A 57,671-nucleotide genomic window follows, 5' to 3' on the forward strand; every position below is an offset into this window, starting at 1 on the left:
CTTGAAACCTGTAGTTCAACTCTAATGAATAAGGATTTGCCCTCATCCCCCAACCCCTTCTCCCAGATATGGGATTCGGGGAGCTAGAATTTCAAAGTCCCTCTCCCAGATATGGGAGAGGGATTTAGGGTGAGGGCGAAAACTACGGTTCTCAACTTAGATGAGGTTTATGTTCGCCCAAATACTGAAGTAAGTTTTTGCATCTATCCTTCTGTGTTTATAAACCTGCGATCGCTTTTGAACTGTTACGAAGTGCAACCAATTTTGGGTAATTACCAAGGGCTGGCAATGCTTTTAGCGAACGTAGCGATCGCACTTACTTGTAGCTAATTAGCTTCCCTAAAATTACTGAACTTTTTGTTTTTAGTTCATTTCGATTTCTCTTTCGTCTACAACAATTCAAGGAAAAGTAAATTGTTATGCCTACAACTCTAGCTGCTGGTGATGTCGCGTTTCTGAGTCTTATTGGCGATAATCCCGACACCTTCTCTTTTGTACTGCTGAAAGACATCGACGCTGGAACTATCATTAATGTTACAGATAATGGTTGGCAGTCGTCTGGCTCTTTGCGGACTGGCGAGGGTGTTTTGCAGTACATAGCACCCACAGATCAGACTGTCGGAACCGTCATTACTTATGTTGATGGAAACACTAACACTGGTTGGACTAACATCAGTGGTGGTACAAACTTTGCCCTATCAACATCGGGTGACTCGCTGATTGCCTTTCAGGGTACGCTGAGTGGCTCAGGTAGTTCAACGACCAGCACTTCGCCTACTTTGCTAGCTGCTGTGACTATCAACCGTTCGACCTTTGATGCGAACGCGGCCGATTCTAATACTACCGCCTTGCCGACTGGTTTGACCGTTGGAACCAATGCAGTTGCAGTCGGTCAAACATCTTCTGAATTTGACGATTCACGGTACACAGGCCCAACTACTTTTACTTCAGTAGCAGCAGCGCGAACTGCAATTAATACAGCAAGCAACTGGACTGGTAGCAATACCGACACCACAAATTTCAGTGGCACTTTTAGCATTGGTGGTGCAGCAACACCCACAGTTAACCTATCTATCAGTCCCAATGTTGGCTCAGAAGCAGACAAAACAGCAATTACTGTCACTGCTACAGCCTCAAGTCCAGTTACTGGCAATCAAACAGTTAGCTTGGCTGTAACTGGAACTAACATCACCGCAGGGGATTATAACCTCAGCAACAACATAATTACCATTGCTAGCGGTTCAACCACAGGTTCTGTCACCTTTAATGTTGTCGATGATGCCCTAATTGAAGGAACAGAAACCGCTACCTTAACCATCAGCAACCCTAGCACTGGTATTACACTAGGCAGCACTACTCAAAACATCACCATTACTGATAATGATGTTGTCGCTGGACAAGCGCCGACTATTCAACTAGACACAGCTAGCACCACAGACCTTTTAGATGCTAACGGTGCTTTGTCCACTACAGGAACAGGAGCAATTAGCGGTGTCATCGGCAACGCCAATGACCCAGCAAAGACACTGGGTGTCAACTTTACGATCGCTGATTCCGATACCCTTGTAGATAATTTGACTGTCACCGTTACCAGTAGTAATGCCGCAGTGGTTCCTAACGGCAACCTAACCCTAACTGGTACTGGAAGCAGCCGCAATCTGAAAATTAATCCTGTAGGTGTTGGTAGTGCCAACATTACAGTAACCGTCAGTGATGGTAGTAGTAATGCTAATTATGCGATCGCATACTCAGCATCGGCGAATAATGGTACTGCCACAACTCAATTTTTAACAGGTACAAGCGATGCTTCTACAGCCATTCCCGTAGGTGGTACATTTTTCTTAGAAGCCGATGATGAAAATCAAGTTTTGCGCCTCTACGATTCCAGTAAGTCGGGACTCCCTGTAACTGGCTTTGACTTCACTAGTTCTTTAGGACTGACCCAGACAGACGGTTCTGGCGGGTTACGAGAAGTGGATCTCGAAGCTTCAACCAAGGTAGGCGATCGCATTTTCTGGTTAGGGTCACAAAGTAATAGCGATGATGGCAAAAATCGCCCTAACCGCGATCGCATTTTTGCCACGGATATTACTGGTACAGGAGCATCTACCACACTCAGTTATACTGGTCGCTACGACTTTTTAAAAGAAGATATCATCAACTGGGATGTCACCAACGGTCACGGCAAGGGAGCCAATTACTACGGCTTGGCTGCCAGCGCTGCAACAAATGTCGGGTCGAAGCAAGCAAATGGATACAATATTGAAGGCTTGGAAATTGCCCCCGACAACACTACAGCTTATATTGCCTTCCGCGCCCCTCAAGTTCCCCCTTCTGGAAGAGCTAACGCCCTCATCGTCCCCGTTACTAACTTCGCCAGCCTGATATCAGCTAGCGGAGGTGGTACAAAAGGCTCGGCACAATTTGGCGCTCCCATCGAATTAGATTTAGGCGGTCGGGGTATTCGGGAAATTCGCAAGAATGCTAATAACCAATACGTGATTATTGCAGGGCCAGCAGGAGACGCAGGAGCAGCCCCCAACGATTTCCGCCTTTACACTTGGGATGGCAATCCCAACAGCGCTCCGCAATTGCGGGCGGCAACATTCCCTGCAAGCTTCAACCCGGAAGGAATTATCAGCATCCCTGATAACTTAACAAATACTTCTCAAATTCAATTCGTCAGTGATGATGGCAACACCGTTCTTTATAACGACGGGACATCTGCCAAAGATTTATCAGAGAACAATTTCAAAAAGTTCCGCACTGATAGCATTACACTTGGCGCTGTAGTTTTCACTCCTCGCATTCACGATATCCAGGGTGCATCTCACATCTCTGGGTTAAACGGGCAAAAAGTAGCTGATGTCGGAGGAATCGTTACAGTCATCAAATCTAATGGTTTCTATTTGCAAGATCCTAACCCAGACAGCGACGATCGCACATCCGAAGCAATTTTTGTTTTCACCTCATCAGCGCCAACCGTATCCGTTGGAGATTCTGTATTAGTCGATGGAACAGTCACAGAGTTTCGTCCCGGTAATAATGCTAATAACCTGACGACCACACAAATTATTAGCCCCACGATAGTCAAATTCTCCAGTGGCAATGCTTTGCCAACTGCCACGATTTTGGGTAATGGCGGCAGAACTATTCCAACGTCGGTAATTGATAACGACACTACCGGTAATATCGAAACTGGAACCACCACCTTTGATCCTGCCCAAGATGGCATTGATTTCTACGAAAGCTTAGAAGGAATGCTAGTGCAGGTAAATAATCCTGTAGCAGTTAGCCCGACAAATTCTTTTGGGGAAATTTGGTTACTAGCAGACAATGGCGCTAATGCCACCGGACGTACAGCCCGTGGTGGCATCGTTGTTAGCCCTAACGATTTTAATCCAGAGCGTATCCAAATTGATGACACGCTGTTTACCTCTGGTAGCTCACCCAAAGTTAACGTCGGTGCTACTTTTGACACGATTACAGGTGTGGTTGATTATAACTTCAGCAACTACGAAGTTCTGCCAACCTCTGTGACTGTGACTTCAAACACGCTGACCAAGGAAGTCACTAATTTAACTCCCACCACCGACCAACTGACAGTTGCTACCTTCAACGTCGAAAACCTTGATATCGGTGATGGTGCAACCAAGTTTAATAACCTTGCCAGCCGCATTGTCAATAACCTGAAATCACCAGATATCATTTCTCTGGAAGAAATTCAGGATAATAACGGGCCGACGAATGATAGCGTCGTTGATGCCAGCGTTACCTTCCAAACATTAATTGATGCAATAACTGCTGCTGGTGGTCCCACGTATCAATATCGCCAAATTAACCCAGTGGATGATACCAATGGCGGCGAACCTGGTGGAAATATCCGCGTCGGCTTCTTATTTAATCCCAATCGTGTCAACTTTGTAGATACCCCCGGTGGTACTTCCACCTCCAGCACCACAGTCACCAATGTTTCTGGTGTTCCCACCGTTTCTGCTAGCCCTGGTTTAATTGACCCCACCAACTCAGCTTTTAATAGCAGTCGTAAACCGTTAGTTGGGCAATTTACTTTTAACGGTCAAACTGTGTATGTAATTGGCAACCACTTTAATTCTAAAGGTGGCGACCAACCGTTATACGGGCCAAATCAACCCCCAACTCTTAGCAGTGAAGTGCAGCGCCAGCAACAAGCCACGTTGGTGAAAAACTTTGTCGAAAGTATTTTGGCGATCGCTCCCAATGCCAATGTAGTAGTAGCGGGTGATTTGAATGACTTTGAGTTTTCCAAGCCTGTTACCACCCTAGAAAGTGCTGGATTGACTTCCTTAATTGAAACTTTGCCTGCAAATGAGCGTTACACCTACAACTTTGAAGGCAATGCTCAAACACTCGACCACATTTTGGTGAGTAATAGCTTGCTTGGCAAACTGGATGCGTATGATGTAGTTCATATCAACTCAGAGTTTGCCGATCAAGATAGCGATCATGAGCCTAGTTTGGCTCGGTTTAATCTACCTGCAAACCAAGCACCTACAGCTGTAGCTGATATAGTCAACATCGCCGAAGATGCAACGACATCTAATCTGTATCTCAGCTTACTGAGTAACGATACTGACCCCGATGCTGGAGATACCAAAAATATCATTGCTGTTAACACCACAGGTACAAAAGGTATAGTCTCTTTTAACCCAACCACTCAAAACTTGACTTACACTGCCTCAAGTTTTAACTCTCTATCCCAAGGACAGACTGCAACCGATAGTTTTAGTTATGCGATCGCAGACAGTAAAGGTTTACAATCTACTGCGATCGTTAACGTCAACGTTACTGGTGTTAACGATGCCCCCACGGTGGTGCAACCGATTGATGACCAAATCGTCTCTACCAACAAGTCGTTTTCTTTCAATGTCAGTAATAAATTTGCTGACATCGATCAAGCTGACACTCTCAGCTACAGTAGTACGGGTTTACCCACAGGTTCTAGTATCGTTGCAAACACAGGTGTGATATCCGGCACTGTCTCCCAAGTCGGCATTTTTGCAGTTACAGTCACTGCTAATGATGGCAAAGGTGGCAATGTTAGCGATACCTTTGACCTGACTGTTGCCAATAATAAAGCAACAACTGGCAATGATATCATCTTTGTCAGCGAGCTTACGGGTTTGAACAAATACATAGTCAATGCTCTAGCTGGGAGCGATCGCGTCATCGGCACTAATACCAGTGAATTAATCGACGGTGGAGGAGGCAATGATTATCTTGATGGTAAAGGTGGTATCGACATCCTTCTTGGGGGCGATGGCAATGACACAATCTTCGGTGGACTCGGCAGTGACGTAGTTTCTGGTGGGAATGGTAGCGATCGCCTAACTGGTTGGGGAGGTGGTACAAATGAAATCGACCTCCTCAACGGCGATCAAGGTGCAGATACTTACGTCTTGGGTGATGCCACTTCAGTTTTCTATACTAGCTCCCAAAACCGTGACTATGCTGATATTGTCACCTTCCAAGCAAACGATCAGATTCAAATCAAGGGAGTTGCCAGTAATTACTCACTAGGATCAGTATCAAAAGTGTCTTTAAATAAGTCTGCTGTGGGTATTTTCACTAAAAATGGCGCAGAACTGATTGCTGTTGTGGAAAACGGGTTAAACCAAAATACAAACTTGGCAACCGATACTCGTTTCGTCTTTGTATAAGTCTACTTCTTCTAAGATAGATAACAAGCTAGATCAAAATGATGCGTTACTTCGTTAACGCACTCAATAGCGCAATACGAAAGTTTAAATCTGTCTCAATACTACTCGGTTAAGAATATTTGTAGGTTGGGTTGAATGAAGTGAAACCCAACAAAGCCTCAGAAATGTTGGGTTTCGTCCCTCAACCCAACCTACGAATTTTAAGCTTTTTCCACTTAACCGAGCAGTATTGAAATCTGTCTCTCTCTGAGTTTGCTACGGTGTACATACATCTGGTGAAAATCAATGTAGAGACGTTGCAATGCAACGTCTCTACAAGGGTTTCAAGTCACGCATAATTTATGAACGCGATGGTTTATTACCAAAGCCATAGCGCAATCTATCCATCATCCAAGTTTGGAAGTTGTCAATGTAGCTAAATATGACTGGCACTACCACTAGTGTCAGCAGAGTGGAAGTTGTGAAACCGCCCATAATAGCAATTCCCATTGGTTGCCGAACTTCAGAACCCGCGCCAATTCCTAATGCTAAAGGCAGAATCCCGGCGATTGTTGCCAGAGAAGTCATTAAAATCGGACGCAGACGTGACACGCCCGATTCTATGAGTGCCTGACGCTGAGTTTTGCCTTCTTGCATGTTGATGATTGTATAATCCACCAACAGAATCGAGTTTTTGGTGACAATCCCCAACAGCAATACGATACCAATCAAGGCATATATCCCCAATGGTTTTTGAGCAACCATCAAGGCTACCAGTGCGCCGCCTAAACAAAAGGGCAAGGCAGCCATAATCGATAATGGATGGAGAAAGTTGTTATACAGCAGCACCAGAATTGCATAGATACACATTAATGCCAGCCCTAATGCACCGCCAAAGCGCCCGAAAATATCTTGCATAATTTTGGCGCTACCGGAGGGTTGCTGTACTACCCCTGGTGGTAAGTTTTGCATCACAGGTAGTTTGTTGATTGTTTCTACAGCCTCTCCCAAAGAAATCCCTTGCAAATTGGCTTCTACGGCAACTTGACGGGCGCGATCGTAACGGTTGATGGTTGCAGGTCCACTACCAAAACGGATATCTGCAACTGCCACCAGGGGAATCAATTTGCCATTTTGACTGAGAACTTGGAGATTTGTGATTGTGTTGATATCAGCTCGAACTTTCGGATCGATTTGCACGCGAATGGGGATTTGGCGATCGCTTAAATTAAATTTTGCCAAGTTGGCCTCATTATCGCCGATGGTGGCAAGAGAAGCTGTCCGAGCGATCGCTTGCACTGTCACCCCTAAATCTGCTGCCCGTTGGGGGTTAGGAATTACTAAAATCTCTGGTTTAACCAAACTCGCAGTCGAAGACACTTCTACCAATCCGCGCAGCGATCGCATCTGCTTTTCTAGGGCATCAGCAGCTTGATTCAATGCTTCGGGATTTTCACTTCTCAGGACAATTGATAAACCTTTCCGACTGTCACCTGGTGACTGACTTTCAAAACTAATTCTAGCTCCTGGTATTTGCTCAAAGTCAGGGCGTACTTGTTCCTCAAACTGTTTTTGGGAAATATTTCGTTCTTCTCTGGGTTTGAGATTAATTGCCAGGCTTGCAGAATTGATCTCTTCGGTTGCTAGTACACGTTCAACTACTGGGTTTTGCCTGATGATATCAGTCGCTTGTGTGACTACCTTGTTAACGTCTTCTAATGTCGAACCAGGAGGTAATTCTATAGATACGTTGGAAATCCCAAAATCGCCATCATCAACGAAACCCTTGGGAATTAAAGGAACCAGCATCAGACTAGCAATGAAGAAAGCTAAAGCGATCGCCATTGTTGTCAATCGATGGCGTAACGCCCATTGTAGTAACGATTTATAAGGTTGAAACCCCCGACGCTTCTCAGTTCGGAGTTTTCTGTTTCCCTGATTTCCACCTGGAAGTGTAAATTTAAAATTAAACAATCTTACTACTCCCCCTGCTCCCCTGCTCCCCTGCTCCCCTGCCCCCCTGCCCCCCTGCTCCCTTGCTCCCCCTGCCCCCCTGCTCCCCTGCTCCCTTGCTCCCCCTGCTCCCCCAATCCCCTCTTCCTTCAAAAGATACGCCCCCATCATCGGCGTAACCATCCGCGCGACAAGAGTTGAGAAAATTGTGGAAACGGCAACGGTAACACCAAATGGTTGGAAAAATTGCCCTGGAATCCCACCCATAAAAGCAACGGGCAGAAACACGGCAATAATCGTCGCTGAACTGGCGATTACCGCTAATCCTACTTCGTCAGAAGATTCAAAAGCGGCTTCCCAAGCTGATTTGCCCATAGCCATGTGCCGTTCCATGTTTTCAATTTCCACAACGGCATCATCTACCAAGTTGCCCACCGCCAGCGCTAATGCCAACAAAGTCATGTTGTTGAGGGTGTAACCAAGGGCTTGCTGCACTGCAAAGGTGGGAATTATTGATAAAGGTAAAGTAATAGCTGTAATTAATGTTGCTCGCCAGTCCCGCAAAAACACTAAAATAACGATCACCGCTAGCACTGAAGCTTGAATTAATTCGTCAATGGTTGTTTGGTATGATTGGCGAACAACATCGGCTCTAGTAAAAATTAAATCTAGCTTCACATCTGCGGGAAGTGTTTTTTCTAGTTCTTTGATTGCTACTTTCACTCCTTGTTCTACTGTCACCAGAACGCTGCCAGTACTACGCAACACTTGAAAAGCTACCACGGGTTGATTATTTAAGGTGGCGGCTTGGCGCACATCACCAAATTTATCTTCTATAGTCCCCAAACTGGATAAAGGTACGGAACCGCCTTGTGGTAAGAGGATTTCGTAGGTTTTCAAAATATCCACACTGGCAGCACTTCCTAATGTGCGGATACTTTGTTCGCTACCACCGACTTCGGCCCGTCCGCCAGGTAAGTTAATATTCAAAGTGCGGATTTGGTCGTTTACCTGAGTGGCGGTGATACCTAGAGATTGTAAGCGGCTTGGATTCAGGTTAATCCGAATTTCTCGGTCAACTCCACCCACACGCTGAATTTGGGCGACACCACGGACTCCCAATAAGGCGCGGCTTATGGTTTGATCGACAATATTGCTTAATTCTTCTACAGAACGCTTATCTGATTTAACCGCGTAAGTAATTATCGGGCCGCCGGAAAATTCCAGACGTTCCACAATTGGATCGTTGATATCTTGGGGTAAATCTTGGCGAATTTGAGCGATCGCATTGCGGACATCATTGGTGGCGCGATCGCTATTTGTGCCCAAAACAAAGTTGATTGTCGTCGTAGAATTCCCATCGCTGACGGTGGAAATCAGATAATCGATATTGCCCAATCCGGCGACAGCATCCTCAATTTTTTTCGTCACTTGGGATTCTAGTTCTGCCGGGCCTGCACCTGGTTGAGTGACTTTGATCGAAACTGTTGGCACATCAATATTAGGGTTAGTATCAATCCCCAAGGATAGAAAGGAGAACCAACCCACAACCATCAAAATTAAAAATAAAACTATCGTCGGAACAGGTTTTTTAATTGACCAAGCTGAGATATTAAAAGACATGAGAAAATTTTAGATTTTGGATTAGTCATTTGTCATTAGTCATTAGTCATTCGTCATTAGTCATTAATCATTGTCCCCCTTGTCCCCCTTGTCTCCCTTGTCCCCCTTGTCCCCCTCATCCCCCTTGTCCCCCTTGTCTCCCTCATCTCCCTTGTCCCCCTCATCTCCCGGTTGGTGAGCGAAGTCGAACCACATCTCCCTCATCCCCATTCCTTTTTACTTTGCAACTCGAACCCGATCGCCATCTTTGAGATAGCCTGCACCATCAACTATGATGCGATCGCCCAACTGCAACCCACTCTTGATTTCCACTTTGTCGCCATTTGCAGGATCTTCTAAGTCTACTTTCTGGCTGTGGACTATATCTCCACTTGATAAGGTGAATACAATTACACTTCCATCTGCTTGAGATTGCACTGCTTTTTGCGGCACTACCATCGTCATCCCTGAGTTAGTAGTAATTGCAGCATTAGCAAACATCCCTGGTTTAAGTAAAGTTGTTGGCGGTAAGTCAATTTTGACTGTAGCCTCTCGCCTTTGATCGTTCACTTGTGGTTGGATTTCTCTGACTCGTCCCTGCGATCGCACGCGCTGATCGACATCTGAAGTAATTTGCACAGATGCGCCAATTTTCACCTGATTTAATTGAATTTCAGGAACCTTCGCCTGAAGTTCTAACTTTTCATCTCGGATAATCGAAAATAGCTTTTGTGTGCCACCAATCACTGTTCCTACCTGCGTTTGTGGCGGCACACCAGTCACATCACCGACTCTGGCCAGTTTCTCAGCGATGACTCCCGCAACCGGCGCACGCATCACAGTTTGTGCCAACTGAGTTTGTAGTTCTTGTACCCTAGCTGCACTGCTGCGGACATCGGCTTTGGCTTTGTTGATAATAGCTTGAGCGTTATTAATATTAGCCTGGGCGCTGCCGATATTGGCTTGGGCACTACGCAGATTTTCTTGGGATAGATTCACCACTTGTATGGCAGTTTTTACAGCGTAGGAACGAGTATCAAGTTCTTGCTTACTAATGGTTCCAGAGTCAGCCAATTGTTGATAGCGCTGATAATTCTTGCCTGCTTCTTCTAACTTTGCCTTCGCTTGCGCTAAATCTGCTTGTTTTTGCTGGACTATGGCTTTATTTGATGCTAAATCTGCCTGCTTGGATGCTAAATCTGCTTGTTTTGATTCTACATCGGCTTGTTTTGATTCTACATCTGCCTTTGCTTGGCTAATTTGGCTTTGCAGTATGGAACCATCCAACACCGCCAAAACTTGACCTTTTTTGACAAAAGCCCCTTCTTTCACATCTTCGGGGATGCTTTTGATTTGTAAACCGTTTGTCTGTGGTAACACCGGAATTAAATCACGTGCTGCTACAGTCCCAGTAGTTTTAAGAGTACGCACAACACGGGCGGCTTCTACTCTGGCGATGGTAACTGTCATTGATGGGTTAATTTTTTTATCCGCTACCGCGCTTTGTTGACGGGATGGAAGATGACTTAATACACTCATTCCAGCAAAGGCGATCGCAATTCCTAAACCAGCACCCAAAAATAATGGCTTCAACCACACCCTAGTTGGTTTTTGCTCTGATTTGCTCAAAAAGCTGCTAGCATCTTCAGAGGTTACAGGTTTTTCCACCTCGACTTCTGAAATACTTTCATCGCTCACAGTCCGACCTCCACTTTCTGTCTATGCACACCAATCTTGATATTTTCTTAAGAAAACTTGAAATTTATTTACTTCCCATTTACTATGACGCATTTCATAGTAAATGTCTTTCATGTACAAAAGTATATAATAAAACGCTTTCACTCAGAGTAATCACTAAGATAAAATGCTTAAGACTTTTATGTAGATTATGATACAAAAAATTATCTCATCTCATCTAGCTACTTTAAATCACACAATATATGCATTTTGATCACTGTCAACCAATGCTTAGATATGAAAAACTGATAAATCTAGATTAGGTTTATTTAATTAAAATCTGAATCTTCAATGTAGCTTATTGAACAAATAAATTATTGTATCTACGCAAACGATAATTCCTTCAAAGCCTTTGTGTTGTTAGGAAGCCATACATCCAGGGATAGTTCAAGATAGCGTCCACAGCTACACGTGAGTTACAAAGGAGCAAACTCCATTACCCTAAATTCCAGCCAGGGCGATCCTGATGGTGGAATTTTGAAATCAATCAAATTCAATAAATAATTGGTATTTACCAGAGTCACCAGATATGTTCAATGCCACTGAAATTTTAATTGATGCCTTTGTAAATGAAATTCGAGAAGGCTACCGTCGCACTTACGGCTGCTTCAAAAATGATTATCAGGACATTATCGCCTGGGCTGGTAACATGGCTTTAGAAAATATTGCCAATAGTGATGCCCTTTATCACAATGTTGAACACACTGTTCTTGTCACCCTTGTGGGGCAAGAAATCTTACGTGGCAAACACATCAGAGAAGGCGGTGTTTCCAGTGAAGACTGGTTGCATTGTATCATTTCCTTAGTTAGCCATGATATTGGCTACGTTAAGGGAGTTTGCCGACAAGACCAAGAAGCAGCAGGCTTATATGCCACAGGTAAAAATGGCAGAATGGTTTCTGTCGCTCCTGGCGCTTCTGATGCCAGTCTCACGCCGTATCATGTTGATAGAGCCAAGCTTTTTATTGATGAGCGTTTTGGAGGTCACAAGTTAATAGATGCTGAGGCAATTAAAAGCAATATTGAACTGACACGATTTCCCGTGCCTGCGGCAGAAGATCATCAAGATACAAAGTGCTTTGCTGGTTTAGTCCGGGCTGCTGATTTGATTGGTCAACTAAGTGACCCACGTTACCTGAAGAAAATTACTTCATTATTTTACGAGTTTGAAGAAACTGGTGTAAATAAAGTTTTGGGCTATAAAACCCCTGCCGATTTACGGAATAACTACGCTAAGTTTTACTGGAATGGTGTCTATCCCTATATCCAAGAGGGGCTGCATTACCTATCATTGACACAACAGGGCAAACAAATTCTCGCTAATCTCTACTCAAACGTGTTTGTTGTAGAACACGAAAAACAACAGCAAGAACAGCAGAAGTATTTAGAGAAGTTAGGAGTGGGGAGTTAGGAGAGATGCGATTAATCGCGTCTGTACAGGAATTAGGAGTGGGAAGTTAAGAATGATTAATTATGAATTAAGATAAAAGTTTCCTAACTCATAACTTATAAACTTATAACTTATAACTCCTAACTACTATGGATTGGTGGCGACGACTAAAGAAAAATCCTTTGGCACAATTCGGGGCAATTTTGCTGTTAATTTTCTACATAGCAGTAATTGCAGCAGATTTCGTGGCTCCTTATGACCCTTATGCTTCACAGCCTAATGGTTCACTGCTGCCCCCAACTCAGATACACTGGGTTTCTGAGTCAGGGCAATTTATCGGGCCCCATGTTTATCCCACGACTCAGGGAGACACGAATTTAGAAACAGGCGATCGCCAACTCATTGTAGACTTCAAAAAGCCATCACCTGTGCGTCTATTTGTTTCCGGCCCAGAATACCGATTGTTGCAGATGAGTTTGCCACTACCCCCCAAGTGGGATGAAGTCACAATCTTTCCTGGTATTCCCTTAAATTGGCATTTATTTGGCACAACAACTGGCGCAAAAGTCAATATCTTGGGGACTGATGACCAAAGCCGCGACCAATTTAGCCGCCTCTTGCATGGCGGTCGCATCAGTATGTTTATCGGGATTTTTGGCATTATCATTACCTATCCCCTCGGTTTGCTCATCGGTGGAATTTCTGGCTATTTCGGCGGTGTGACTGATAGCGTCATCATGCGCTTGGCAGAAGTACTAATGACTTTCCCCAGTATTTATCTTTTGGTAACTTTGGGAGCAGTCTTACCACCTGGTTTAAGCAGTACTCAGCGCTTTTTGCTGATTGTGGTGATTACTTCGGTTATTAGCTGGGCTGGTTTAGCACGAGTCATTCGGGGACAGGTACTATCAATTAAAGAGCGAGAATTTGTGCAAGCGTCACGCGCGATGGGCGGAAACCCACTTTATATCATCCTCCGCCACGTTTTGCCGCAAACGGCTAGTTATGTAGTTATCTCTGCTACTCTTGCAATTCCCAGCTTTATTGGCGCAGAGGCGATACTAAGTCTCATCGGCTTGGGAATTCAACAACCAGACCCTTCTTGGGGAAATATGCTTTCTTTGGCTAGCAATGCTTCAATTTTGGTACTGCAACCTTGGTTAATTTGGCCGCCGGCTGTGCTGATTATCCTCACAGTGTTGGCATTCAACTTACTCGGTGATGGGCTGAGAGATGCTCTTGATCCTCGTAGTTTAAGAAGATAAGCCTTCAGAATAGCAAATGTTGTCGCCGAAATAACAAATGCGATCGCTGATACATAAACCTCATCTAAGTTGAGAACCGTAGTTTTCGCCCTCACCCTAAATCCCTCTCCCAGATATGGGAGAGGGACTTTGAAATTCTAGCTCCCCGAATCCCAGATATGGGGGATAGGTTGGGGGATGAGGGCAAATTCTTATTCATTAGAGTTGAACAACAGGTTTCAAGATAGACGTGGTTTAGCACAATATAACCCTGATGTAGAGACGCGATTTATCGCGTCTTTAAAGACCAATCATCTACACCAATAACCCTTAACTGAACCGTATTGATATATAGCAATCCTAAATTAGTTGTGAAAAATACTCTTTTTAACGAACCGCCAAGGGCGCAAAGGACGCAAAGAAAGAGAAGAAGGAGAGGAGAAAGAATTTCACGAATGATTTAGGACTGCTATGGCAAATTGACGTTGGCAAAGAAGGATTAAAAGCACCCAGTTAGCATACCCATTATCAAATATGTTGGCAGCAACAGAATTGTTGACGTGAGTTTATACTTTAACTTGGATGTTGGACAGTAATTTCAGTCTTTTGTTTAAAAGCGAAAGCGAGTAATAGTTTTATGGCTTACAGCGAGTTTAGTTTAGCTAAAGCAAAACAAGAGTTTAATTTAACCACATTAGAAAAACGCGATATTTTCGCTGCTGTTCCTGAATTAACAGCGAGCAATTTACTTGCAGAAACACTCAATTATAACCTGGAGATTGCTTTAGGTAGTAATAGTGAAAAAGCTCGTTCTGAGTTAATTATTGCTCCAATTTTAGTTGATTTACGCCGACAATTGCGAGAACAAATTGGTTTATTTTCTGGCGTAGATTTCACTGTTGATAATAGCAAGGGATTAAACGGCACTTGCGATTTTATTATTACTAAATCTCCAGAAATTCTAATTTTGACAGCACCAGTAATTACAGTTGTAGAAGCTAAAAAAGAAAATATTAATGCCGGTTTGGGTCAGTGTGCAGCAGAAATGGTAGCAGCCCAAATTTTTAATCAGCAAGCTGCAACTGAGATTAAAACAATTTACGGAGCAGTGACAACGGGCAGTATTTGGCAATTCCTCAAACTAGAAGCACAAACATTGACCATTGATTTAAGCGAATATTATCTCAAAGATGTGAATAAGATTCTTGGTATTTTAGCCAGTGGTATTTCTCAAGAAAATTAACAAAATGTCAAACAGCTTAATACCGAATTCGGGGATCTACATAAGCATTTAAAATATCAATTAAAATGCTGGCACTGACAACGATCGCACCAAAAAAGACTAGCACTCCCTGAACTGTGGGATAATCGCGATCGGCGATCGCTTGATACAGTCGATTCGCTAACCCAGGCCAAGAAAATGTCACTTCTGTCAAAATCGCCCCACCTAACAGAGAGGCAAAAGTTAATCCCAACACTGTAATTACTGGGATTAGAGCATTCTTTAAGGCATGGGAGGCTAAAATCTTATTTTCACCAATACCTCTAGCTCTAGCGGCTTCTACATAATCTGCTTTTAAAGTTTGCTTTAAATTCACTCGCACAATTCGCTCAAAAATCCCACTCAGCAAAATTCCCAAAGTGAGACTCGGTAGGGCAAGATGGTGCAAAGATGTGAAAAACTGGGTGAGATTTCCACCGAGTAAGCTATCAATTGTATACAACCCAGTCACAGGAGTGGGAGCCGGAAGATTAGGCGGAAAGCGGTTGGAATTGGGAAACCAACCCAGTTGGACAGAGAAAATCAACTGCAAAAGCATTCCCGCCCAAAACATGGGGAGTGCGTAGGTGATAATTCCAAACAAGCGCCCACCAACATCAAAATATGTCCCAGGACGGGAAGCCGAAAGAGTCCCAACCGCAATTCCGACGATGAGTGCAACCGCCATACTACATACTGCTAACTCCACCGTCGCCGGGAAATATTGTCCAATTATGTCCCAAACATTCTGTCCGCGACTCATTAAAGACGTTCCCAAATCAAAACGCAGTATGCTTCCCAAATAATTTAGGTACTGTAGCCACAAAGGAAAGTTTAAACCTAGTTGTTTTCGCAATTCTTCTTTAGCAGCTTCTGGCGCACGTCCACCAAGAATTGCATCTGCGGGATCTCCTGGTGTTGCTCTTAGTAAGAGAAAGACAATGGTGATAATTGTTAATAGCTGAAGTGGTGCGAGAAGCAACCGAGAAACTATGTAATACTGTAAAGCTTTAGAGCGAGACATAAGCAATTCTAAATAATTACGAATTAGTAATTCGTAATTGAGAATTAGTAATTCGTAATTGCAAGCATTGTTTGCTCTATACCCTTCTAATTACGAATTACGAATTACGAATTACGAATTATTTTGACTACTTTTTAATTGTCTGGTAAACCAGAATTTGAGTTGGGTTAAGTTGTACGCTGTTCACACCTTTTTGGGCAAATACATAGTCTTTGCTTTGCCATAAGGGAACGTAAGGTACATCAGCAGTTACTTGCTTTTGAATTTCTGCAAAAATTTTCTGACGCGCTTCGGGATTTAGTTCTTTGCGTTGTTGATCGATCAGTTTATTCATCGCTTCGTTATAGTAGAACGAACCCTGCGTTTGACTGCCTCCATCTTCACATCCTTTAGCAACTGAACCTTTGTCACAAGACAAAAACGGCTGGACGTAATTATCTGGATCTAAAAAGTCTGGATACCAATCAAGTAAAGCTCCTGGATATAATCCTTTGGCAATGTCTTTAAAAAATGTCGGGCCTTCAGCAGGTGTGACTTCAAATTGCAGAATTCCATCCATTTTGGCATCTACAAGAGATTTGAGCGTCTGTGCTGCCAAACTACGAGTAGGCGAACTAGAAGGATACCAAATTTGGACTTTTGCGGGATTTTCTTTGGAGAAACCAGCAGTAGTTAACAATTTTTTAGCTTGATCGAAGTTAGCATCGCCATAAGCATCTTTGAATAATGGCACAGAAACATTAAATGTTGTGGGAATCATGCTATAAAGCGGATCTGCTTGACCAAGTAAGGCCCGCTCATTTAAAAGTGGACGGTCAATTATTGACGCGATCGCTTGTCTGACCTCTAATTTATCTAAAGGCTTTTGATTCCGGTTCAATACCAGATAGCTTACTACACTACCTTCAGCTGCGATCGCTTGCCAATCCCCTTTTTTACCACCTTCTTCCAAGCTCCGATTTTGATCTGGCTGTAGCGACAGATAAGCTACATCTACAGCGCCTGTACGGAAAGCATTAAACAAATTAACCGGACTAGTTTGAATTTGGAGGTTAACACCCTTGTTAGCTGGTTTTTCTCCCCAATATTTATCAAACGTATCAAATCTTATTGAATCAGTACCATACTGCGCTAACTTGTAAGGGCCAGTTCCCACAAAAATATTCGGTTTAAATTTACCAGCACCCAGTTCGTAAGCTTTTGGCGAAACTGCACACACCCCAGGAAACGCTAGCAGTGAAGGAAAGGCTGCAAAGGGCTTTTTCAGCTTAATGGTTAACTCATACTCGCCTGTAGTTTTTACCGAATCTACTACATCACCTAGTAAAAATGAAGGTTTTCCTTTATTTTGAATAAAGCGGTTGATGGTAAACGCCATTGCTTGGGCGTTGAAGGGAGTCCCATCGTGAAAAACCACTCCCTGACGTAAGGGGATGGTATAAGTTAAGGCATCTTGACTGACTTTAGGTAATGCTGTAGCAAGCTGGGGCTTAATTTCCGTACTTCCTGGTTCGTAGGTGTAGAGGCGATCGCTCATATTAAACACCAAACCCAAAGATGCTAACTCATAAGCATCAGCTGGATCAAGGGTTCTCGGCTTTGCTGTTGTACCTATAGTAATACGACCATCACCTGTAGGGCTATTTACAGAACCCGATGGTGGTGTAGAAGGCTGTGGACGAGGAGCGCAACTAACAACTAAAAATAAACATAGACAGAACAAAGATAGGAATTGTGTAATCCGACCCCACCGTTTCACGGACAAGGAAAACCAGGTCATACAGTTAAAATTTATGTAATCAGAGGTGAGTGATTTTACTATATATTCGCTAGTTTTATAGCAATTGTTACAATTAATTACTACTTTACATACTTTTATAGAGGATTTTGCTCGAATAGATAGATTATGTGTATTCAGGATGGTTAAGTAAAAATACTTGAATGCTAACTATCGTATGTAGAACTTTATCTTATTATAATAATTCAAACTTTTAAATTAACTGTTCAGAATTCGGAGAAGTAGAGTCAAGAGAAGAATAGTTTAATATAAAAATTTCTTTTCCCTTATATCGTTCGCCTTTAAAGTTATCTTGCTTACTTTTTCCATTTTTTTGATCGTCGGTTCTACTAACTGTATAATTCCATTCTTTGTCTTGTATTTCCAATGCCCATTCATATAGTTTTCTAATTGTGTCGCTATTATCGTAAGTTATAAGGAATTTTATTTTCTCCTTGTATCTATTTAATATTTGGCATAGCCTGAAATGATCGTCTTTAGAAAATGAATGAGCATAAAATTTATCTTGATCTGCATTGAAATAAGGAGGATCAATAAATAAAAAAGATCCATTAGGTACAGATTCGATAACTTCTTCAAAGTCGAAATTAGTAATTTGAACGTTTTGAAGTTTCTCAGAAGTTCGACGTATATTTCTGGGCCAATTCTCTGGACGCATACTGTATTTGTCACCATATCCCCAATAACAGTTTTGATGCTTCATAATCCCAGAGTAGGAGGTTCTGTTAAGGTAAAACCATCTACCAGCTTGTTCTAATTTATTTTGTGGGACGAATTCATTTTTGTAATATGTATGTCTTTCTTTAGTAGCAGATTCCCCTGCTAAAAATTTTATTAATTCTTCTGGTCGATCTCTAATTATTAATAAGGTATTTATTAATAATTCATCAATATCATTGAGCCAATTAATATTTGCTTTATCTTTTACAAAAAAGATAGAACCACCCCCCGCAAAAGGTTCAGCATAATAAGAGTGAGAAGGAATATGATTAAGAATCAAATTTCGAGCATAAAATTTGCCGCCAGGATATCTAAATGGTGAGTTTATAGGTTTGTTCATAGTTATCTAAAATATTCCTAAAGTTATGTTCGGGATTTGCTATCCAAAGCATACATAAAAGTTATTGTAGACTTAATAACAAAATAAAATTATTAGCTTGATATTTAAATATGTGAGCTTGTTATTTTTTGTACTAAGCTACAGAAATACAAAGAAGGATTTATTTTTATTAAAACTTGAGCAATAATAATTTAAATAGCTTTAAAAAATATTATTATTTATACCATATTTAACAAATAATATACGATATCGTAATCGTAAACAGCAGATTGAAAGTTTAATAGTGAGACTAAGAGCGTGAAGTATTTCTTTCTATCTGAGGGATGGGCAGTTGCTAGAGTCTGGGCATCTGATGGACTTTGGCAAGTAACGGCATGGCGACGGCAACCAGATATTCATCGAATGAATATCTGTTTAGTGGAACAAAACGAATTGCTATGGCTTTATCAAGTTGAAGAAGCCATTTTAACCGTGGAAGTGAAGCCGACAATACCAGTCACAACGGGTACTACCATCGGTCAAGTAGTACTCAAGCGTTTGATGAGTGCTGAACAGGTAATTGAACGCCTAAACACAGCTGAGGCTAAGTGTCAACTGCAAAATATCCATTTGGTGGTTCAGTAAAAGAAGCAGGGGGAGATTAGGGGGCAGGGGAGATGTGGTTCGACTTCGCTCACCAACCGGGGGATGAGGAAGAGGCAGAGGGGCAGGGGGAAGGGTGCAGAGGAGAAAGATGTATGTAATTTTGTATTCTCTCCCTTGCCCCCAGCTAAGAGCTCCCCTGCTTCTTCTCCATCCCCCTCATAAAGAAAAGATAAGCAAATTTAATCTGTGACGGGGATTGGTAGCGAAAAAACTTTGAGATGCTACGCGATCGCATCAATTTACACGCTTGCAAACAATTCCATCAATAGTTACACTTTTTAAAACATTCTCATTTTTTGCTTGGCGGTGGCTACCCTACAAGGTAAACCTCCCGAAGCGAGTAAGCATTGCCTCATCTCCCACGCTGTCTGACTTCTAAGACTAACTGTGGTAGTACTCTGGCTCTGGCAATAACAAAAAACAAGAGAGAGTTTTCTGAGTGGCGAATTTCGTTCCTTAGAATCTCAGTAAGAAAATTGCTTTGTAAACTAACTCATCGAGGAGGAGCGTAGTCGATGGGACTACCCTGGTACCGAGTACATACAGTCGTTCTGAATGATCCAGGGCGGCTGATTTCTGTACACCTGATGCACACAGCCTTAGTAGCAGGCTGGGCTGGTTCGATGGCACTCTACGAACTAGCTGTTTATGATCCTAGCGATCCGATTCTCAACCCGATGTGGCGGCAAGGGATGTTCGTCCTACCCTTCATGTCGCGTTTGGGCGTTACCCAATCTTGGGGTGGTTGGAACGTTACTGGTGGCCCAGCAAGCGATCCTGGCTTTTGGTCATTTGAAGGCGTTGCTGCGGCTCACATTGTTCTTTCCGGTCTTTTGTTCCTAGCTGCCGTATGGCACTGGGTTTACTGGGATTTGGAACTATTTAGAGATCCCCGCACTGGTGAACCTGCCCTAGACTTGCCAAAAATGTTTGGCATTCACCTGTTCTTATCTGGTCTACTTTGTTTTGGCTTTGGTGCTTTTCACGTCACCGGACTATTTGGGCCGGGGATATGGGTTTCTGACGCTTATGGTATAACTGGGGCTGCCCAGGGAGTAGCACCAGAATGGGGCCCAGATGGTTTTAACCCATATAACCCTGGTGGCATTGCGGCTCACCACATTGCTGCTGGTGTTGTTGGTATTATTGCAGGCTTATTCCACCTCACAGTTAGACCACCCGAACGGCTCTACAAAGCCCTGCGGATGGGGAACATTGAAACAGTACTTTCTAGCAGTATTGCAGCAGTTTTCTTTGCTGCTTTCGTTGTTGCTGGTACTATGTGGTACGGTAATGCCGCCACTCCCATCGAATTGTTTGGCCCTACCCGCTACCAATGGGATCAAGGCTACTTCCGTCAAGAAATTCAGCGCCGCGTCCAAACTAACGTTGCTCAAGGTGCAACCCTTGACCAAGCTTGGTCGCAGATTCCCGAAAAGCTGGCTTTTTATGATTACGTCGGTAATAGCCCCGCTAAAGGTGGTCTATTCCGTACAGGCCCTATGGTCAAGGGTGATGGCATTGCCCAATCTTGGCAAGGTCACGCTGTATTCAAAGATTCCGAAGGACGGGAATTGACCGTGCGTCGTCTCCCCAACTTCTTTGAAACCTTCCCAGTGATTTTGACTGATGCAGATGGAATTGTCCGCGCTGACATTCCCTTCCGTCGAGCAGAATCGAAGTATAGCTTCGAGCAATCTGGTGTCAACGTCAGCTTCTATGGTGGCAATCTGAATGGTAAAACCTTTACAGAGCCAGCTGATGTGAAGAAGTATGCCCGTAAAGCTCAAGGCGGTGAAATCTTTGAATTTGACCGAGAAACCTTGAACTCTGATGGTGTATTCCGCACCAGTCCTAGAGGTTGGTTTACCTTTGGACACGCTGTATTTGCTCTGCTGTTCTTCTTTGGTCATCTCTGGCATGGCGCTCGGACAATCTACCGAGACGTATTTGCCGGTGTTGATGCGGATCTAGAAGAGCAAGTTGAGTGGGGTCTGTTCCAGAAAGTGGGTGACAAGTCAACCCGCCGGAAGGAAGCCCTTTAATTATCAGTGCTGAGTTCTGAGTGCTGAGTTTTGAGTTAATGCTCTGACTCTGCGCTCAGGTGACTCAGCATTAAAAACTTTAATTACTGGCTGGATAAAGAGGAAATCGTAATATGGAAAGCGTTGCGTACATCTTGATTTTTACTCTGTGTATAGGTACTCTCTTTTTTGCGATCGCATTTCGTGAACCCCCCCGCTTTGAGAAACCAAAAGATAAGTAGATCCTATTAGCAGACCTTTAAGCTAATTTAAAGAAGTTAGTATCCGTTGCTACTAATTGTAGGAGCAACGGATATTATTGTGTTTGTCCTTTGTTAATTTTGACTACTAAGTAAATAACAAATCATTTTTATATTGTGATATAATTTCCAATCTTGGGAGTAGATATGTGTTAATACTAGCTTTTCTACGCTAGGATGAAAAAGGATGTTTTGTGTAAGCTGCCATAGAACTGCTTGCATAACGCATCGCGCTTGTCGCACAACCTTTACGGAGACTAGAACCAGGAACAAATCAGCATGGTCAATCAGAATTTAACCGCTACAGAAATTGGATTCACTCACGAAGATTTCGCTGCTCTACTTGACAAATACGATTATCATTTTAGCCCTGGCGATGTTGTGCCAGGAACAGTTTTCAGTATAGAGCCGCGCGGCGCTCTGATTGACATTGGTGCTAAAACCGCAGCATATATACCTATACAAGAAATGTCTATAAACCGGGTGGATAGCCCGGAAGAAGTCTTACAGTCAAACGAAACGCGCGAGTTTTTCATCCTTACCGATGAAAACGAAGATGGTCAATTAACCCTTTCGATTCGCCGTATTGAATATATGCGGGCTTGGGAGCGCGTGCGACAGTTGCAAGCAGAAGATGCCACTGTCCGTTCTGGCGTATTTGCAACTAATCGTGGTGGTGCATTAGTAAGGATTGAAGGATTACGTGGCTTTATTCCAGGTTCTCATATCAGTACTCGCAAACCTAAAGAAGAATTGGTAGGCGAAGAACTGCCATTGAAATTCCTAGAGGTGGATGAAGAACGTAACCGCTTAGTTCTATCTCATCGTCGGGCGCTGGTTGAACGGAAGATGAACCGCCTAGAAGTCGGCGAAGTAGTGATTGGTACAGTTCGTGGTATCAAACCCTACGGTGCTTTCATCGATATCGGTGGTGTCAGTGGTCTATTACACATTTCTGAGATTTCCCACGAACATATTGATACACCTCATAGCGTGTTCAATGTCAATGATGAAGTGAAAGTGATGATCATTGACTTGGATGCAGAAAGGGGTCGCATTTCCCTATCTACCAAGCAGCTAGAACCCGAACCCGGCGACATGATTAAAAACCGGGATTTGGTTTACGATAAGGCAGAAGAAATGGCTGCTAAATATCGTGAACAGCTGTTAGCCAAGCAACAAGGTGCTACTGCTGCGCCTGCTGCACCTGCGGATGTTGTCGCAGAAGAAGAAATTCCACCAGCAACAGAACTTGAAGACGAGATTCCACCAGCAGCAGAACTTGAAGAAGAAATTCCACCAGCAGCAGAACTTGAAGAAGAAGTTCCACCAGCAGCAGAAATTGAAGAAGTAACTCCAGTAGTTGCGGAAATTCAAGAAGAGATTCCAGCAGCCACGGAAACTGAAGAAGAAATTCCAGCAGCTATTGAAGAATAATACATTTTATAGTTTTACTTGTTTTTAAGTAAGAGTATTAAATCATTGTATAAAGAGGGAAAACCCTCTTTTTTTATGTGGAAAATTGGGAATACAGACGCGATTAATCGCGTCTGTACAAGGGTTAGAGGATGTTTTAAAAGTCCTCTGGTCGGTAGCAAAACGTTTTAGATCCCCCTAAAACCCCCGATAAATTGGGAGACTTTGATTCTTCCCCCTTTTTAAGTAGGGTTAGGGGGGATCTAGAAGTACCTAAAATTACAGCCGACCACTTTTAAAACATCCTCTTAAGAAGGGAGCATCCCGTTAAGAATAAAAACTCATAATTAGTAACTAAATAAGTGGGGTGAAATATTGTGGCAACTATTAAATGTAGAAAAATCACTTTTGATAATATTAAAGCAATTTTGTTTGACAAAAACGGTACTCTAGAAGATTCAGAAACGTATTTGCGATCGCTTGCACAAAAGGCAACAAGATTAATAGATGCTCAAATCCCCGGAACTGGGGAACCCCTCTTAATGGCATTTGGCATCAATGGCAATCTTCTAGATCCGGCAGGCTTGATATCGGTAGCGAGTCGCCGCGAAACAGAAGTTGCGGCTGCGGCATATATTGCCGAAACAGGAAAAGGATGGTTTGAGTCCTTAAAAATAGCCCGTCAAGCTTTGGATGAAGCAGAAAAATACATCGAAAAAACTCCTTCACCGCTATTTGTGGGTAGCTTAGACTTGTTGAAATACCTACAGAAAGGGGGCTTAAAACTCGGTATCCTCTCAGCTGCAACAACCGATGAAGTAAATAAGTTTGTAGCGCATCACCAATTAAGCGATTATATCCAGTTAAAAATGGGAGTAGACGAGGGGCCAAGTAAACCAGATCCAGTCCTATTTTTGCAAGCTTGCGAAGCTTTGGGAGTTGAACCAGGCGCTACCTTGATGGTGGGTGATGCAGTTGGCGATATGCAAATGGCGCGTGATGCTAAAGCCGCAGGTTGTATTGGTATCACTTGGGTGGGTAAGTCAGATAATGTCCGAGGTGCAGATGTGGTGATTAATCAACTTGATGAAATCCAGATTTTAGAAGATTAGTAGCCTTGGCAAGTGGAATTCGCAGAGTTTACGGCCATACAGATTTGGCTATAGCGGTTCTCAGTTGAGTGCAATACAGACCTAACAAGAACAGCCCCTTCCCTACTAGCGTTGGGGAGTAAGATTCAAAGCCTCTCTCCTCTTAGGAGAGAGGAATGGAAGTGAGGTTAAACTGTATTGCTTCCATTCGAGAACCGCTATAAGGTCAAATCAAGAGTCTGAAACCCGCCCATGCAGGTTTTGACTTTGTAGACGCGGTTTCTAACCTCCGATTTTAAATGAAATTGACTAAAGCAAAATATCTCGCATATATCATACTATTTTTGCTATGTCAAGCTAAACAGGCTAAAATATTAGTTACTTCTCACCGTTGCTAAACAAGCCATGCAAAACACAGAAACGACTTTAAAGCTTCGCCTGTGGACAGTTGAAGAATACCATCGGATGGCTGAGGCTGGGATTTTCGGTGCAGATGAACGAGTAGAACTCCTAGAAGGAAAGATTATTTGGATGATTGCCAAAGGGACAGCCCATAGGTCAGCAGTGGGGAGAACAGATAGATTACTGCAAAATAGTTTGAAGAATCGAGCTTGGGTATGTATTCAAGATCCAGTAAAATTAAACGCACGCTCTGAACCAGAACCAGATATAGCTGTTGTTAAAGTAGATCCGCTAGACTACGCAGACCACCATCCCACTCCAAAAGAAGTTTATCTGATTATTGAAGTAGCAGATAGCAGCTTGAAACTAGACTGCGAAATCAAAGCTAAAGCCTACTCGCAAGCGGGAATTACAGATTATTGGGTATTAGATGTGGTTAGTCGTCAATTGCACATCTTTAGAGAACCAACTCATGATGGCTATCAAAGTAAAGTAATTTTGGCAGAAGATGCGACTGTTTCACCTTTAGAGTTTCCTGATTTGAGCATTACGGTTTTAGAAATATTACCGCCCGTAATTGGCTCTTAGTTGAGAGTTATTTTTATCACAAAAAACATGATTAAGCTCACCGTAGGCATCTCAGAGTAACAAATTGAAGGAGGCAGGAGGCTCTTATGTTTTATCTCAGTATGGGGATTCCTCCTGCTCCCTGCCCCCTGCCCCCTGCTCCCCTGCCTTCCTTGATAAAGTTCAATATACGCTATGCCTAAAGATACACGCTTTTGAGTAGTAGTTTATGTGAATCTCAATTGGGTAAAATAGTTATCTTGGAATCAGGAATAATGCCACAATACTTTGGGCAACTGCATACAACCGAAGCGCCTTGGTCAATTCTGGGAGCAGTACAAGCAATACAACAGAATGAGCGCCATATCCTCTTGCAGTGCGGCGGCCCGTGTCTAACAGTTAGTGTGCTAGCACCAAACTTAATTCGGGTACGGATGGCCCCAAGTGGTGAATTTCTCTCTAGGCGATCGTGGGCAGTGGCACTTGCGGATGAAGAATGGCCTACTGTGCCGTTTGAAGTGCGAGAAAAAGCAGAGACTATAGAAATTGAAACTGAGCAATTGTGTGTTGTCGTGTCCCGCTCACCGTGTCGTATCCAGTGCTTTGACTCAGCAGGACAGCCTTTTGCTCAAGATACAGACTTAGGGATGGGGTGGCGGACAGGGGAAGTTGCTGGGTGGAAACGGATTGAATCTGACGAACATTTTTATGGTTTTGGTGAACCGACTGGTTTACTAGATCAGCGATCAAAAGTGAGAACCAACTGGGCATCAGATGCGATCGATTACGGCATCATGACAGACAGTATGTATCAGGCGATTCCCTTTTTCATCGCCTTGCGTCCTGGATTGGGATATGGACTTTTTTTTAATACTACTTATTGGAGCCGATTTGATCTAGGCGCACAGCAGCCAGGAGTCTGGCAGATGGAAACTCAGGGGAGTGAATTAGATTACTACATTATTTATGGGCCTGAACCTGCGAAGATTATCCAGACTTACACCCAGCTAACCGGACGGATGCCCTTACCACCTCGATGGTCATTAGGTTATCACCAATGTCGCTGGAGTTACGAGTCACAAGATATAGTACGCAAACTAGCTGATGAATTTCGTCAGCGTCGCATTCCCTGTGATGTGATTCATTTAGATATTGACTATATGAATAGCTATCGGGTTTTTACCTGGAGTCCTAAGCGATTTGCTAATCCTCAAAAATTAATCCAAAATCTCAAACAAGATGGATTTAAAGTAGTGACGATTGTTGATCCGGGAGTCAAATACGAGCCAGAAGCAGATTACAAAGTCTTTGACGAGGGATTAAAAAACAATTATTTTATCCGAAAAACTAATGGTCAATTGTTTCACGGCTATGTTTGGCCAGACAAAGCTGTCTTTCCTGATTACCTATGTCCTGAAGTTAGAGATTGGTGGGGAAATTGGCAAAGCAGTCTAACTGATATTGGTGTTGCCGGCATCTGGAACGACATGAATGAACCCGCACTTGATGACCGTCCATTCGGCGACCCTGGTAACAAAATTTCTTTTCCCCTTGATGCACCGCAGGGGCCAACTGAGGAGATAACCACCCACAAGGAAGTTCACAATCTTTATGGGCTAATGATGGCACAGGCATCTTATCAAGGAGCTAAAATATCTCGTCCAACTGAACGCTCTTTTATATTGACACGCTCTGGATATGCCGGCATTCAACGCTGGTCAGCGATCTGGACAGGAGACAATCAATCTCTGTGGGAACACTTAGAAATGTCCATACCAATGCTTTGTAACCTGGGTCTATCGGGTATTCCCTTTGTTGGTAGTGATATTGGGGGGTTTGCCGGGAATGCTACGGCTGAATTATATGCTCGTTGGATGCAGCTAGGAATGCTTTATCCCTTGATGCGTGGGCATTCAGCATTAACTACTGCACAGCATGAGCCTTGGGTATTTGGCGATCGCATCGAAAAAATCTGCCGCGAGTATATTGAACTCCGTTATCAACTACTACCTTACATTTACACTCTTTTTTGGTTAGCTGCAACTACTGGCGCACCAATTCTTCGCCCACTTCTGTATCATTTCCCCAACGATCCAAAAACCTTTTCTCTTGCCGATCAAGTAATGCTTGGCCCCTCGTTACTAGCAGCACCAATTTACCGTCCAGGCGTTGAACATCGTGCTGTCTACTTGCCTGAAGGTTGTTGGTATGATTGGTGGAGCGGAGAAAGTTTTATCGGGCCAATTCACATTCTTGCATCCGCACCACTGGAGAAAATGCCGTTATATGTGCGTGCTGGCTCCATTATTGCGATCGCACCAGTAATGCAATATGTAGATGAACATCCTATAGACCAAATGAGACTGCGGATCTGGAAGGGCGTTGGTGAGTTTACCCTTTATGAAGATGATGGTCATACTTTTGAGTACAAAACAGGAGCCTTTTGCACTACAACTTACCGTGTTTATTCCGAGCAGCAAAGAACCATTGTTGAGATCGCAGCTAGAGAAGGTGAGTTCTCACCCATAATGCGTGAAACCATTGTGGAACTAGTCGGCGTTGGTGAACAGAGTTTTCTGGATAATGGTACTGCACATTGGTTGGAATTTTCTACTTAGGCAGATCCATAAATCTGTATGAAGATGCGCTAAACCATATTTAAGTATAAGAAAGAAAAACGAACCGCCAAGGACGCAAAGGACGCAAAGAAAGAAGAAGTTAAAAGGGTTTACTTTTTTAAGGGGGGTTAGCAGGGTGGTTTCATACGAAAAAAGAAAAATTTGATTTCTCATGTAAAACCATAGATTTTGACCCCGCTTCCATTCCTCTCCCCGAAACAGAGAGAGACTTTGAATTTCCCCCTTCCCGTGGCGGGAAGGGGGTTAGGGGGTTAGGTTTTTGGTGGACTTTTCCACATAACCTGAATTGTCAGGATGGAAATGAGGGGCAGCTTTAAAGAAGATATCAGACTCCATTTGGATTGGATGCCATCTTCAACAAGTAACATTATGCGATCGCTTATGGGATTCGTTTTCCCTACTTCGCGCTAACCACTTTATGACCGATATCTCTCCGGTAATATATGCCCTCAAACTGAATATATTTTATTCCTGAGTATGCTTGGGCGATCGCTTGCTCAAAATTTTCTCCGATTCCAGTCACATTTAATACTCGACCCCCATCTGTAACGACTTCTTGGTGCTGGTTCAATTTTGTACCTGCATGAAATACAGTCGCTCCTGTTACCTCTGCGTCGCTAATACCAGTAATGACATTACCTTTCTCATATTCTCCGGGATAACCACCGGAAGCGGCAACGACAGTAGCAGATGCTCCTTTTTTCCAAGCAATGGGCGGTAATTCACTTAATCGCTGCTGTACACAGGCTAGAAGTAACTCTTCTAGGGGTGTTTCTAATAATGGCAAAATCACCTGGGTTTCTGGATCGCCGAAGCGACAGTTAAATTCTAAAACCTTCAAGTCGCCATCGGGTGCAATCATTAACCCAGCATACAGCACACCCCGATAATCAATGCCTTTAGCTCGTAAGGTTGCGATCGCTCTTTCTAACACTTCTGTTTGAATCCGTGCCATCAACTCTGGTGTCGCAATGGGTGCTGGGCTATATGCTCCCATACCACCAGTATTCTCGCCTGTATCGCCGTCACCAATCCGCTTATGGTCTTGAGCGGGCAGCAAGGGTCGAATCGTTAAACCATCCGTTAATGCTAAAACTGATACCTCTTGCCCAATTAAACATTCTTCAATGACGACAAATTCACCAGCACTACCAAATTGTCCCTGAAAAATCGCATCAACGGCACTTTCTGCCTGTGCAACTGTTTCAGCTACTATCACACCCTTACCAGCTGCCAAGCCATCAGCTTTAACGACAATTGGCGCTCCCTGAGACTTGACATAAGATTTTGCTGCACCTGCCTCCGTAAATACCGCAGCCCGCGCCGTCGGAATCCCTGCTTCTTGCATCAGAGCTTTTGCCCAAGCTTTACTCGCTTCAATTTGCGCTCCCGCTCTGACTGGGCCAAATACCATCAATCCTTTATCTTGAAGATAATCTGTGATTCCCTTAGACAGAGGTACTTCTGGCCCAACTACTACTAAATTTATCCCATGTTCTAGAGCATATCGGCTGATGCCTTCAAAATCATCTACTCCAAGGGGCAAGTTCTGGCAACGTTCCATACTTGCTGTTCCCCCATTCCCTGGTACACAGACAACTTGCTCAATTTGCTTAGATTGCAACAGTTTCCATGCCAGAGCGTGTTCGCGCCCTCCATTACCTACAACTAAAACTTTCACTGATTTCCTCGTGCGTCCCTTGCGAAACGAGAATACCCTATTCGGCTCTCGCGGATCAATTTTTTCACCAATTATCACACTTGTGCAAGCCCCCTGATGACCAGAAGGCAGGGAAAGGGGAGAAAGAATTATCTACAGCAGTTTTCCTTTGTATGAAGTGCAAATCTACGGGGTTTGAGTTTAATTACAAGTATATTCATTTAAGTAATACTTATGTTTAAAACAGTATAATAATTGATGAAAAATCAAGCTTAAGTAATGACGATTATTGATTATAAGTACTAACCTGTGAATATAGAAATTTATGAAAATAACAAAAAATAGCTAACATGGCTAAAATTATCGTTACTGGAGCAGCCGGCTTTATTGGTTCTCACCTCGTAGACATCTTGCTACAACAAGGGGAAGAAGTAATTGGGATTGATGAATTCAATGATTATTACGATCCCATGTTAAAGCGCAAGAATGTTGCACACTTACATAGCTCACCTAGTTTTAAATTAATCGAAGCAGATATTCAGTTTTTAGATTGGCAGGAACTCTTAAAAGATGTTGATGTCGTTTACCATCAAGCAGCACAAGCAGGTGTCAGGGCAAGTTGGGGTAAGGCTTTTCGAGGTTACACAGAACGAAATATTAATGCTACGCAAGTTTTGCTAGAAGCAGCTAAAGATGCAAAACATTTGAAAAGATTAGTGTTTGCTTCTTCGTCAAGTGTATATGGTGATGCAGAAACTTTACCGACTCACGAAGGAATTTGCCCTGAACCTGTTTCTCCTTACGGTATTACTAAGCTAGCGGCTGAAACTTTGTGCAGACTCTATTACAAAAACTTTGGTGTGCCATCTGTATCATTGCGGTATTTCACAGTCTATGGCCCCAAACAACGCCCAGATATGGCATTTCATAAGTTCTTTAAATCCATTTTGCAGGATGAGGCAATTCCTATTTACGGCGATGGACAGCAAACGCGGGAGTTTACATTTGTTAGTGATATCATCGCCGCCAATTTAGCCGCCGCTTCCGCACCCCAAGCAGTGGGAGAAATCTTTAATATCGGTGGTGGTAGCAGAGTAGTTTTAGCAGAAGTCTTAGATACGATTGAAGAAATTGTTGGGAAACCAATCAAAAGAAACCACATAGAAAAAGCGATGGGAGATGCACGCCACACTGCTGCTGATGTATCTAAAGCGCAGAAGATTCTAGGATATCAGCCACAAGTTTCTCTCAGAGAGGGTTTGACGCAGGAATGGCAGTGGATTAAGTCGTTGTATTAAAGGGAATTGGGCATTGGGCACTTGTACTGCCCTTCGACTACGCTCAGGAACCGCGAAGTCGAAGTATTGGGAATTGGTTATTTTCCTTTATTTAGAACTTACCCAAAAAAATCCCCCAACCCGTCAAAAGGGGTTGGGGGGAATTTACAAGTGCCTCAAGTCAAAGCGAAACACTTTTTAAACAACCTCTTAAGCTATTTGCTGTCTGCATTCTTCTTCAACGCACAAGAAACCCATATTTTTTTAGTACAGTCTTGGCTTCACTGCCAGATAAAAACTGGATAAACTCTTTAGCTGCTGGAATATTTTTACTGCTTTTAACTACTGCCATTGGATAGACAATCGGTGAGTGAAACTTATCGTCAGCAGCAACTACGACTTTTACCTTGTTGGAAATTTTGGCATCAGTTGCATAAACTAAACCTGCTTCAGCGTTACCACTTTCTACTGCTGCCAAAACTTGACGCACGTTGTTAGCAAAGACTAATTTAGACTTTACCCGATCATAAAGTTTCAATTTCTTTAAAACTTGCTCCCCATATTGACCGGCGGGTACACTTCTAGGTTCACCGATCGCAATTTTTTTAATCTTACTATCTGTTAAATTGTAGAAACTACTAATGCCAACAACATCCTGAGCCACAATCAAGACTAGACGGTTATTTGCCAAGTTAGTACGGCTACCTGTTACCAAAAGTCCTTTTTGTTCTAGGGCATCCACTTGCTTTTTGCCAGCAGAAATAAAGATATCTGCTGGGGCACCTTGCTCTATCTGTTGTTGCAAGGCACCAGAAGCCCCAAAATTATAAGTAATGTTGACATCTGATTTACTTTGTTGGTACAAAGGCTTAATTTCCTCTAGTGCCTCTTTTAAGCTGGCGGCTGCGGAGACGAGGATAGTGGTGTTTGACTGTGCTATTACAGGAGAAGGATTAACTAACGGTAAACCAATTGCCAGGAGCAAACCAGCAACTGCTATACCCAGTAAGCCAAAAATTTGTCTTCTTTTCATAGAAAAGGCGTTTGAGAGGTTTCTTCCATAAAATTGATTCTAGGTAAAATAATACCAAATATACCAATATGTAACCAACTATATCGGTAATTACTTTTTTCCTTAGCGTTCTAGATGACTTAACTCATAAGCAAGAATCTAGCGACTCAAACGCATCCGTAATTGCAAAACTGCATTCTGAGAAAAGCGAATCACGCCCTTATAGAAGAAATTTTATATCTTACAGTTAAAAACTTCTGGAAGATCGCGGTAAGCTAGTTGGAATTACAACTGATTGTGCCAATAGATTGTCAAATTAGCTGCTCAGTCTTCTGGGGTGAAATTTGCGATGACTGTGAATCTGAAGTCTTTAGAGAACCCAACTTATATAGCGGCCGATTCCAAAACCGCTTCTAACACTAAGAGAACCAGCTACGTTCCCTCGAACCATCGACGCATTCTTTGCATTTTTCCTAAGTACAGCCGCTCATTTGGTACTTTTCATTACGCTTACCCACTCATGGGTAATGTCCGGGCTTTTATGCCACCGCAAGGTATTTTAATTGTGGCTGCCTACTTACCTCAAGAATGGGAAGTGCGGTTTATTGATGAGAATGTCAAATCAGCAACCAGGGCTGATTATCAATGGGCTGATGTGGTAATTGTGAGTGGAATGCATATCCAAAAACCACAGATTAATCAAATTAATGAACTTGCCCATCGAGCCGGGAAAATTACAGTGGTGGGTGGTCCTTCGGTATCTGGGTGTCCAGAATATTATCCTGAATTTGACATTTTACATTTGGGTGAGTTGGGTGATGCTAGCGATCGCATGATCGAGTATCTAGACCAAAACTTGGAACATCCTCAAACCCAAATCCGCTTTGAAACTAAGGAACGTTTACCTTTAACAGAGTTTCCAACTCCAGCTTATCATTTGCTGAATATCGATGATTATTTTCTGGCAAATGTGCAATTTTCTAGTGGTTGCCCTTATCGCTGCGAGTTTTGTGATATTCCAGAACTCTATGGCAACAGTCCCCGGATGAAAACACCAGAGCAAGTGGTTGCCGAGCTAGATGCAATGCGACAATCTGGCAATTTGGGGGCAGTGTATTTTGTCGATGATAACTTTGTTGGCGATCGCCGCGCTGCGATGAAGTTACTTCCTCACCTCATTGACTGGCAAAAACGCAATGGCTACCCCATCCAGTTTGCCTGTGAAGCAACTCTCAATCTAGCTCAAAGTCCAAAACTGCTAGAGATGATGCGCGAAGCCTATTTCTGCACAATCTTTTGTGGTATCGAAACACCTGAACCAGATGCTCTCCATGCTATTTCCAAAGATCAAAATCTGAGTATGCCAATCTTAAAGGCAATTCAGGTTTTAAATAGCTATGGCATGGAAGTAGTATCAGGAATCATCATCGGGTTAGATACAGATACACCAGAAACAGCAGACCGAATTCTCGAATTTATTCGGGCATCCCAAATTCCCATGTTGACAATTAATCTACTTCATGCATTGCCTAGAACTCCGTTATGGCGGAGGTTAGAAGCAGAAGGACGACTCGTATTTGATGAAAGCCGCGAATCAAATATTGAGTTTTTAATGCCCTACGAGCAAGTTGTCGAGATGTGGCGGCGCTGCATCACAACTGCTTATGAGCCAGAATTTTTATATGAGCGGTTTGCTTACAACATGGAACACACCTATCCAAATCGCATCGAAGTACCTAACAGTCCTGCTCGCGCTTCTGGGGCTAATATTCGCAAAGGTTTAACTTATTTAACTAATATTTTGCTGCGGATAGGCATATTTAGTAACTATCGTCAGACTTTCTGGAAAATGGCCAAGCCAGCGCTGAAAGCAGGTGATATTGAAAACTTGATTCACGTCGGACTTGTAGGACATCATTTGATTAAGTTTGCACAAGATTGTTCCAAAAACGAAGAATCGGCTTCGTTTTATTCGCAAAAAATCCTTACTAAAGTTCGTAGCTAAACCAATTCGCAATTCGCAATTACGTTTTGTGACGGGGATTTAGACCCCGACACTTTCACGCGCTGCTTGATAGAAGCAGGGGACTTAAACCCATGAACTAGGTTAATAAGCTAAAAGTTTTGGCTCTTCAGTACTTGCTATGCTAAATACGTCTGTAAATTAGCTTAAAACCCTTGCTGGGCAATAATAACAGCTGTTATTCTTAGCGTTTGAGGCAAGATTTTTGAAATTGAAGCTATAAATCCCTGTAAGGCTTGATTTTCAAGGCAAGTGACGGACTTTAATTAAAAGTTCAGCATAATACGTACTGAAGAACCAAAGTTTTTTAACGATAAATTATTCGTAATTCATAATATTCCCTCGTTCCCGTGTTTCACATGGAAACGAGGAATCCCCAATGAATTACGAATTACGAATTACGAATTACGAATTATTTTAACAGGGCATCAAAGTATTCAATCTCCCCAATACAGCCATATCTTCTGCATCTAACTCCGTCGGAATGCCACTGCGAATCAATTCCGAAAAGTCTTCGTTGGGAACCATGACAGTCAAGGTATACAAACGAGTAGAACCAGTATTTTTAATCAAATGAGTCCCAGTGGGAGGCACTAATAAACTATCTCCAGCTTTGATCGTGGCACTCTTGCCGTCACACATTGCGATCGCTTCCCCTTTGAGGACAAAAAACATTTCCACTGCCCACTGATGGCGATTTGGTGGTGTTTGTCCACCGACATCAAAAATTTCTATACAGCAAGTCAAGGAAGTATTAGCATTTGTCGAATCGAAGATAATTGCTAATCGATTAGAGTCATTGGGACTAATGCGATATACTTGGTAATCTTTGGGAGATTTGATAACCGGAATTATACAACGAGTAGCGTACATTTATTTATCCCCTCTAAAGTGAGCGATGGGTATGAAAATTCCTCAAATCCAAGTCTTGAATTACAGAATTTTAGATTTTAGATTTTGGATAACGGAATTGAATAATTCAAAAATGTCTGATAACAAGCGGATTCAAACGCGAGAACAAATCTAACATCTCAAGTTCTTTATCGAAGTAAAGAGCATTCATACATGGAATCAATCTAAAATCCAAAATCCAAAATCCAAAATTGATTCACTCCTCACTCTTTTGCAGCGTTGTTAAAATCTCTTGGGAGTCAGTGACAAAACCGAAGCATTGTTTAACATTGTACAACGTTGCTAGCCAACAATATTCAGGCGAAGTAGTAGCGCTACAATCTTTAACTAACACGCAGTCATATCCTAAGAAGTTGGCATCACATAAGGTAGTTAGCACGCATTGATCGGCATTAACACCAGCAAAAAATAATGTTGTACTTCCCAGATTCCGCAAGATACTATCTAATGGGGTATCCCAAAATCCACTCATGCGATATTTGTCCACACGAATATCTTCAGGAAGCTGTTCTAGTTCATCTACTACTGCCGCAGCCCAACTACCCGCCATCAGTACTCTAGCACCATTGCTTGGTAGTGGATCGCCTAATCCCACGCCTGCCCCTGTGGGGTTATAGACATGACGCGAAGCAGCACTAATATTGAGCAAGTCGGGACGATTCCCCCAATTTATCCAAATGACTGGAACACCCACATCACGAAGTTCTGGAAGTAAGTTATTCAAAGGTTTAATAGGCTGACGCGCTGGAGTTACATCCACGCCAATATGCGCCAACCAGCCATCAGGGTGACAGAAGTCGTTTTGCATATCAATGACGAGGATAGCGGCTTTTGCCAAGTCTAAGCGCAGAGTTTTAGTTTCTGTTGATAAAATAACGGGTTGTGGGGGTTTTTGAGGACGAGTGATATCTGCGATCGCATCATTCACTGTCCACGCATTTGGTGAGACTCCCAATGTCCGAAAAGGCAAATTCATAAAATTGCAATACCTAACACCATTTTCTATTTTGTAACTTGAAATTCAGTTGAAAATACAATTACTTAATTAAGGTTAAATATGGTAAATTTCACCATTCAGAATGTTTTAATTGCCGTCAGTGATGATTATGCGACGGTAGATGTACAGATTGTAGATGGGGCAATTGCAGCCATTGCCCCCAATCTACCAGTAATCGGCACTGTCATAGATGGCAAAAATAAGCTGCTGCTACCTGGCTTTTTCAACGCCCACACCCACTCATCAGAGATGTGGCAACGGGGAATCATGTCAGTTTTGCCTTTAGAATTATGGTTGGCGGAACTGTATGATTTTGCCCCCCTCGACACTGAACAGGTTTATCTCAGTGCCTTGGGTACTGCGGTAGAAACCTTGCTTTCTGGCGGGACGAGTGTAGTAGATCACCTGGTGTTAATTCCCGGACTTGAGTTAGAAACGATCGCAATTGCCACTCGCGCTTACAGAGAAGTTGGGATTCGCGCCTTTATCGCCCCTTTAATTCAAGATGAATCCCTTAGCGCAGGGATTCCATCTGGAGAATCAGTAAAAACTCATGAACCTTATCATCGCTCAACTGCGGCAACATTGGAAATTATCGAAGAGGCGGTGAGACAGTTTCATCGCCCAGATGAAGGTGTAAATATTTTAGTTGCACCAACGGGGATACAATTGTGTACTGATGCTTTATTTGCGGGATGTATCGAGTTAAGCGATCGCTACAATCTTTGTCGTCACTCACACTTACTCGAAACCAGGGCACAGGAAAAACTCGCCCAAGAAAAGTACGGTTGTACTGCTGTGGAACATTTGAAAAGAATTGGGTTTTTGAGCGATCGCACAACACTAGCTCATTGTGTTTGGTTAAATAATGCTGATATAGATATTCTCGCCGAAACTCAATCTACAGTTGTTCATAATCCCTTAAGTAATCTGCGTTTAGGCAGTGGCATTGCCCCGATTTTAAAATATCGCCAAGCTGGGATAAATGTAACTTTTGGTTGTGATGGTGCTTCAAGTAATGACTCCCAAGATTTGTTAGAAGCCATTAAAATTGGTTCTATTTTACATAACGTTACAGACTCAGATTATCAACACTGGATTACGCCCAGACAAGCGGTAGAAATGGCATCTTTTGGAGGTGCAAAAGGATTAAATCTTGCAGATAAACTCGGTTCTCTCAGTGTGGGCAAACAAGCAGATTTAGTCCTTTATGACCTCACCAATTTATCATTACTTCCCCGGACAGATCCTATTGGTTTATTAGTTTTAGGTCGTCCTAGTAATGTTGTTGATAGTGTTTGGGTTAATGGCAAGCAAATTGTTGCTGATGGTAAAGTTACCACGATTAATGTTGATGAACTGCGGCAAGAATTATTTAATCGCAGTCAATGGGAGACAAAGCGGAAATCTCAAACAGTCGCGCAAATTGAAGCACATTATCGCACAGTTATGGGATTGTAAAAAACAGGTTGATTTTGCCTAACTAGCAGCCTCCAGTTTGTTCTCTTTAGTACTGTAAGTAGTTCACATAGCTGCTGATTGCTGAGTTTGCTAGAATATTTCGCAGAGGCTGAATGCCAAAGGAAGTAGCTCTATGCCAATTGTCATTACCCTTAGTCCAGAATTAGAAGCATTACTACGCGACAAAGCTGCTCGGCAAGGTCAAGATGTTAGTCTTGTAGCCTCTGAGTTGCTTACCAGTTTCCTAGAGTGGGAAGTACAAGAATCAGAGGCAGCTATAAAGGGGATTCAACAAGGATTAGATGATTTTGAGGCAGGACGGTTCCGGTCTTTTCATGAGTTTGCCCAAGAACAGCGTCGCAAGTATAATCTGCCAGCTGATTCATGAAATATCGCATCGAAATTTCTAGTGTGGCGGAATTTGAAGCAGATAGTGCCTTCGTACGGTTGTCCCAAGTCATATCCCCTTCAAGAGCAAGTCAATGGTATGCAGAATTGCTGCAAGCAATTGATTCTTTGTCTCAAATGCCGAAGCGCTGTCCTTTAGCTCCAGAGAATGAGTATTTTAGCCAAGAGATTCGACAACTACTTTATGGTCGAGGACGCAACTCATACCGCATCCTTTTCACTATTTTGGATGGACAAGAAGCATCTACAGTGCGTATTCTGCACATTCGACATGCTGCACAGCAAATCCTTGGTGAAGATCCTGATGAACCCAACGCCACTTAACAAATCACTGCACCCGATCGCCTATGCATACTATACCTGGTAAATTATTGGTGTTTGCGATCGCTAATTTCTTGTTTACAGGATAAAAACTCTAGTAATTGACTACAAAGCCACAAAACAAGGCAGATTTTTGTGTATGCTTTGTGTCCAAGTGCCTTAGCGATACCTTTTGGGGAGTAAACATGGAACGCGCCATCTCTGCGTTGGGAATCTTAGTTTTTATCGGTATATCCTACGTTTTTTCGGTTAATCGTCAAGCGGTGCGTTGGCGCATAGTGGCGTGGGGTTTGGGATTAGAATTTGCATTGGCGCTGGTGATTCTTAAAACTCCTTGGGGTTTGACTGTGTTTAAATTTCTGGGAGATTTTGTCAGCAAATTTTTAGCATTTTCTGATGTTGGTGCCAAATTTGTCTTTGGAGAAAATTTTAAGGATCATTTCTTTGCCTTCCAAGTGCTGCCGACAATTATCTTTTTCTCTGCCTTTATCAGTGTCTTATATTACTACGGCATTTTACAGCGAGTGGTAAACGTGATGGCGTGGGTAATGATGAAGACGCTGAAAACATCAGGTTCTGAATCTTTATCCTGTGCGGGTAACATCTTTTTAGGGCCAACAGAGTCAGCACTGATGGTTAAACCTTATATAGCGAAGATGACGCAATCAGAACTTCATGCCGTGATGACGGGTGGTTTTGCCACAATTGCAGGTGGAGTACTAGGGGCATATCTTTCTTTTGGGATACCAGCAGAACACCTAATTGCTGCTTTTTTTATGACTGCTCCCACATCATTGGTGGTATCAAAATTGCTATACCCAGAAACAGAAGTATCAGAGACGCTTGGCGAAGTAAAGGCAGATATAAAAACCAATTATGTAAATGCAATTGATGCTGCTACAGCCGGAGCAATTGACGGCGTGAAGCTAGCTGTTAACGTCGGGGTAATAATTATCGCCTTTTTAGGATTATTAGCTGCTTTAAATGCACTGCTGGGATGGTTGGGGGCATTTGTGAGTTTACCGCAACTGTCATTACAGTTGATTTTGTCTATTTTTATGGCTCCCGTAGCGTGGTTAATGGGCGTACCTTGGGTTGATTGTCAGCAAGTGGGGGCTTTGTTGGGTACAAAGACAATTCTCAATGAGTTTATTGCTTTTTTGGATTTGAAGGCACTAATTGAAAGTGGTAAAATTTCCCAACGTGCAGTAATTATTGCGACTTACGCCTTATGTAACTTTGCAAATATAGGTTCAATTGGCATTACCATTGGCGGCATTACTGGCATAGCACCTAATCGCCAGCATGATTTAGCTCGGATGGGTATAAGATCGATGATTGGCGGATGTTTGGCGGGTTTTATCACCGCTTGTATTGCTGGGATGCTGATTTGAAGAAGAAATTAGGAGTCAGACTAAAATCCATCCAAGCTAGTTTTAGCACCCCGCCACCCATGCAAAATGGGCATAGTAAACAATCCCCAAGCTAAACCCGTAATCAACCCAAAAGGCGTAACCAGATAATTATTAAAACTCCACCAACCGAAAATCTGTGCTGCCAATTCTAAAGGATAAGCCATCATCAGCACACTGGCGTAGCTTGCCCCCGTAGGGATCGCCACACCACTCCATCCATACTGACTTAACCAGTAAAATCCCTTACCACCAATTACCCCATACAGCAGACGAGTAATCAGCAAACCCGTGACAGTACCGTAACAGCGCATACACACAGCCATAATATATGGTGGTGCTAAATCTAACCCCATAGCTGGTTGCGGACACACATGATTACCCATGAAATAAATGATGTCCGCAATCCCAGCAAGCAAAGACACTCCAGACGCAGCCAGAAAGGGAGCAATAGGCGGACCAAAAACCATCCCCGCCAACAAGAAATCAGCAATCAAACTTACCCAATTAACCTGCAACTCTTCCCTGAAAACTACTCTTGTCATTTCCTTTCTTCGCGCCCTTCGCGTCTTGGCGGTTCGTTTTCCTAACTTACCTTATTCACATAAGGACTAGTCAACTTATCCAACTGCTGAATCAACAGACTCAAAAACAATCCCACATCCGTCACCACACCCACCGATTCCACAGAACCGCGATCGCTTAACTTAGTCACCACAGCTGGGTTAATATCCACACATACCATCTTCACCCCCGCCGGAGTCATATTCCCCACGCCAATAGAGTGCAGCATCGATGACAGCATCAAAATCATCTCCGCACCTTCTAAGTGTTTAGCATATTCCTCCTGTGCCTGAATCAAATCCATTTGGGTATCAGGCAAAGGCCCATCATCCCGAATCGATCCCGCAAGCACAAAAGGTACATTATTGTGAACACACTCATACATCACGCCACTCTTAATTGCCCCCGCCTCCACAGCTTTCGGAATGCTGCCATAACGACGGATACTATTAATTACCTTCAGGTGATGGCGGTGTCCACCACGAACGGCGACACCCCGCTTCATGTCCACACCTAAAGAAGTGCCCATGATATTTTGCTCAATATCGTGAACTGCGATCGCATTACCACCCAGCAGCGCCTGTACATATCCTTCCCGAACCAGTTGCGCCAAGTGTTCGCCACCACCAGTGTGAATCACCACGGGACCAGCCGTGACAACTACCTTACCGCCAGCATCGCGGATTTTCCGTAATTCCCAAGCTACTTGTTCAACCACCAATTCCACACGCCGTTCGCTGGAAACGCCCGCCGACATGAAGCTGAATTCTTGAGTGCTGCGTTGTTCGCGCGATTCAGTTTTGCGAATAGTACGGATACCTAATACGTCCACAATTACTCGTTCGCCAACTTCTAAATCCCGTAGTATTTTACACCTAGCCACAAAGCCAGAGGGGGTTTGAGTAATTGCGATCGCGCCATCCATGCGCTGATTTTCTACCTTTATCCACTGCCCATTAATTCGGACTTCGGTAGGATAAATTGTACTGACATAGAAATCATCTGGCGCTACACCATTTTGGATCACAGGTTCTAAGATCGCGTCTCGCTCATCATGGGGTAAATCTACTGCACCTAAATCAATCAATAGAGAGATGATTTCTTCCATCACCTCATGAGATGGTGCTGATACCCTCACCTCGGCTGCCGAAGTACTTTGCCGTTGTTCTCCCAAGTTGAAATTCAGGACTTGGAAACTTCCCCCGGCATCTATAATCAAATCTAAGGCGCGGTTAATCAAGCCTGCATCCAGCAAATGTCCTTCCATGCGAATGACACGGCTTTCTACCGAGACATTGGCATGAATTTCATCTCTAACTGGTTCCGTTACCCGCAAAGTTAAACATTTAGCCGCGCCACCAGCTTTGAGAAATTCGGTAAGCGGTGTTTCCAGCACTTGGAAACCTACATCTGCAAGGCGGGTTTTCAAAGCATCACTCGCCTTGTTCATAATCACAATGCTGTCCACATTCACCGCATTACAAGCGAAGTTGACTGCATCGGCTTCAGCAAGTGCGATTCGCTTTTCGGGTGCGACTCGCATTTCAATTAAGCGGTTGGAGTAAGAATCAAAAGCGCCTGGATAGTACAGCAAATAGCCATTTGCTAAGGGACAAAAACAGGTATCCAGGTGATAGAAACGTTCGTCTATAAGTCGTAGGGAGAGAACCTCAACATCCAGCCATTTAGCTAGATAAGGGTGAGAATCTAATTCTGAACGGAAACCATATCCTGCCCATAACCAGCGTCCTTCTCGATCTAAGAGTGCGTCTCCTGCACCTTCAAAGGGCAAATCTTTAGGAAGTTCATTGACTGTATAACCATTTGCCTCAAACCATTCTTTGAAGAAAGGTTCCTCTCCCTGACGTTCTTTATGTAAAAAGCGACTGAGTACGACGTTTTCCCCCAGTACCAAGCCAGCGTTGGCGGTAAAAACCAAATCAGGCCAACCTTTTTGGGGTGGTACTAAGTCTACAATGGCGTGTTGTTTAAGAATCTGGTGTAATTCCTGCCACTGTTCCACGGCGCGATCGCGCGATGACTTGTGAATATTCCCTTCCATCCAGGGGTTAATCACATAGTCTACATCATAGTGGTCAGGAGGACACATCAAAAAGCGAATACGGGAAGTCATAAAAATCTTACAAGCGTTTTATGTGCTACAGGCCTATTTTTGGATACAGATTTTGATTTACTGACATTTAGTAAAATCTGCTACTACAGCTTCTATCTCTTGATAGTTGAAAGCTTTACAAAGGCTTCGTCCTTAATTCTATTACTGGAAGATGGTAATAAGTAGAGTCGGTGGCAAAATTAGGATAGTTTTGGCGGCCCTTAATGTTTCAGTAGTGCTGAGTGAGTCTGCTTTTGGCAAAGAGGTGGAGGCTTTAAACAAACGTTAACCTACTCTTTTGTTTCAATCTTACTCGAAGGTGTGATTATAATATCTTAATATTAGCTTTATTAAATATTTTTATTTTTCATACAAGTATTTTACATTTACGCTACAAGTATCATGTGAGAATAATATTTGATTTTTGCGAAGTAAAGTATAAATTAAAGAGCCTTCTTTCCTCTTGCCTACCTATCGTGCTTCTCTGCGAGACGCTTCGCCCTAAGCGAAGCTATGCCGTTCGCGCAGCGTCTCTAAGAGTTGGCTTTACGCGCACCACGCAAATAAATTTCAAAAATCAAAGTGGACTGCTATATATCTATTAGGGAGCATCCAAATTTTTAAAAAATTCACTAAACTGACACACAAACCCTTTATAAATGTCTTCCCTTTGCAGTTTACTCTACGGGAATCCACTTCTTTAATAAATGCTATGCATAGCTTGCTTTTTTGCAGGAGTAAGTGTCTATGCGTTCTTCTCTGCGAGACGCGGCGCGAATGCAGCTCATTTCCTATTCTCTTATCCCTGTCCTAATGCAACGCAATAGTAAATTGAAAAAAATATAGGATGCCCGTATCCATATTTATCTATTATTTAATTTATACATCAGCCAATATATAACGAATTGTATTTGGTATGATATCTTGTTGCCAAAAGCTGCAAAATTTTTAAATATCATTCTATGGATAGATGATACTTTTAGTTAATACACTTCAAACAACCTCTAACTGGAAAACCATAAATAAAATATTTTTAGCACCTTTTAGAGTAATATGAAAACCAAAATATCTGCCAATAACCTTTTATAGCGATCAGAATAAAATTCTATCCCCGTTCATTCATGCTTTGAGGAGATCGAGAACTACATGAGAAAGCAATTGTCAAAAAACTGGCTTACATCTCAATTTTGGTTACGTTTTTTAATTATAATACTATTAGTAATAGGTGTATTTTTCCGTTTCGTCAATATTGACAAAAAAATCTATTGGGGTGATGAAGTTTTCTCATCATTACGCATATCTGGTTATCTGCAGTCAGAAATGAATGAGCAGTTAAGTAATGGTAGTTTACTTACTATCAAAGATTTGAGTAAATACCAATATCCCAATTCTGAAAGAAACACAATTGATACAATTAAAGGGGTTATTTTAGAAGACTCACAGATTTTGCCGCTATACATTTTGATGACCAGGTTTTGGGTACAACACTTTGGCGATTCTGTAGCAGCAGTCAGAAGTTTTTCGGCATTCACTAGTCTGTTCACTTTTCCTTTTATTTATTTGCTATGTAAAGAATTATTTGGGTCTTCACTAATAGGGTGGATGGCCATAGCCTTGGTAGCCGTTTCACCTGTTCATGTCGTGTATGCACAAGAAGCACGAGCATACAGTTTATGGATAGTAGCCACCTTGATATCGAGCCTAGCACTGCTGCGAGCCATGCGCCTTAAAACAAAGGTTAGTTGGTGCATTTATGCAGCAACGTTGGTATTAGGGTTTTATACTCATCTGTTCTTTACCTTGGTTGCTTTTGCACAGGGAATTTATGTAGTTGTAATCGAACGCTTTCGATTGACTAAAACATCGATTTATTACCTGTTTTCATCTCTTGCAGGGTTTATAACTTTCGCACCTTGGGTTTGGATTATTATTAACAACCCTCAGCCGGCAGCAGTAGCTTGGGCTAATGCTAAACAAACGTTCTTTGGGTCAGTTACAAGGTGGGCTGGTATCTATAGCCGCACGTTTCTTGATTTAGGTATTAGCCCAAGCGATCCCGGAAAACTTAAGCTTGCATTAATTCCATTTATTTTAATTATTTTTGCTATAGTTTTCTACTCAATTTATGTTCTTTGTCGAAGAACCCCTAAAAAAGTTTGGTTATTTGTTTTAACCTTGATTGGATCTGTGGGGCTTCCCTTACTCGTAACGGATTTCGTCTTTCAAAAACGATATGCTACTACTCGATATACCCTTCCCTCAGTTTTAGGTATACAATTAGCTGTTGCTTACTTATTTACTACTAAGTTAACGTCTATTTCTCCTCAAGTTTGGCAAAAAAAGCTCTGGTCAATTGTTGTGTTCATAGTAATTACGGGCGGGGTGATATCTTGTAGTCTCAACTCTCAAGCCCAGATTTGGTGGAATAAATTACCTGAAGGCTACCATGAATTTCCAAAAATAGCTAACATTATTAGTCAAGGTAATCAACCACTTTTAATTAGTGATGATAGCATAATTCCATCAATTCAAGTACTTGGTCATTTAGTTGATCGTAAAGTGCAGTTTCAAATTGTAAAAAAGAATCACTTGCCAGAGATTACTAATGGTTTTACTGACATATTCTTGTTCAATTGCTCTGATTATTTAAAAGCTGGAATTGAAAAAATTTATAGCTCAAAGTTACAGCAGATAAACCCCTTACTCTGGAAACTAACAAAATCCACCTAACAATACCTTCGCCAAATCGAAAAATGTCTCGATTCGTAGGTTAGGTTGAGGCACGAAACCCAACCTACAAAAAATGGCGAAGGTATTGACTTAAACCAAGGATATGATTGCATCTAGGCTTGAAAAGCAGACAGTTCGTAAGTCGGCGCTAAGATTTCAAGCTATGTTAAGAATATTTGAAGATCGCTAGTAGGTTAAAAGTTAACATCAATTAGCCTAATAGGTGGCATAATTAGAGCCAAAATATACTTTAATTGTAAATCTACTTATAAAGTATATACTGATACTGCTGCCGCTTATGTCATCGCCCCTTGAGCGGATATATATCGCTATAAGGCTTTAGTAACAAGGGGTTTTAAGCATTAAAATTAATCTTCCCCTAAATCTGCCCTAAATCAACTCTATGATTTTAGCCGTGATCGCATCATCTAATTTCTGTGCTTCTACAAGCAGGTGCAAAGCTTTCTCATCAGGAAGCGCCTGTAAATCTTTCTGAAGATCCCGCGCACTATGGAGCGCTTTAATCAAAAAAGGAATCTCACTGCCATCTACAAAGCAATATTTCTCCGTGAGAATTTGTAGGCAATTATCACTCAGCAGCCTATCCATAAAATTTATCAGTATTTGTGCTGATAAATTTAACGCAAGGCAGTGGTTTAATGCTGTTTAAATTTGTATATACGTACTAATGATAGGCAGTCAGATTAAACAGCAAATTATGGCCCATTCTCAACAATTACCCAATTTAGAAGTGTGTGGGTTGGTTTGCCAAGATCGCATTTACCCTTGTGCAAATATTGCAGAAAATCCTAAAGATTGCTTTGAAATTTCAACAGATTACTTTGAGGAAGTAAACGCTGTTACCCCAGTGACAGCCATTTATCATAGTCATTGTCTTGATTCTCAACCAGCGATACTTAGTCCTACAGATATAAGTAACAGCAAGGCTTCAAAGCTACCCTATCTCCTATATCACACTGCCTTCGGGCAATGGGACTACTACGATCCCGGTGACATCTACCCCTACTCGCTAACTTCTAACCCCCACTCTTCAAAGTCATTGGAGTATTACTTAGGTTGGCGCTTTGAGTATAACCGTAGCGATTGCTACACTCTATTTCGTAGCTACTATAAAGGGATGCTGGACATTGAATTGCCTGATTTTCCACGCGGTGATATTGAAGAAACTACTTCGCCCGATTGGGATATGTTTAAATCTAACTTTGAAAAAGTAGGGTTTCGGCAACTTGAAGCCTCGGAACCGCTTCAAGCAAATGATGTAATACTGATGTGCATTGCGGGTGATCGCACTCACCACGCCGCGATACTTTTAGATCCCTCAACCGGGAAGGCGTTGCACAATCTCGGAGAAGGGCGACTGAGTGAGATTTTTATGTATGGCGGGTATTGGGTGGAGCGTACCCGCGCTGTGATTCGGTACACTGGTTAAGATATTGGGTCTTCCCGCCCAATTCCTAAGTCTAGTATCTTACCTTTTACTCCTGCTGGCTCAGTTCCACAGTAGTAAAATTTCTTTCTTCGCAGATTTGCTAGGTAATAACCAGCTTTACCACCATTAATTCTAAACAACTCGATAGCTATTTGTTGCCTAGTAATGCCGTACAGAAGTTCAAAGTCATTTAAATCAACAACAAAAGGTAATTTTGAGTAAAATAACTTACCAACTTTTAAAAACCACTTTCCCTCGCGGTACTCAAAAATTCGATAATGGTCTGGCGTGTAAACTGTCGTATCTGTCATAATTAAGAAAGTCCCTAGTTAGACTAGGGACAAAAATTACGCTTACTATTCTGATTCGTCGTCAGAGCGGAGTTCAGGAGGAAGTTCTTCTAGGTAGAAAAGTTCTTCCTCTTTGATATTCTGCTCTACCCATCCGACAATCTCTTCTTGAGCTTCATCTTCGGCTGAATAAGCCGCTTCATAAAGCCGGATATCGTCGGGATCGGTTTCTTTATTTCCGTTCCCGTTTTTGCCTGATTGGGTCAATTTACCTCCTTATGAGGGTGTAGAATTTATTTTGCCCTCATACTTCTATTATATCATGATAATTATCATGATATAATAGCTGGGCAAACAAATATTGAAGTTATGCCCAGAAAAAAGTTAGACCGCCAAAAAGATTACATACAATTTGTTGTGGACGCTGAGGACAAAAAAGCTTTTGATGCTTGGTGTTTGGCTAATGGCAGTACAATGAGTGACGTTATCCGTAAGGAGATAACCCCCTATATTGCCAAAGGTAAGAAACTTTTGAAGGAGGGCGATTCAAGAAAAACCATCGAACTTTAGGGTATTATAATCGGCTGTGAAATACATAATTGCTTTATAACCTTGCACCGGGTTTGTCTGATTAAAGGAAAAGTATTTAGTTTGTGCTGTCGGTGCAAAAGTAAAGTAATTTCCTTTGTCAATGTCCATCATCCAAACACGATTGTTGAATGTGGATAAATTATTGTTCCACTTATTTACTTCAATTGCACCAGTACCCGTGTGACCAGCCTTGGTAGTAAGCCAAAAAGTGAAAAATGAGCCGTAAGACTCAGGCAAGAATTCCAAGATTCTACCTTTGTCTGTGTAAATCCCGTTGCAAATTACTTGGAATGATGGCGATGGTAACTGTTGTTTAAATGTAGCGGTAATCTGCTGATAATTATTTCCTAATCGAATTACTTTCCAGCCCTCACAAGTGTAGGTTTTGCGTGGAATATAAACGCTGTTGTCAGGACTCCAATAAAAAGCCGTAACTCCAGAAAATGTTTCCAATTGCGACAGTTTATCTTGTGCTACAGCAGTCAGCAATGAAGGGCTTTGCACATCCCACTCCTCAATTGCCCCTGTTGTCCCCTCTGCCACTATCTGCTCATAGCCGTCTCCTAACTTTGTTCGGGAGACGGGCACAGTGACACGCTTTGTAGCTGACCAAGTAGGTGCTAATTCAAGAATTGGGGTAGGCATATTTCGGCTCCGCTCAAAGTCAAAAATCAAAAGTAAGAAGTCAAAAGTATTTATGTATATATGGGTAAGTGAGCAACCAAGGCTAGACGAGGTTGTAGGTCATCTAGAGAAAGCAACGAATGAGATTCACTCTCGAAATTAGTCAATAACCCGCAATTTATCATTACCTGCCACATATTATCTATGGCAGGTTTTTTTGTTGCAGTAAATGCGTTTAACTCGGAAAAAGAAAGGTTTACAATTTCCTTACACAAAGTTCAAAGCTATTACTGATGTATAAATTTATATTCTTAATGGAAGTTAGACTTAGATAACTTAAACTACTCATAGACAGCCATGAAAATTTCAAGAATAGCAAGTGTAGTCGTGCTAGCGTTGGCGCAGACCGCCGTAGGCATCGCTCTTGCCGTTTCCCCAGTAATGGCACAGTTCGTCAAGCAACCCAATACAAACCAAATATCTGGGTATTTGGAATTAATAGCGTCGGGGATGCGCGGGTATGGAACAAGTACCTGCTATGGAGGGAGAGGGTATGATGATGTTACGGAAGGAATGAGCGTAATTGTCAAAAACGAAGAGGGCAAAATTATCGCCATAGGAAAAACGGAAGCTGGTATTCGCCCTGAAACCGATTCTAGTGTCCGATGTATTTTTGATTTTAAGATTGACAATGTACCAAAATCCAGTTTTTACACCATTGGAATAGGACGACGTGGCGAAATGACTTTCTCCTATCAGGAAATGGAACAGCGAAAATGGCAGATTACCGCAGTGCTTTCTCAGTCTCGCAAATAATTCGCGTCCTTGAAAGGTTGAATTACTACTGATGGTTACAATTGCTCTTATACATATAAATATATGTGTAGAAGCAAATAGTTATCTATTCAAAGCACCACCGGGGCGCTGCTGTTTTAACAATTCCTCTACCACCACAGCCCGGACTGAACTTTGCAGTCGTGGAACATCTACTGAAGTTTGACTACTGCCTTGAACGGTGACGGGGATATTGATGGTCATGCCTCCGTTGCTATCATTAGAATTATTCAAAGGTTTGCTGTCAACTACCCCGCCATTAGCAAAGTTCAAAACTTTATCAAGGCGTAATTCTTGGAACCTCTTAGCTTGTTCCACTGTCAACACCATCTCGCCGGGTGTTAGCGCCGCCAGTACTGGGTTACGGCCAGATGCAGACCGTTCACGCTGTAAAGCCTCTGTGATCGCTCCCACACTACCCCCACCTGCATAATTTGGCACAATTCCACCTTGGTTAAAGCCCAGTAACCCGCCCAAAAATCCCCCACCTCCACCGCCTCCACCTGGAAGACCACCGCCGCCGCCAAAGATGCCGGAAATCAACTGGTTAACCGCTAGCTGTGCGAGTTGATTGGCGATATTACCAATCAGGTCTTTAAAAGCATCACCAGCGCTTTTTGACCCAGTGATGATGTCAGTAAAAAAACCTCCCAAGGCGTTTTTACTGACATCCATCAAATCCTTGCCAAGGGTTTTAACTTGTCCTGAAATACTTTCTAAATTGATTTTATTTAAAGCCTCAGCATTTGCCTTCATCGTGCCGATTTCTGTTTCTGTGTATTCAGAAGAAGTACCCCGTGCTGCTGCAATCTGCTGTTCTATTTGTAATAGTTCTTGTTTATATCTAATCTGTTCTTGCATCTGAGAAGCTTCACCTTCTAGCGCCGATGCTCGGTATTCATTACCGCCACGGTTGCGAATTAAAGTAGCTTGTCCTTGAAGTAAAGAGGTGCGGCTGCTAACCAAGCCTTGCTCTTTATTAAGTGCTGAGGTTCGGTCAGTAAATTTTGCTGATTCAATTGCTTTATAAGCTTCATCTTGAATCAATGTGAGGTTAGCTTTAGAGTTAGCGGTAGTAGCTGCAATCTGTTTTTCAAGGTCTACAATTTTAGCTTGTAGTTCCTTCACTTGCTCTGAATCTTCTTTTAAACCGCCTTCACCCAATAGATAAACTTTGCGCTTCTTTAGGTTATCTAAGTCATTTTGTAAAGGTATCAATGCCTGTTGTAACTGATACTTATTCTCGCTGGTATCAATATCTAGTTGAATTATTTGTTTAACTTCTTGAGTTTTACCAACTGATTGTTCGGCTTTCAACTTATTAATAAACTCATCATGAGCGCGTGTCAGTTCACCCAAATTACGTTTCTCTACTTCTACTCTTGCTTCTTGTTGGAGTGCGTTAGACTCGTTAAGTTGGTTGGTTTGCAATCCCCATTCATGTATTTGTTTTTCGGAAGCAATCACTACATCCATTTGAGCAATTGCTTTAGTGTAGTCCTTACCTCCCTCTGCACCAAAATCAACAGTCTTACCTTGTTTCTTAGCCTCAGCCGCAATTTGTAGTTTTTTATCCCTGACATCAACTAAGTCTTCGCGTTCTTGAGAAAGCTTGATTAATTTTTCTTCATACTGACTGTCAGCCTGATATCGAGAAAGTCTTTTTTCAACAACTTTTTTCGCTTCATCGTCAGGAGCTTTGGCAATCTCAAGTTGTAATTTAGCTTCACCCTCTTCTGTAATTTGCTTCCGCTTTTGGGCTGCTAATTCCCGTTGTTGTTTTTGGGCTGCATCAGCCTGTTGGGTAGCAAAGTCAATTTCTTCTTTGATTGCTTGATAGTTCTGTTGATTTGCTTTACGCCGCGCCACCAATACGTTGCGTTGATCTTCTTCATTACCACCTGTAGGGGTAAGAGCGCTATTTGGTGCGGTTTGTGATGTGGTTGCCAGTTGAGATGAAGTTGGCTGTGGTGGGCCATACACTGACTGTTGACTGCTGACTGCTGACTGCTGACTCAAAAATAAGTCTCTTTCTGCCCCACGCCGCCGCGTCAACCCTGGAAGTACAACCTTTGTACCCCGTGAATCCTCACCTTTATTCCACCTTTCAAACTCAGCCGCCGCCCCTTCATAGTCACCAGCGTTAAGCTTTTTAAGTAAAGTGCTGTTGGCAAGTGCGTTATCACCAACATTGAAAGCGAATGAAGTCAAAGCATCTAGCTGATTGCTGTTGACTTGAACTTTCAGCATTGCTTGCACTTTTTGACGGGTAGCTTGGATTTCTGCTAACAAGCGTTCATTAGCTTGTTCTACCGTTAACTGCTCATTTCGGGATTTAGCTTTAGTTCCAAAACCCACAGAATACTGAGTTCTGTCCTCGTAGGGTGTGGACTTAAAACCCTCAGCTTGTTTGATAGTTTGCACCAAGGTATTTGTTACTCCAGCTTGCTGAAATATCCCCTCATTCTTTCCACGAACAACATTAGCAGCACGACTAGAAAACCCCCTACCTGTTGGTGTACCTCCACTTAAAGCATTTGTGATTGCTTGCTGTACTGGTTGTACAACTTGGTCAATAGCATTCCATACAGGGTTTTTGTTTCCCGCCACAGCCTTTTTGCCATCACTAAAAACCCCGTCTAGTAAATCCTGAATATACTTCTGCCACTTTTCGGCGGGTAACTCAACGTGTGAGTGTATTGCACCAGGACTACCTACATCACTCTGAGTCCCTAACGCCTGCCCATACTGAACAGAATCACCAGTTTTTACCCTGATGTTTTTCATGTGTAGGGCTTGACCGATGATATTGCCGTTATCATCCAAAATCGCCACAGTTCCGTAAGCTGAAGAAACCCTAGCACGACCTGCTGCGGGTGATGGAACTGGTACGTTTTGGCTACCATTTTGTGAAAGAACAAAGTCTTTTTTGATTAGTGTTCTACTACCAGTTCTGCGAACCTCTTCTAACTTCCCATCAATAGTTTCATAATCGCGTCCCGACTCTCTACCACGTGACGGGTGATGTTTTTCTAACTCTCTATAGCCATGAACATCTTCTGTATGATTTCCGACACTTTCCACTATTTTGTAAGGCGAGCTTTTGATACCTTGATTTGAATTATTTGAATTAAGCGTAGCAAGGCTATCACCCAAAACTTTTACGCCAGTGACTATAGCACCCAAGGGGTTTGCATTTTTACTAGTTGATGAACTTTGGGGCAAAGGCGATGATTCGCTCTGACCAGAAATATCACCCCACAAAAAATTGGCAATAGGATTATCTTGCTTCTTACCTATACCTAATCCCTTCATTGCGTTGCCAAGAGTATCCCGAACAGCGATCGCAGCGTCCTTGACCCCATTGGTAAACCGCACAATGTAACCAACTAAAGATGCGGCGCTCGTAACCACACCCGCTACTTCTCTTCCTAATTGAATCCCACCGCTAACAGCATCTTGAATAGCCCTCGGATTCTCTTTTAAATATTCACCTAATTGCTTTGCTCCAGCGACAAGAGCAGACATTGCACCACGAACTAATTCGTTTAATGCCTTTGATAAATTTTCCGCAATTTCAGGATTCTGTTTAAAGTAATTGGCTAGCTCTTGAGTCTGGTTTTTTAACTCAGCCATCAAGTCTTTATTATTGGTCAAGCCACTAACTAGCTGTCCTAAAAAGTCAGTGGCTATGCTAAATAGTGGTTCAAATGCTTGCCCTAACTGCTTTTGAAACTGATAGAAGGTATCGTTGACATTAGATAATTTTCCTTCTAAAGTAGTCGCTTTATTTTTCATCGCATCGAAGTACGCCCCACCCTGTCCGCTCATGGCGCGGATTGCTTCTTCCAAGTGGCGAAACTCCAACTTTCCATCAGTAGCTAATTGCCGTACTTCTTGCTCACTTGCTCCTAGTTGTTTAGCAAGCTGGGCGCGTAGCTGTACACCACGTCCCGTAAATTGGTCAATATCATCGTTTTGTAACCGCCCTTCAGTTCGGGACTTGGCGTACACCTCCATCAAATCTTTGATACTAGCATTAGCCCCGGCGGCCACATCACCGATACTTTGTAAGTCTTTAAGTATTTGGTCGGGTTTTGCACCTGTAGCTAAATTCTGAATTGCGGCTTGCTGTAAATCCTTAAGTTCATAAGGTGTAGTTGCGGCGAATTTCTCTAATCCAGCAACGAACTTATCAATCTCCTGCTGGTTCCCTTTAAGAAACGTTTTTAACGAAGATTCAAACCCCTGGAAGTCCTTGGTAACATTGAATATTTGCCCAGCGAAACCTTTAGCCGCATCAATCGCCGATCCAATTACATTGGTAACGGAGCTAAAAACCTCTGCACCCGCTCTTTGTAAGCCACCACTAAAAATATTGTCAATCGCTCCCTTCATTGGGGCGATCGCATCTTTGAATTTATCAGCAAACGATCTCCCAGCACTAGCACCAGCCGTTGCACCTTGAGATGGAGCGTTTTGCAATCCCGGTAACTGTGTATTACCTCTTCTAGTACCACCAAAAGCGCGGTTTATCTGCTGCTCAATGTCCCGCGCCACTTGTGTTGCGTAGGCGCGGGTTTGGTTGAGTTGGGCTTGTAGAGCTACTTGATTAGCGGTTAGCTGTAATTCAAGAGTGCCGAGGGAGCTACCGGAAAAGGTCATTAGTGTAATATTGATTACATAGCTAGAGTTCCCTTTATGGAATCAATTAGGCAACGCCGACGAAACCGCCACAGAGTAAAAGCAGTGCAGAAGCGGGTTAAGCGCCCGATCACGCTCGTTCTCAATATTGATGTGACCAAAATAAACGCGATTTTTGCTCAAACAAAAGACGTAATGATGAGGCTAGCTGGAATACAAGAAATAGCAGCCGAAGCACTACAAATATTTGCATTAATTCCACCGAACGTCATTCGAGGAATGATTAGTGTGCAGCAAACAAGGGCTGTGGTTCAAGAAATTGAAGTTGACTACTTGGGCGATCCTTCGTGTAAGTTTAATGCGCGATCGCCTTTTATGCAATGCGCTGTTAATCCCAGTGGCAATTGTGCAAACTGTCAACACTTTGAACTTTAGATATATGGAAATTATAGTTAAACCAACAGGAACAGGAAAAACACATCAACTGATTAAAATGTGTTCCGAACAGGGAGGTTATATAGTTTGTCCAACTATGAGAGATTGTGAAAGGATATTCGCATTCTCAAAAGACATCGGTTGCAAAATCCCATTTCCTATTTCTTGGTATGAGTTTATTAATAATCAATTTCGCGGGAAAGGTGTAGGAAGAGTTTACATTGATGACTTGGATCGCTGCTTACAACAAGGTTCAGCAGTTCCAATAATTGCGGCTACTTATTCGCTGAGTGAGAATTCGGAATCACAATTTCAATAATTTCTAGTTTGATGTTTTTTAGTTTTGGCTCCCGTGTCGGTTTTGTATCCCACACTAGCTTTACTGAAGTTCTGCGATCTCGTCTCACCATGAATCTTGCTCACCTCGCCAATTCTTCTATCTCCACTTCAATATCCGCAAACGCCCCTAATACCCTTGGTGGTATCAATCCTTGTGACCGCAATTCCAAATAAATCTTTGCCGTTTCCTTCGACATTGGTAAATCCTTCCGTTCCTGTGTACTGTCAGGAAACGGTAAAAAATCTTGCATTTTCGCCTCTGACAGCATCGTGCCTATCTTGGCAACAGTGGATGTCATCGCATTGGCGTGCAATTTGTACTGCTTATACAAACTGTTAACCATCTCCCGAATTACCCAGCAAGGGACGCGGTGGAAACTTCGGCGGTGGAAACTGGGGTCTGTGACTCCGAAATATTGGATGGTAAAGTAGGCTTCTCTGTAGAATTCGCGTTCTTTTTGGATGACTTCTTGGTATTCCCGAAGCCTTTGGAGCGCTCCCCCAGCGTTACTTCCTCCGGCTCAAAAGTGATACTGGGTAATTCAGCCCATTCTCTCTCTTCACCCAACGCAAATGAAGCAACTTGTGAGTAAATATTTTCAGGTAGTTTCCTAACAATCTGCCTAATTACCTTGTCCCGTGTGGTATTGGTTAACCAGAATTCTTCAGAAATGGCAATAAGTGAAACGCACTCATCTTTATCTAAAGAACAACGAAAAGAGGTGCGTAGATTATCCACATTTTCCACAATCCACTGTGGAATTAGGCGCGATCGCAATATCATCACCGCGACTTCTTGAGATTGTCTTTCTACCAACATATCGGGCTTTTTAATTCGGCTCAATTCCTGTTGATATTCAATTGCAAAGGCTAGTAATTTATCTACTTCCTCTTCTGTTTTACCCGCATTTCCTTCTAATGTTTTCCGAATTAGCGAAATAGCTTCAATTTTACTAATCTTTTCTTTTTCAACAACTAAATCAGCAATTTCCGCCAATGGTGCAATTTCTTGAAACTGTACATTGCGGATTTTATCAGCCATGTAATCTTTTTCTTCTGGATTCAAACCGCCCATTTTAGGCAGTGGAAATCCAGCCACATTAATAACTTCAGGCACTCCCCAAGGGTTTTGCATAAATTATCTTAATATCATCTAACGGTGAAAGCAAACGGGTGTATGTAGGGTTTTTCCTAATAGTTTCAGCAATTACAATCGAACAGACTTTATCGCCTTTCAAACTATATAAAAGCATAGTTTTTGGCAGTCCCGCCACAAAATAAGCTGCACCACAAGTTAAATACTCAGGGTGCAGTTTACAATTAATGAGTGCTACGGTATGACCGTTTGAATGTAAGTATTTGTGATGCGTCAACTTACTGATGTTGGTGTTTCAGTTTCAACAATATTTCTGATTTCGTTTGTTGTTGCTCTAATACTAGCGGTAGCATCAGCTAATTCGCTTAAAATAGAATCAGGTACGGTTCCTTGAATTTGCTGTTTAAGCTGCTCAATTATTCCTGTTTGTTGAGTAACCTTAGTATCCAGCGCGTCCAGTTTATCTGCAATTTCTTGCTTTTCATTAGCCGCCGTTTGTTTAAGTTCCGCGATCGCAGCAGTTGCATCGCTCACTTCAGTCTGTAACTGTTCTATTGTTGCCATTATCTTACTCTCCAGTTTGTCTAATCGGTCAAGGATTGCTTTAAAAAGCCACTGTAGTATTCCCATTACGCTGAAGGTGGAACACGCAAGTTATTTAAAAAGGAATCAGTATTAATTTGTACAGTTTGCCCATCGGTTGATGCCAATTTGATGGTTTTGGTAGCGTTTGCAGCAGTCCCTACCACACCACCCAGTGTCCCGTCATAAGTATAAAGAGTTACCGCTAATCCAAAAACAGAACCCGCTTTAGCATGAGTAACTTTCAGCGCGTACATGGTTGGTGTTACTGCTGGCGGGTCAAAAGTTAATGTTACTGTCCCTGGTGCAGTAGCGTTATTGTTGAGTGTAATTGTATTATTGTTTGCCTTAGCTGTCACGGTGGTGCTAGCAGCAATCCCCGTACCTGTTACCACATCACCCACTTGGACATTTTGAAACCCGTTATTGATAGTCGTGACTTGATTGCTGCCACTAGTTGTAGTGGAATTAGTAACGGTAAAAGATGGTGGATCGGTAGAGGCTAGATTAACGGGAATAAAGAAACTTTCTTCAGTCGATGTATCAGTTTCTATAACAGTCCCAATTGACAACGCGGTATTTTGGGCATTGGTTGTAACTGATTTAGGGCGTGTAAGTTCTAATGTAATTGTCATATTTTAGAAAATGTTGACGGATGCCGGTGCTGTGTAAATGTAGGTATCGCCTTGTACTTGGGCATTGCACGAAAAGGATCGCTTATCTTGTACCTGCTGTGTAGGCGATGCCGATTCCAGTAATGCTATTCCTTCGTGCGCTTCACCACTGGGAAATAGCAGCGAGAAATAAAATTCACGACCCACGTAAACCTTATCGTAAGCAATTCGCCTCAATATGTTGCCCCCGCGATCGCCGTAAATTAGGTTAAAATTTAGCTGCATCTTCTTAGAATTGCCCGTTGTCACCTTTTCCATTCCTACCCCAGAAAGGTAGTTGGTAGTATCGATATTTTTAATCTCTGGGCTAACTGTGGCATCCGTACATCCAGCTACAAAAACCAATGCTTTGGTAGTTGCCGATACAGCATTACCAACCGAACTAAGCAAGGGTAAAGTTTGCAGTGTGGTAGAACCTGCGGGGGCGGCATTGCTTAGGGTAACTATAGTTCCAGCAAAGTTTAGCTTTACCCCCGCATCCAATAATACAGGGGTTGCGGTGACTGAAATAGATTCTGCGTCAACTGATGCAGCAGCAGAGGTTGTAATTGTGTAAATAGGTACGTTGCGGTTAGTTACAATCACTGCCCCTACTTGCTGTGTAGGCAGTTCACCTATCTGAAAAGTAATACCCAACGTAGTCTCAACTACACTGGCACGGATAATAGTTTGTGGCATAGAGTTCGACACGAGATTCTGCTTTAGTTTTCCCTTCCTCTTTTCACCTATTAGGGAATTGCATTGCTGGAATTACCGAAACATCTCTAGTAACAGCTTTTGTAATTCTGTATTCGTCTATTTTTCCGATAAATCTTTGCAATGAACTAAGTGAGCTTCCACCAATTAACCTTGAACTTCCACTCGATATACTGTAGCCATTGGTAAAGCTCCCAGATAATTCAGAACCATTTATTGAGCAAGAATTAACACCGGACGATCTTGTGAATGCAAAATAATACCAAGTATCCGTCGTTGGAGCAAATGGGAAACTGGAATTATAAGCAGTGTTGTTGATTACTGTTTGGAAAAAAGAACTACTACCGTCATTGTACCAACCAATTCGGAACCCTCCAGAAATAGGGTTCCCTATTTCTAAAATAGGATGAAAATGATTAGTCACGCCAAGAGAAGAAAAATTAATAAAGCATTCAATTGCAAAATCATCTGGCAGTGAAAAGTCGCTTGCAGGATCATCTATAGATAAATAAGAATTGCTTGCACCTGAAAATTGAGCCGATGCAGTGCCGAAGTACTTATCTGAAGTATTTAAAGAAACACCGCCATTATTTGTAATTGCATGACCCTTGATGTCTGTCAATGTATCGAAATGAGATAAAAATATAACATTTGAAAAATAAGGATCTGTTCGGATGCTGCCACCCTTAATTAATAAATTTCCTAAAATAACCATTTGATATCCCTTCAGTATTA

General features: G+C 42.5%; 47 protein-coding genes (1 of these 47 running past the window's edge). 24 read left to right on the plus strand and 23 right to left on the minus strand.

The genetic code is table 11. From position 1 onward, the window contains the following. Positions 1-129: 129 nt before the first annotated feature. Both HWQ36_RS26305 and HWQ36_RS26310 read left to right on the plus strand, forming a co-directional pair. The gene (locus tag HWQ36_RS26305; RefSeq protein WP_292708347.1) at positions 130-330 is read left to right on the plus strand and encodes a hypothetical protein; all 201 of its coding nucleotides are present in this window, start codon (positions 130-132) and stop codon (positions 328-330) included. 89 nt (positions 331-419) lie between these two features. Further along, positions 420-5,699, plus strand: coding sequence for a putative Ig domain-containing protein (locus HWQ36_RS26310; protein ID WP_292708349.1), 5,280 nt, complete (start codon positions 420-422; stop codon positions 5,697-5,699). A 339-nt stretch (positions 5,700-6,038) separates the two neighbouring features. Here HWQ36_RS26310 and HWQ36_RS26315 read toward each other — a convergent pair whose 3' ends face one another. Together HWQ36_RS26315 and HWQ36_RS26320 are read right to left on the minus strand one after the other, a co-directional pair. Further along, entirely contained in the window at positions 6,039-9,254 is a 3,216-nt protein-coding gene (locus HWQ36_RS26315; protein WP_292708351.1) for an efflux RND transporter permease subunit, read from the minus strand. A gap of 216 nt (positions 9,255-9,470) precedes the next feature. Next, entirely contained in the window at positions 9,471-10,931 is a 1,461-nt protein-coding gene (locus HWQ36_RS26320; protein ID WP_292708353.1) for an efflux RND transporter periplasmic adaptor subunit, read from the minus strand. A 568-nt stretch (positions 10,932-11,499) separates the two neighbouring features. Here HWQ36_RS26320 and HWQ36_RS26325 point away from each other — a divergent pair. From HWQ36_RS26325 to HWQ36_RS26335, 3 genes are all read left to right on the plus strand, one after another. Then, a complete protein-coding gene (locus tag HWQ36_RS26325) occupies positions 11,500-12,381 on the plus strand; it encodes an Npun_R2479 family HD domain-containing metalloprotein (protein ID WP_292708355.1) in 882 nt (293 codons plus the stop codon). A 128-nt stretch (positions 12,382-12,509) separates the two neighbouring features. Beyond that, complete coding sequence (locus tag HWQ36_RS26330) at positions 12,510-13,625, plus strand: ABC transporter permease (protein WP_292708357.1); 1,116 nt, start codon at positions 12,510-12,512, stop codon at positions 13,623-13,625. A 616-nt stretch (positions 13,626-14,241) separates the two neighbouring features. Beyond that, entirely contained in the window at positions 14,242-14,847 is a 606-nt protein-coding gene (locus HWQ36_RS26335) for a hypothetical protein (RefSeq protein ID WP_292708359.1), read from the plus strand. 16 nt (positions 14,848-14,863) lie between these two features. Here HWQ36_RS26335 and HWQ36_RS26340 read toward each other — a convergent pair whose 3' ends face one another. From HWQ36_RS26340 to HWQ36_RS26350, 3 genes are all read right to left on the minus strand, one after another. After that, positions 14,864-15,889 carry an ABC transporter permease gene (locus HWQ36_RS26340; protein WP_292708360.1) on the minus strand — a complete coding sequence of 342 codons (1,026 nt, stop codon included), beginning with the start codon at positions 15,887-15,889 and terminating at the stop codon, positions 14,864-14,866. Positions 15,890-16,016: 127 nt separating this feature from the next. Beyond that, positions 16,017-17,669 (minus strand): ABC transporter substrate-binding protein, encoded by a 1,653-nt coding sequence (locus HWQ36_RS26345; protein ID WP_292708361.1) that lies wholly within the window; start codon positions 17,667-17,669, stop codon positions 16,017-16,019. A gap of 211 nt (positions 17,670-17,880) precedes the next feature. Further along, positions 17,881-18,747 carry a DNA adenine methylase gene (locus HWQ36_RS26350; RefSeq protein ID WP_292708362.1) on the minus strand — a complete coding sequence of 289 codons (867 nt, stop codon included), beginning with the start codon at positions 18,745-18,747 and terminating at the stop codon, positions 17,881-17,883. A 297-nt stretch (positions 18,748-19,044) separates the two neighbouring features. On the opposite strand from HWQ36_RS26350, the gene HWQ36_RS26355 reads away from it, so the two are divergent. From HWQ36_RS26355 to HWQ36_RS26385, 7 genes are all read left to right on the plus strand, one after another. Beyond that, a complete protein-coding gene (locus HWQ36_RS26355; protein ID WP_292708364.1) occupies positions 19,045-19,371 on the plus strand; it encodes a hypothetical protein in 327 nt (108 codons plus the stop codon). Between the two features lie 536 nt (positions 19,372-19,907). Further along, on the plus strand, positions 19,908-21,437 hold the full coding sequence (psbB, locus tag HWQ36_RS26360; RefSeq protein ID WP_292708366.1) for a photosystem II chlorophyll-binding protein CP47: 1,530 nt from the start codon (positions 19,908-19,910) through the stop codon (positions 21,435-21,437). A 113-nt stretch (positions 21,438-21,550) separates the two neighbouring features. Next, the gene (locus HWQ36_RS26365; RefSeq protein ID WP_084227385.1) at positions 21,551-21,658 is read left to right on the plus strand and encodes a photosystem II reaction center protein T; all 108 of its coding nucleotides are present in this window, start codon (positions 21,551-21,553) and stop codon (positions 21,656-21,658) included. A 297-nt stretch (positions 21,659-21,955) separates the two neighbouring features. Next, positions 21,956-23,113 (plus strand): 30S ribosomal protein S1, encoded by a 1,158-nt coding sequence (locus HWQ36_RS26370; RefSeq protein ID WP_292708369.1) that lies wholly within the window; start codon positions 21,956-21,958, stop codon positions 23,111-23,113. A 356-nt stretch (positions 23,114-23,469) separates the two neighbouring features. Next, a complete protein-coding gene (locus HWQ36_RS26375; RefSeq protein WP_292708371.1) occupies positions 23,470-24,204 on the plus strand; it encodes an HAD family hydrolase in 735 nt (244 codons plus the stop codon). A 384-nt stretch (positions 24,205-24,588) separates the two neighbouring features. Next, positions 24,589-25,173, plus strand: a complete 585-nt coding sequence (locus HWQ36_RS26380) for a Uma2 family endonuclease (RefSeq protein ID WP_292708373.1) — start codon at positions 24,589-24,591, stop codon at positions 25,171-25,173. A 254-nt stretch (positions 25,174-25,427) separates the two neighbouring features. Continuing rightward, the gene (locus HWQ36_RS26385) at positions 25,428-27,770 is read left to right on the plus strand and encodes a glycoside hydrolase family 31 protein (protein ID WP_292708375.1); all 2,343 of its coding nucleotides are present in this window, start codon (positions 25,428-25,430) and stop codon (positions 27,768-27,770) included. Positions 27,771-28,188: 418 nt separating this feature from the next. Here HWQ36_RS26385 and purD read toward each other — a convergent pair whose 3' ends face one another. Beyond that, a complete protein-coding gene (gene purD / locus HWQ36_RS26390; protein ID WP_292708377.1) occupies positions 28,189-29,472 on the minus strand; it encodes a phosphoribosylamine--glycine ligase in 1,284 nt (427 codons plus the stop codon). Positions 29,473-29,801: 329 nt separating this feature from the next. Between purD and HWQ36_RS26395 the strand changes: the two genes are divergently transcribed. Beyond that, complete coding sequence (locus tag HWQ36_RS26395) at positions 29,802-30,749, plus strand: NAD-dependent epimerase/dehydratase family protein (protein ID WP_292708379.1); 948 nt, start codon at positions 29,802-29,804, stop codon at positions 30,747-30,749. Between the two features lie 217 nt (positions 30,750-30,966). Here the strand turns inward: HWQ36_RS26395 and modA are convergent, their stop codons facing one another. Continuing rightward, entirely contained in the window at positions 30,967-31,761 is a 795-nt protein-coding gene (gene modA, locus HWQ36_RS26400) for a molybdate ABC transporter substrate-binding protein (protein WP_292708381.1), read from the minus strand. Positions 31,762-32,089: 328 nt separating this feature from the next. Here modA and HWQ36_RS26405 point away from each other — a divergent pair, with 328 nt between their 5' ends. Further along, positions 32,090-33,745 carry a B12-binding domain-containing radical SAM protein gene (locus tag HWQ36_RS26405; protein WP_292708383.1) on the plus strand — a complete coding sequence of 552 codons (1,656 nt, stop codon included), beginning with the start codon at positions 32,090-32,092 and terminating at the stop codon, positions 33,743-33,745. 435 nt (positions 33,746-34,180) lie between these two features. Here the strand turns inward: HWQ36_RS26405 and HWQ36_RS26410 are convergent, their stop codons facing one another. Both HWQ36_RS26410 and HWQ36_RS26415 read right to left on the minus strand, forming a co-directional pair. Further along, positions 34,181-34,636: a cupin domain-containing protein gene (locus HWQ36_RS26410; RefSeq protein WP_292708385.1), complete on the minus strand. Its 456-nt coding sequence runs from the start codon at positions 34,634-34,636 to the stop codon at positions 34,181-34,183. 235 nt (positions 34,637-34,871) lie between these two features. Beyond that, complete coding sequence (locus tag HWQ36_RS26415; RefSeq protein WP_292708387.1) at positions 34,872-35,651, minus strand: isochorismatase family cysteine hydrolase; 780 nt, start codon at positions 35,649-35,651, stop codon at positions 34,872-34,874. An 81-nt stretch (positions 35,652-35,732) separates the two neighbouring features. On the opposite strand from HWQ36_RS26415, the gene HWQ36_RS26420 reads away from it, so the two are divergent. The 4 genes from HWQ36_RS26420 to HWQ36_RS26435 all read left to right on the plus strand — a co-directional run bounded on the left by HWQ36_RS26420 (position 35,733) and on the right by HWQ36_RS26435 (position 39,256). Next, positions 35,733-37,133 (plus strand): amidohydrolase, encoded by a 1,401-nt coding sequence (locus HWQ36_RS26420; protein ID WP_292708389.1) that lies wholly within the window; start codon positions 35,733-35,735, stop codon positions 37,131-37,133. Positions 37,134-37,266: 133 nt separating this feature from the next. Further along, on the plus strand, positions 37,267-37,521 hold the full coding sequence (locus tag HWQ36_RS26425; RefSeq protein ID WP_292708391.1) for a hypothetical protein: 255 nt from the start codon (positions 37,267-37,269) through the stop codon (positions 37,519-37,521). Next, positions 37,518-37,865: a type II toxin-antitoxin system RelE/ParE family toxin gene (locus HWQ36_RS26430; protein WP_292708393.1), complete on the plus strand. Its 348-nt coding sequence runs from the start codon at positions 37,518-37,520 to the stop codon at positions 37,863-37,865. The genes HWQ36_RS26425 and HWQ36_RS26430 overlap by 4 nt, the downstream gene beginning before the upstream one ends. A 182-nt stretch (positions 37,866-38,047) precedes the next feature. Next, positions 38,048-39,256, plus strand: a complete 1,209-nt coding sequence (locus HWQ36_RS26435) for a NupC/NupG family nucleoside CNT transporter (RefSeq protein ID WP_292708395.1) — start codon at positions 38,048-38,050, stop codon at positions 39,254-39,256. 20 nt (positions 39,257-39,276) lie between these two features. On the opposite strand, the gene HWQ36_RS26440 is transcribed toward HWQ36_RS26435, so the two are convergent. Next, positions 39,277-39,819 (minus strand): DUF2085 domain-containing protein, encoded by a 543-nt coding sequence (locus tag HWQ36_RS26440; RefSeq protein ID WP_292708397.1) that lies wholly within the window; start codon positions 39,817-39,819, stop codon positions 39,277-39,279. A gap of 41 nt (positions 39,820-39,860) precedes the next feature. After that, positions 39,861-41,972, minus strand: coding sequence for a TIGR00300 family protein (locus HWQ36_RS26445; protein ID WP_292708399.1), 2,112 nt, complete (start codon positions 41,970-41,972; stop codon positions 39,861-39,863). Between the two features lie 1,125 nt (positions 41,973-43,097). Between HWQ36_RS26445 and HWQ36_RS26450 the strand changes: the two genes are divergently transcribed. Beyond that, positions 43,098-44,681 carry a glycosyltransferase family 39 protein gene (locus HWQ36_RS26450; protein ID WP_292708401.1) on the plus strand — a complete coding sequence of 528 codons (1,584 nt, stop codon included), beginning with the start codon at positions 43,098-43,100 and terminating at the stop codon, positions 44,679-44,681. A 390-nt stretch (positions 44,682-45,071) separates the two neighbouring features. On the opposite strand, the gene HWQ36_RS26455 is transcribed toward HWQ36_RS26450, so the two are convergent. Beyond that, on the minus strand, positions 45,072-45,290 hold the full coding sequence (locus tag HWQ36_RS26455; protein ID WP_292708403.1) for a hypothetical protein: 219 nt from the start codon (positions 45,288-45,290) through the stop codon (positions 45,072-45,074). Between the two features lie 79 nt (positions 45,291-45,369). Here HWQ36_RS26455 and HWQ36_RS26460 point away from each other — a divergent pair, with 79 nt between their 5' ends. Then, positions 45,370-46,131 carry an NlpC/P60 family protein gene (locus HWQ36_RS26460; RefSeq protein WP_292708405.1) on the plus strand — a complete coding sequence of 254 codons (762 nt, stop codon included), beginning with the start codon at positions 45,370-45,372 and terminating at the stop codon, positions 46,129-46,131. Here the strand turns inward: HWQ36_RS26460 and HWQ36_RS26465 are convergent. Both HWQ36_RS26465 and HWQ36_RS26470 read right to left on the minus strand, forming a co-directional pair. Continuing rightward, entirely contained in the window at positions 46,128-46,442 is a 315-nt protein-coding gene (locus tag HWQ36_RS26465) for a hypothetical protein (RefSeq protein ID WP_292708407.1), read from the minus strand. The genes HWQ36_RS26460 and HWQ36_RS26465 overlap by 4 nt on opposite strands. 45 nt (positions 46,443-46,487) lie before the next feature. Then, entirely contained in the window at positions 46,488-46,688 is a 201-nt protein-coding gene (locus tag HWQ36_RS26470) for a hypothetical protein (protein ID WP_292708409.1), read from the minus strand. A gap of 102 nt (positions 46,689-46,790) precedes the next feature. Between HWQ36_RS26470 and HWQ36_RS26475 the strand changes: the two genes are divergently transcribed. After that, entirely contained in the window at positions 46,791-46,991 is a 201-nt protein-coding gene (locus HWQ36_RS26475; RefSeq protein ID WP_292708411.1) for a hypothetical protein, read from the plus strand. Here HWQ36_RS26475 and HWQ36_RS26480 read toward each other — a convergent pair. Continuing rightward, positions 46,968-47,657: a phage tail protein gene (locus HWQ36_RS26480; protein WP_292708413.1), complete on the minus strand. Its 690-nt coding sequence runs from the start codon at positions 47,655-47,657 to the stop codon at positions 46,968-46,970. The genes HWQ36_RS26475 and HWQ36_RS26480 overlap by 24 nt on opposite strands. A gap of 336 nt (positions 47,658-47,993) precedes the next feature. On the opposite strand from HWQ36_RS26480, the gene HWQ36_RS26485 reads away from it, so the two are divergent. Then, positions 47,994-48,452, plus strand: coding sequence for a hypothetical protein (locus tag HWQ36_RS26485; RefSeq protein ID WP_292708415.1), 459 nt, complete (start codon positions 47,994-47,996; stop codon positions 48,450-48,452). Between the two features lie 81 nt (positions 48,453-48,533). Here HWQ36_RS26485 and HWQ36_RS26490 read toward each other — a convergent pair whose 3' ends face one another. Further along, positions 48,534-53,135, minus strand: coding sequence for a tape measure protein (locus HWQ36_RS26490; protein ID WP_292708417.1), 4,602 nt, complete (start codon positions 53,133-53,135; stop codon positions 48,534-48,536). Positions 53,136-53,171: 36 nt separating this feature from the next. Here HWQ36_RS26490 and HWQ36_RS26495 point away from each other — a divergent pair, with 36 nt between their 5' ends. Both HWQ36_RS26495 and HWQ36_RS26500 read left to right on the plus strand, forming a co-directional pair. Next, on the plus strand, positions 53,172-53,549 hold the full coding sequence (locus tag HWQ36_RS26495) for a DUF6464 family protein (RefSeq protein WP_292708418.1): 378 nt from the start codon (positions 53,172-53,174) through the stop codon (positions 53,547-53,549). A gap of 4 nt (positions 53,550-53,553) precedes the next feature. Beyond that, positions 53,554-53,868 (plus strand): hypothetical protein, encoded by a 315-nt coding sequence (locus HWQ36_RS26500; protein WP_292708420.1) that lies wholly within the window; start codon positions 53,554-53,556, stop codon positions 53,866-53,868. Between the two features lie 100 nt (positions 53,869-53,968). Here HWQ36_RS26500 and HWQ36_RS26505 read toward each other — a convergent pair whose 3' ends face one another. The 7 genes from HWQ36_RS26505 to HWQ36_RS26535 form a co-directional block, all read right to left on the minus strand. Further along, entirely contained in the window at positions 53,969-54,232 is a 264-nt protein-coding gene (locus tag HWQ36_RS26505) for a hypothetical protein (RefSeq protein WP_292708422.1), read from the minus strand. 8 nt (positions 54,233-54,240) lie between these two features. Continuing rightward, on the minus strand, positions 54,241-55,023 hold the full coding sequence (locus tag HWQ36_RS26510; RefSeq protein WP_292708424.1) for a hypothetical protein: 783 nt from the start codon (positions 55,021-55,023) through the stop codon (positions 54,241-54,243). A gap of 234 nt (positions 55,024-55,257) precedes the next feature. Then, positions 55,258-55,548, minus strand: a complete 291-nt coding sequence (locus HWQ36_RS26515) for a hypothetical protein (RefSeq protein ID WP_292708426.1) — start codon at positions 55,546-55,548, stop codon at positions 55,258-55,260. Positions 55,549-55,613: 65 nt separating this feature from the next. Next, positions 55,614-56,201 carry a hypothetical protein gene (locus HWQ36_RS26520; RefSeq protein ID WP_292708428.1) on the minus strand — a complete coding sequence of 196 codons (588 nt, stop codon included), beginning with the start codon at positions 56,199-56,201 and terminating at the stop codon, positions 55,614-55,616. Between the two features lie 3 nt (positions 56,202-56,204). Further along, positions 56,205-56,918, minus strand: coding sequence for a hypothetical protein (locus tag HWQ36_RS26525; RefSeq protein WP_292708430.1), 714 nt, complete (start codon positions 56,916-56,918; stop codon positions 56,205-56,207). 43 nt (positions 56,919-56,961) lie between these two features. Beyond that, positions 56,962-57,651 (minus strand): LamG-like jellyroll fold domain-containing protein, encoded by a 690-nt coding sequence (locus HWQ36_RS26530; RefSeq protein WP_292708432.1) that lies wholly within the window; start codon positions 57,649-57,651, stop codon positions 56,962-56,964. A gap of 17 nt (positions 57,652-57,668) precedes the next feature. Next, positions 57,669-57,671: the 3' portion of a phage minor tail protein L gene (locus HWQ36_RS26535; RefSeq protein ID WP_292708434.1), read on the minus strand. It continues 678 nt past the right edge of the window; only the last 3 of its 681 coding nucleotides appear in the window; its start codon lies off the right edge, out of view — the gene reads right to left on this strand; its stop codon occupies positions 57,669-57,671.

It is taken from the genome of Nostoc sp. NMS2, assembly GCF_017115105.1.
Classification (GTDB): domain Bacteria; phylum Cyanobacteriota; class Cyanobacteriia; order Cyanobacteriales; family Nostocaceae; genus Nostoc.

What these genes read in the sequence shown, in the direction of transcription:
- HWQ36_RS26510 (WP_292708424.1), bottom strand. Translation starts at nt 55,023, where the DNA reads ATGCAAAACCCTTGGGGAGTGCCTGAAGTTATTAATGTGGCTGGATTT.
- HWQ36_RS26330 (WP_292708357.1), top strand. Translation starts at nt 12,510, where the DNA reads ATGGATTGGTGGCGACGACTAAAGAAAAATCCTTTGGCACAATTCGGG.
- HWQ36_RS26490 (WP_292708417.1), bottom strand. Translation starts at nt 53,135, where the DNA reads ATGACCTTTTCCGGTAGCTCCCTCGGCACTCTTGAATTACAGCTAACC.
- HWQ36_RS26420 (WP_292708389.1), top strand. Translation starts at nt 35,733, where the DNA reads ATGGTAAATTTCACCATTCAGAATGTTTTAATTGCCGTCAGTGATGAT.
- HWQ36_RS26310 (WP_292708349.1), top strand. Translation starts at nt 420, where the DNA reads ATGCCTACAACTCTAGCTGCTGGTGATGTCGCGTTTCTGAGTCTTATT.
- HWQ36_RS26425 (WP_292708391.1), top strand. Translation starts at nt 37,267, where the DNA reads ATGCCAATTGTCATTACCCTTAGTCCAGAATTAGAAGCATTACTACGC.
- HWQ36_RS26345 (WP_292708361.1), bottom strand. Translation starts at nt 17,669, where the DNA reads ATGACCTGGTTTTCCTTGTCCGTGAAACGGTGGGGTCGGATTACACAA.
- HWQ36_RS26405 (WP_292708383.1), top strand. Translation starts at nt 32,090, where the DNA reads ATGACTGTGAATCTGAAGTCTTTAGAGAACCCAACTTATATAGCGGCC.
- HWQ36_RS26435 (WP_292708395.1), top strand. Translation starts at nt 38,048, where the DNA reads ATGGAACGCGCCATCTCTGCGTTGGGAATCTTAGTTTTTATCGGTATA.
- HWQ36_RS26530 (WP_292708432.1), bottom strand. Translation starts at nt 57,651, where the DNA reads ATGGTTATTTTAGGAAATTTATTAATTAAGGGTGGCAGCATCCGAACA.
- HWQ36_RS26495 (WP_292708418.1), top strand. Translation starts at nt 53,172, where the DNA reads ATGGAATCAATTAGGCAACGCCGACGAAACCGCCACAGAGTAAAAGCA.
- HWQ36_RS26500 (WP_292708420.1), top strand. Translation starts at nt 53,554, where the DNA reads ATGGAAATTATAGTTAAACCAACAGGAACAGGAAAAACACATCAACTG.
- HWQ36_RS26445 (WP_292708399.1), bottom strand. Translation starts at nt 41,972, where the DNA reads ATGACTTCCCGTATTCGCTTTTTGATGTGTCCTCCTGACCACTATGAT.
- HWQ36_RS26460 (WP_292708405.1), top strand. Translation starts at nt 45,370, where the DNA reads ATGATAGGCAGTCAGATTAAACAGCAAATTATGGCCCATTCTCAACAA.
- HWQ36_RS26525 (WP_292708430.1), bottom strand. Translation starts at nt 56,918, where the DNA reads ATGCCACAAACTATTATCCGTGCCAGTGTAGTTGAGACTACGTTGGGT.
- HWQ36_RS26450 (WP_292708401.1), top strand. Translation starts at nt 43,098, where the DNA reads ATGAGAAAGCAATTGTCAAAAAACTGGCTTACATCTCAATTTTGGTTA.
- HWQ36_RS26385 (WP_292708375.1), top strand. Translation starts at nt 25,428, where the DNA reads ATGCCACAATACTTTGGGCAACTGCATACAACCGAAGCGCCTTGGTCA.
- HWQ36_RS26515 (WP_292708426.1), bottom strand. Translation starts at nt 55,548, where the DNA reads ATGGCAACAATAGAACAGTTACAGACTGAAGTGAGCGATGCAACTGCT.
- HWQ36_RS26370 (WP_292708369.1), top strand. Translation starts at nt 21,956, where the DNA reads ATGGTCAATCAGAATTTAACCGCTACAGAAATTGGATTCACTCACGAA.
- HWQ36_RS26340 (WP_292708360.1), bottom strand. Translation starts at nt 15,889, where the DNA reads ATGTCTCGCTCTAAAGCTTTACAGTATTACATAGTTTCTCGGTTGCTT.
- HWQ36_RS26455 (WP_292708403.1), bottom strand. Translation starts at nt 45,290, where the DNA reads ATGGATAGGCTGCTGAGTGATAATTGCCTACAAATTCTCACGGAGAAA.
- HWQ36_RS26410 (WP_292708385.1), bottom strand. Translation starts at nt 34,636, where the DNA reads ATGTACGCTACTCGTTGTATAATTCCGGTTATCAAATCTCCCAAAGAT.
- HWQ36_RS26395 (WP_292708379.1), top strand. Translation starts at nt 29,802, where the DNA reads ATGGCTAAAATTATCGTTACTGGAGCAGCCGGCTTTATTGGTTCTCAC.
- HWQ36_RS26475 (WP_292708411.1), top strand. Translation starts at nt 46,791, where the DNA reads ATGCCCAGAAAAAAGTTAGACCGCCAAAAAGATTACATACAATTTGTT.
- modA (WP_292708381.1), bottom strand. Translation starts at nt 31,761, where the DNA reads ATGAAAAGAAGACAAATTTTTGGCTTACTGGGTATAGCAGTTGCTGGT.
- HWQ36_RS26315 (WP_292708351.1), bottom strand. Translation starts at nt 9,254, where the DNA reads ATGTCTTTTAATATCTCAGCTTGGTCAATTAAAAAACCTGTTCCGACG.
- HWQ36_RS26480 (WP_292708413.1), bottom strand. Translation starts at nt 47,657, where the DNA reads ATGCCTACCCCAATTCTTGAATTAGCACCTACTTGGTCAGCTACAAAG.
- HWQ36_RS26440 (WP_292708397.1), bottom strand. Translation starts at nt 39,819, where the DNA reads ATGACAAGAGTAGTTTTCAGGGAAGAGTTGCAGGTTAATTGGGTAAGT.
- psbB (WP_292708366.1), top strand. Translation starts at nt 19,908, where the DNA reads ATGGGACTACCCTGGTACCGAGTACATACAGTCGTTCTGAATGATCCA.
- HWQ36_RS26350 (WP_292708362.1), bottom strand. Translation starts at nt 18,747, where the DNA reads ATGAACAAACCTATAAACTCACCATTTAGATATCCTGGCGGCAAATTT.
- HWQ36_RS26505 (WP_292708422.1), bottom strand. Translation starts at nt 54,232, where the DNA reads ATGGTTAACAGTTTGTATAAGCAGTACAAATTGCACGCCAATGCGATG.
- HWQ36_RS26430 (WP_292708393.1), top strand. Translation starts at nt 37,518, where the DNA reads ATGAAATATCGCATCGAAATTTCTAGTGTGGCGGAATTTGAAGCAGAT.
- HWQ36_RS26365 (WP_084227385.1), top strand. Translation starts at nt 21,551, where the DNA reads ATGGAAAGCGTTGCGTACATCTTGATTTTTACTCTGTGTATAGGTACT.
- HWQ36_RS26485 (WP_292708415.1), top strand. Translation starts at nt 47,994, where the DNA reads ATGAAAATTTCAAGAATAGCAAGTGTAGTCGTGCTAGCGTTGGCGCAG.
- HWQ36_RS26335 (WP_292708359.1), top strand. Translation starts at nt 14,242, where the DNA reads ATGGCTTACAGCGAGTTTAGTTTAGCTAAAGCAAAACAAGAGTTTAAT.
- HWQ36_RS26415 (WP_292708387.1), bottom strand. Translation starts at nt 35,651, where the DNA reads ATGAATTTGCCTTTTCGGACATTGGGAGTCTCACCAAATGCGTGGACA.
- HWQ36_RS26380 (WP_292708373.1), top strand. Translation starts at nt 24,589, where the DNA reads ATGCAAAACACAGAAACGACTTTAAAGCTTCGCCTGTGGACAGTTGAA.
- HWQ36_RS26325 (WP_292708355.1), top strand. Translation starts at nt 11,500, where the DNA reads ATGTTCAATGCCACTGAAATTTTAATTGATGCCTTTGTAAATGAAATT.
- HWQ36_RS26520 (WP_292708428.1), bottom strand. Translation starts at nt 56,201, where the DNA reads ATGACAATTACATTAGAACTTACACGCCCTAAATCAGTTACAACCAAT.
- HWQ36_RS26465 (WP_292708407.1), bottom strand. Translation starts at nt 46,442, where the DNA reads ATGACAGATACGACAGTTTACACGCCAGACCATTATCGAATTTTTGAG.